This is a genomic window from Flavobacterium flavigenum, assembly GCF_027111255.2.
GTDB lineage: Bacteria > Bacteroidota > Bacteroidia > Flavobacteriales > Flavobacteriaceae > Flavobacterium > Flavobacterium flavigenum.
The window spans coordinates 2,998,915-3,056,585 of sequence record NZ_CP114285.2; the positions used below are offsets into that span (position 1 = coordinate 2,998,915).

At 38.4% G+C, this 57,671-nt stretch carries 25 protein-coding genes (2 of these 25 only partly in view); 8 read left to right on the top strand and 17 right to left on the bottom strand.

Translation table 11 applies throughout. The features are described 5' to 3' along the window. Positions 1-937: the start of a M13 family metallopeptidase gene (locus OZP09_RS12330; protein ID WP_281309463.1), read on the bottom strand. It extends 1,124 nt beyond the left edge of the window; the window shows 937 of its 2,061 coding nt (coding positions 1-937); its start codon is at positions 935-937; the stop codon falls past the left edge of the window. Between the two features lie 194 nt (positions 938-1,131). Here OZP09_RS12330 and OZP09_RS12335 point away from each other — a divergent pair, with 194 nt between their 5' ends. From OZP09_RS12335 to OZP09_RS12350, 4 genes are all read left to right on the top strand, one after another. Then, positions 1,132-1,797 (top strand): SCO family protein, encoded by a 666-nt coding sequence (locus OZP09_RS12335; RefSeq protein ID WP_269234004.1) that lies wholly within the window; start codon positions 1,132-1,134, stop codon positions 1,795-1,797. A gap of 103 nt (positions 1,798-1,900) precedes the next feature. Then, positions 1,901-2,140 (top strand): FeoA family protein, encoded by a 240-nt coding sequence (locus OZP09_RS12340; protein WP_269234005.1) that lies wholly within the window; start codon positions 1,901-1,903, stop codon positions 2,138-2,140. Next, entirely contained in the window at positions 2,140-4,239 is a 2,100-nt protein-coding gene (gene feoB, locus OZP09_RS12345) for a ferrous iron transport protein B (RefSeq protein ID WP_269234006.1), read from the top strand. Before OZP09_RS12340 ends, feoB begins: the two co-directional genes overlap by 1 nt. Before the next feature lie 6 nt (positions 4,240-4,245). Beyond that, positions 4,246-4,368: a FeoB-associated Cys-rich membrane protein gene (locus OZP09_RS12350; RefSeq protein ID WP_269234007.1), complete on the top strand. Its 123-nt coding sequence runs from the start codon at positions 4,246-4,248 to the stop codon at positions 4,366-4,368. A gap of 98 nt (positions 4,369-4,466) precedes the next feature. On the opposite strand, the gene OZP09_RS12355 is transcribed toward OZP09_RS12350, so the two are convergent. From OZP09_RS12355 to OZP09_RS12365, 3 genes are all read right to left on the bottom strand, one after another. Further along, a complete protein-coding gene (locus OZP09_RS12355; protein WP_269234008.1) occupies positions 4,467-5,120 on the bottom strand; it encodes an HD domain-containing protein in 654 nt (217 codons plus the stop codon). A 217-nt stretch (positions 5,121-5,337) separates the two neighbouring features. Further along, the gene (locus OZP09_RS12360) at positions 5,338-6,339 is read right to left on the bottom strand and encodes an acyl-ACP desaturase (RefSeq protein WP_223683282.1); all 1,002 of its coding nucleotides are present in this window, start codon (positions 6,337-6,339) and stop codon (positions 5,338-5,340) included. 40 nt (positions 6,340-6,379) lie between these two features. Further along, positions 6,380-7,126 (bottom strand): lysophospholipid acyltransferase family protein, encoded by a 747-nt coding sequence (locus OZP09_RS12365; RefSeq protein WP_269234010.1) that lies wholly within the window; start codon positions 7,124-7,126, stop codon positions 6,380-6,382. Positions 7,127-7,250: 124 nt separating this feature from the next. Here OZP09_RS12365 and rnpA point away from each other — a divergent pair, with 124 nt between their 5' ends. The 4 genes from rnpA to OZP09_RS12385 all read left to right on the top strand — a co-directional run bounded on the left by rnpA (position 7,251) and on the right by OZP09_RS12385 (position 10,984). After that, positions 7,251-7,655 (top strand): ribonuclease P protein component, encoded by a 405-nt coding sequence (gene rnpA, locus OZP09_RS12370; RefSeq protein ID WP_269234011.1) that lies wholly within the window; start codon positions 7,251-7,253, stop codon positions 7,653-7,655. Positions 7,656-7,735: 80 nt separating this feature from the next. Beyond that, positions 7,736-8,536 (top strand): DUF4349 domain-containing protein, encoded by an 801-nt coding sequence (locus tag OZP09_RS12375; RefSeq protein WP_269234012.1) that lies wholly within the window; start codon positions 7,736-7,738, stop codon positions 8,534-8,536. Between the two features lie 3 nt (positions 8,537-8,539). Beyond that, a complete protein-coding gene (locus OZP09_RS12380; RefSeq protein WP_269234013.1) occupies positions 8,540-10,177 on the top strand; it encodes a S41 family peptidase in 1,638 nt (545 codons plus the stop codon). 3 nt (positions 10,178-10,180) lie between these two features. Further along, complete coding sequence (locus OZP09_RS12385; RefSeq protein WP_269234014.1) at positions 10,181-10,984, top strand: OmpA family protein; 804 nt, start codon at positions 10,181-10,183, stop codon at positions 10,982-10,984. On the opposite strand, the gene OZP09_RS12390 is transcribed toward OZP09_RS12385, so the two are convergent. The 13 genes from OZP09_RS12390 to OZP09_RS12450 form a co-directional block, all read right to left on the bottom strand. Then, positions 10,981-11,427, bottom strand: coding sequence for a GNAT family N-acetyltransferase (locus tag OZP09_RS12390; protein ID WP_269234015.1), 447 nt, complete (start codon positions 11,425-11,427; stop codon positions 10,981-10,983). The two genes, OZP09_RS12385 and OZP09_RS12390, sit on opposite strands and share 4 nt — an antisense overlap. 148 nt (positions 11,428-11,575) lie before the next feature. Then, positions 11,576-12,217, bottom strand: coding sequence for a DUF1579 domain-containing protein (locus tag OZP09_RS12395; protein ID WP_269234016.1), 642 nt, complete (start codon positions 12,215-12,217; stop codon positions 11,576-11,578). A gap of 49 nt (positions 12,218-12,266) precedes the next feature. Next, entirely contained in the window at positions 12,267-13,241 is a 975-nt protein-coding gene (locus OZP09_RS12400; protein ID WP_281309464.1) for a DUF4837 family protein, read from the bottom strand. A gap of 47 nt (positions 13,242-13,288) precedes the next feature. Then, a complete protein-coding gene (locus tag OZP09_RS12405; RefSeq protein WP_269234018.1) occupies positions 13,289-15,094 on the bottom strand; it encodes a LysM peptidoglycan-binding domain-containing protein in 1,806 nt (601 codons plus the stop codon). Between the two features lie 111 nt (positions 15,095-15,205). Continuing rightward, on the bottom strand, positions 15,206-16,393 hold the full coding sequence (locus tag OZP09_RS12410; protein ID WP_269234019.1) for a phosphoglycerate kinase: 1,188 nt from the start codon (positions 16,391-16,393) through the stop codon (positions 15,206-15,208). A 266-nt stretch (positions 16,394-16,659) separates the two neighbouring features. Further along, positions 16,660-17,163, bottom strand: coding sequence for a hypothetical protein (locus OZP09_RS12415; RefSeq protein ID WP_269234020.1), 504 nt, complete (start codon positions 17,161-17,163; stop codon positions 16,660-16,662). A 13-nt stretch (positions 17,164-17,176) separates the two neighbouring features. Beyond that, the gene (locus OZP09_RS12420; RefSeq protein ID WP_269234022.1) at positions 17,177-17,869 is read right to left on the bottom strand and encodes a pirin family protein; all 693 of its coding nucleotides are present in this window, start codon (positions 17,867-17,869) and stop codon (positions 17,177-17,179) included. A gap of 22 nt (positions 17,870-17,891) precedes the next feature. Continuing rightward, positions 17,892-18,650 carry a dioxygenase family protein gene (locus OZP09_RS12425; protein ID WP_269234023.1) on the bottom strand — a complete coding sequence of 253 codons (759 nt, stop codon included), beginning with the start codon at positions 18,648-18,650 and terminating at the stop codon, positions 17,892-17,894. A gap of 166 nt (positions 18,651-18,816) precedes the next feature. Further along, a complete protein-coding gene (locus OZP09_RS12430; RefSeq protein ID WP_269234024.1) occupies positions 18,817-19,506 on the bottom strand; it encodes a LytR/AlgR family response regulator transcription factor in 690 nt (229 codons plus the stop codon). Further along, positions 19,503-20,369 (bottom strand): sensor histidine kinase, encoded by an 867-nt coding sequence (locus OZP09_RS12435; protein WP_269234025.1) that lies wholly within the window; start codon positions 20,367-20,369, stop codon positions 19,503-19,505. The genes OZP09_RS12430 and OZP09_RS12435 overlap by 4 nt, the downstream gene beginning before the upstream one ends. A 467-nt stretch (positions 20,370-20,836) precedes the next feature. Next, a complete protein-coding gene (locus OZP09_RS12440) occupies positions 20,837-21,811 on the bottom strand; it encodes a PorP/SprF family type IX secretion system membrane protein (protein WP_269234026.1) in 975 nt (324 codons plus the stop codon). Between the two features lie 43 nt (positions 21,812-21,854). Beyond that, entirely contained in the window at positions 21,855-53,936 is a 32,082-nt protein-coding gene (locus tag OZP09_RS12445; RefSeq protein ID WP_281309465.1) for a T9SS type B sorting domain-containing protein, read from the bottom strand. 139 nt (positions 53,937-54,075) lie between these two features. Further along, positions 54,076-57,671 carry the 3' portion of a PorP/SprF family type IX secretion system membrane protein gene (locus tag OZP09_RS12450; RefSeq protein ID WP_269234031.1) on the bottom strand. 436 nt of this gene lie beyond the right edge of the window, so 3,596 of the gene's 4,032 nt are visible here — the last part of the coding sequence; its start codon lies off the right edge, out of view; the stop codon is at positions 54,076-54,078.

Genomic DNA, 57,671 nt, shown 5'->3' on the forward strand with positions numbered 1-57,671 from the left:
TTAAATATTCTTTCCAGGCCTCTACTTTCTTTTCAGTAAAAGTTTTTTCTAACGCAATCATGTAACGTGGCTGCGCTACATTAACTGTATCTAATTTTGCCATACCCACTCCGGCAAAGTATTTATCCCACTGAATTGAAGGTGTATCCTTTTTTAAATCGGCAACTGCTGTTGGGTTGTATTGTTTTCTACGGTCTCTTCTTTCAACTCTGTCTAATCTTGGCGCTGACATTTCAATTTCTAAAGCCAGTATTTGTTTGGCACTTTCTTTGGCTTTAGCCGGAGATTCACCAATAAACTGAAGCATTCTGGCAACGTGAACTTCATATTTCTCACGTTTTTCTTTTGAATCTTTATCATCAGAATTATAATAATCTTTATCAGACAATCCTAAAGTTCCCGGAGTTAGAGAAACAGTATTTTTATTACTGTTTTTTGCGTCAGCTCCAACATACACTGCAAAAAAACCTGCTCCGCCCTGTGACTGCATTTCAATCAGATAATTTTGTAAATCGGCTACATTTTTTATAGCGTCAATTTTCTTCAAATAAGGTTTAAGTGGCGTAATGCCTCTTTTGTTTCTTCCAACAGTGTCCAAAATCGTATTAAATAAAGCGATGGCTTTACCCTGATCTGTGTTTGATTTGTACTTCGGATCTTTCGAAGCTTCTTTTAAAATTGCTAACGAATTGTCATCCGTTTTCTGACGCAATTCATTAAAGCTTCCCCAGGCATTTCGATCACTCGGAATTTCGGTTTTATCCAGCCAGGTTCCATTTACATATTGAAAGAAATCCTGTTTTGGGCTAATCTCCTTTTTCATATAAGAAGTATTAATCCCGGGTTCCTTTGGTGTTGTGTTTTGAGCTTCTGCTGTTGCAAATGAAAGCATTGCAGAAAAAGCATAAAACATTGGTGTAGTAAGCACTTTTTTCATTTATATTTAACTTTTTAGAGTTTCTGCAAACATATTGCTAATATCCGAATCCCTATGTTAAAAATTCAGCTAATAATTTATTAAAGATTGTTTTTCAATTAATTTACTCACCTATAGTTGAATTCAGTGTTAAAAAAATGCATAACGAAACATTTTAAAAAGCCCTTTTTGTATTTTTGCGCCAAATTATTTTTATGAAATCTCTCCTTTACAAATACCGAAAATTCTTCATCATCTTAGGAGTGTTTTCAGCAATCACCATTACGCTGTTTTATTTTGCTTTAAAACCTCAAAAAACATTACCAATTTATAATCCGGCTGATGTAAATCCGGAATTGGTTGATAGCACAATTCAGTATAAAAGTAAATACCACACAATTGCTGATTTTTCGTTTGTAAACCAAAACGGGGATACTATTACTCAGAAAAACTATGAAGGAAAGATATATGTTGCCGATTTCTTCTTTACTACCTGTGGATCAATCTGCCCAAAGATGACGACCAATCTGGCTGATGTACAAAAAGCGGTTTTAAATAATCCGAAGGTGATGTTACTTTCACATACCGTTTTTCCTGAAACAGACAGTATTCCGGTTCTAAAAGCCTATGCCATAAAACACGGAGTCGTTGACAGCAAATGGAATCTGGTTACCGGCGATAAAAAAGAAATTTATACAATGGCCAGAAAATCTTATCTGGCAGTAAAGCTTGGAAGACCTGATCAGCTTTATGATATGGTACATACAGAAAATTTTGTCCTGGTAGATCAAAAAAGACGTGTTCGCGGATTTTATGACGGAACCGATAAAGAAGACATGAAACGTCTTTTGGAGGATATTGATTTCTTATCCCAAGAGTAAGATCCTTGATTTTTAGAAACATTTAGCATATTCAAAAGCATTAATTGCCTTTAAATAAATAATAATTACCTATTTTTGCAATCTAAATTCAATCTAAATAAGCTTGCAAAGTACTATCCATACCCTTAAAAAAGGCGAAAAAGCCATTATCAAAGATTTTGATATCGATTTGATTCCTTTAAAATTGTTAGAGATGGGTTGTTTGCCGGGCAGCCTGGTCGAATTACTTCAAATTGCTCCTTTCGGGGATCCTCTATATTTAGACATTAACGGCTCACATGTTGCCATCCGTGTTGAAACCGCTCGTGAAATTGAAGTTGAACTGATCAAAAACAATTTATAATGAGCATTCAGAATATCAATGTTGCCCTTATCGGGAATCCAAATACAGGAAAGACTTCAGTTTTTAATCAGCTTACAGGTTTAAATCAACAGGTAGGGAATTATCCGGGAATTACTGTTGAGAAAAAAATGGGTTTTTGCAAACTTCCGCATAACATCAAAGCCAATATTCTGGATTTGCCCGGAACGTATAGCCTGAATGCCAGCTCCATGGATGAAAGTGTTGTCATTGAACTTTTGCTAAACAAAAACGATAAATTATATCCCGATGTTGCAGTTGTTGTAACAGATGTAGAAAATCTGAAACGAAATCTACTGATTTACACTCAGATAAAAGACCTTGAAATTCCGACAATCCTGGTCATCAATATGTCGGATCGTATGAAAAGTAAAGGCATTACGCTTGATATCCCGTATTTAGAAGAAAAACTGAAAACTAAAATTGCATTGGTGAGTTCACGCAAAGGTTTTGGAATAAATGAGCTAAAGGAATTAATTGTTTCTTATAAAACGATTCCGAATGAACCTTGTTTGAATGCTTCGGTTATTGACACTGCTTATTTTGAAAAATTGCAGCATGCATTTCCAAATCAGCTATTGTACAAATTGTGGCTTGTTATTACGCAGGACGTCAATTTTTCAAATTTAGATCGTAATGAAATCCGAAGTACTTTTACCAAATCACATTCCGAATTAAAACGTCTTCAGCAAAAAGAAACTATCAAACGTTATCAGTTTATAAATGATGTTTTGAAAGAAGGTTTAAAAGTTGATGCATCGATGGCAAAAGACATCAGGGCAAAACTGGATCGTGTGCTGACCCATAAAGTTTGGGGTTATGCTATTTTCTTTGCCATTTTATTTTTAATCTTCCAATCGATATTTAGCTGGTCAACCATTCCGATGGATTTTATTGACAGCACTTTTGCTTCTTTAAGCAGCTGGGTTGCCAAAGAACTGCCTAGCGGTATCTTAACTGATTTGCTTTCGCAAGGAATCATTCCGGGAATTGGCGGCGTTATTATATTTATTCCGCAGATTGCATTTCTGTTTCTTTTCATCTCAATTCTTGAAGAAAGTGGATACATGAGCCGTGTAGTATTCCTGATGGACAAAATCATGCGTAAATTTGGCCTTTCAGGAAAAAGCGTTGTACCCCTGATTTCAGGGACAGCCTGCGCTATTCCGGCGATTATGGCAACCCGAAATATTGAAAACTGGAAAGAGCGTTTAATCACGATTTTGGTTACGCCTTTCACGACCTGCTCAGCAAGATTACCGGTCTATGCGATTATCATTTCATTGGTAATTCCAAAACAACGTATTTTAGGCATACTAAATCTTCAGGGATTATCATTGATGTTGCTGTATCTGTTAGGTTTTGGAACTGCAATCCTGTCAGCTTATATTCTGAATAAAGTTTTAAAACTGGAATCCAAAACCTATTTCGTTGTCGAAATGCCCAGTTATAAACTACCGCTTTTCAAGAACGTTGGAATCAATGTTGTAGAAAAAACAAAAGCATTTATTGTGGGTGCGGGTAAGATCATCCTTGCGATATCGGTTATTTTATGGTTTTTAGCCTCATACGGACCTGGAAAAGAATTTAATGAAGCAGAAAATATCGTTAAAGAAAGATTTGTCAATACAACCCTGACAGAAACTGAATTTGAAAACGAAGTAGCTTCTCAAAAACTGGAGAATTCCTATATCGGATTAATGGGAAGAGCGATCGAACCTGCCATTCAGCCTTTAGGTTACGACTGGAAAATCGGAATTGCCTTAATCAGTTCGTTTGCAGCCCGTGAAGTTTTCGTAGGAACACTTGCTACCATTTACAGTGTGGGCGATACGGATAATGAATCAACTATAAAAAGCAAAATGCAGGCAGAAGTACGTCCTGATACCGGAGGAAAAGTCTTTAATTTTGCAACCGGAATCTCATTATTGCTGTTTTATGCGTTTGCCATGCAGTGTGCAAGTACATTGGCTATCACAAAGAAAGAGACAAACTCATGGAAATGGCCGGCAATGCAATTGGGCTTTATGAGTGCATTTGCTTATCTGACCGCTTTAATAGCCTATCAAATTTTAAAATAACGAGTCATGATTCAGGAAATTATAGCATTTGCCATATTAGGACTCGCAGTTGGGTTTCTGATTAAAAAATTCTTCTGGAAGTCTAAAAAGAAAAAAGACTGTGGAGATGGAAATTGTGGCTGTTCTTAGGAGATTTCGCAGAGATTCACAAAGAAAAAAAAGCTTCACAAAGTTTAAACTATGTGAAGCTTTGTGCCTTCTTAGCGTAACTTTGTGGAATAACTAAATTACTTCACTCCCTCCCATTCTGCATAAAACTGAGCCAGGAAGGTTTCCATAAAACGGTGTCTTTCTTCAGCAATTTGCTTTCCTGTTTCTGTATTCATTTTATCTTTTAAGAGCAAAAGCTTTTCGTAAAAATGATTTATCGTAGGAGCATTGTTTTTTTTATATTCATCTTTAGTCATATTGGTTACAGGTACAATTTCAGGATCATACATGGCCCTGTTTTTGAATCCGCCATAATTAAATGCCCTGGCAATGCCAATAGCACCAATAGCATCTAAACGATCTGCATCCTGAACAATATCCAATTCGACAGATGAAAACTTCTTTTCGAAATTCCCGCCTTTGTATGAGATATTTTCAATGATATTCACAACATGCTCAATAATATCTTCAGTTATATTTTCAGATTCTAAAAACAAACGTGCCGTTTTAGGACCAATAGTTTCATCACCGTTATGAAATTTGCTGTCGGCAATATCATGAAGCAAAGCCCCTAACTGAACTACAGTTAAATCGCAATCCGTACTTCCGGCAATCAAAAGAGCATTTTTATACACTCGTTCAATATGAAACCAGTCATGTCCACCTTCGGCATTATTAAGTTTTTCTTTTACAAATTGAATTGTTTTATCTATTAGAGCTGAATTATTCATACTATTTCAAACTTAACTTTATACTTTCTTTTTTTAATGCTAAAAAGGATTTTTGGTTGAACCTTCATTTGGTCTTTATTTAAAAAATTGACCTGAAATATTAAAAAAATGTTGATTGTCAAAGATTTAAAAACTTCAACAATCAACATTTTATATGGCTTATTTTTTAAACGCAACAAAATTGCATTTTAAAAAAAGTAAGTTTTTTTTATTTAAATTATAATCTCGCTGGTTCAACCCATTTGAAAATATGCGATTCTTTTGGGATTACAATTCTTTCAGAGATTCTTGCCATACGAGCCGGTAATTTCATTAAATATTCTCGGGCTTTTTCTGCTTCATCTGTTAAATTAGAAATCTTATCAATTTCCCACTTATCAATTAATTTCTGAAGTATTTCAACATAATCTGTTGCAGTATAAACTCCGATTCGCTGAGCAGAATCTGAAAATTGTTCGAAAGCCGAACTAATCTTTTGACCTGATTCTCTTAAGAAATGCGCAGGCATAACGATTTTTTGCTTCATCATGTATTGAAACGCCAGCATCATTTCGCTCGGATCAACCTGAAAAATGCGATTTACAAATTCACTATATGCATGATGATGGCGCATTTCGTCGCCAGCAATCATTTTACACATTTTAGATAACTTTTTATCGCCAAAATTTTTAGCTATTTGAGATACCCTGTTGTGGGAAACATACGTTGCTAATTCCTGAAAACTTGTGTACACAAAGTTTTTATAAGGATCTCTTCCTGTTCCAATATCAAATCCATCGTTGATCAAATGTTGTGTTGTCATTTCGATTTCACGCATGTTCACACGGCCAGACAAATACAGGTATTTATTTAGCAAATCACCATGACGGTTTTCTTCGCCGGTCCATTGCTTTACCCATCTCGCCCATCCGTTACCGCCATTTTCAACCTGATCTACCTGATCCACCCCTTCTACATCCATGAGCCAGGATTCATATGTTGGCAGGGCTTCTTCAGTAATTGTATCACCAACAAGTGTTACCCAGAAATCATATGGAAGTTCTTTGGCAATTTCACGCAATTCCTTTACCTCTTCAAAAAAATTTTCTCCCTGAGAATTAGGCAGGAAATCTGTTGGCTGCCAAATTTTTTCAACCGGAATTAAATACTGTTCAACGAAGCTTTCCACGTTTTTTTCCAAAAACTGCATTACTTCTAATCTAATGTTTTTTATAGACATTACTTTATTAAAATTTGGATTTAAGCCTGGTTATTAAAACTTAAATCTGTTTATACTCATTAACTCCCTCTTTTACTGATTTTTCAGTAATCACCATCAATTCTTCAAATTTATAATCTTTTACAGCCATTGCCTGATGAACCGTAAAAGTAAGATGGTTTCCTAATCCAACCGGAAAAAAACCATATCTGACCATTTTCCATGAATTATTGATACTAACTGGTACTACATACGCAGAAGGCGCATATTTACATAAAATTTTTAAGCCGCTTTGCGCAAATTCTTTAGGTTTTCCGGTTTTGCTGCGTGTTCCCTCAGGAAAAATGACAGCAGATCTGGTATTCTTTTCGATATATTCAGACAAGCCTTTGATTACAGGAATCGCTTGTTTAGGGTCTTTACGGTCAATTAGCACTGATCCTCCATGTTTCAAATTGAAAGAAACACTCGGTATTCCGCTGCCTAACTCTTTCTTACTTACAAATTTACAATGAAAACGTCTAAAGTACCAAATCATTGCAACGATATCATACATACTTTGGTGATTGGCCACAAAAATAATCGGAACACCTTTCGGTATTGTATCTACTCCGGTAACTTTATAAGTCGTTCCCACAAGCCTGGTACAGCTTAAGAGACCTAAATTTAGGTAATCAACACTTTTTTTATGAGCCTGATAACCAAAAAGATTAAGGCAAATCCATTGTATCGGGTGAAAAATCACCAAACACAATCCAAAACATAAATAATAAATTACGGAGATTGGATATGAAATTATCTTTTGCATGCTTAAAAATTAAATGCCAAAAGTAGTAAATATATTTTTAGCGGTATAAAATTTGAAAACAATAACCGCTTTTATGGTTTAATTGTACCTTTGTGCCTCTAATTGCAAATTTTTTCTGAATTAAATGAACTTCACTTACCCTAAAAATGAACGCTTAAAGAGCAAAACCACCATTGGATTACTGTTTTCTGAAGGGAAATCGGTTTCAAAATATCCGTTGCGTTTGGTTTACTGTCAGGCGGATGAAAATTCAGAAGAAAAAATCAAAATTGGCGTTTCGGTTTCAAAGAAATATTTCAAAAAAGCCGTTGACCGTAATTATTTCAAAAGAGTTTTAAGAGAAACCTACCGGCTAAATAAACATTTGCTTTGGGATAATCTGCATCAGCCTTATTCAATGATGTTTTTTTACCAGACAAAAGACCGGCTAACTTACGAAGAAATCAATACCAAAACGGTTCAGCTGTTTGAGAAATTTATTCAGCAAGTAAATAAAACTACAGATTCAGAAGCTAAAACTGAAATCTAAATCTTCAAACATAATTTTGTATATCAAATTAGACAAAGAATTATAAAAAAATTGTAGTTTTAACTCTAAATTGGAACTTTATGAAATATATTTTCTGTTTTTTCTTTTTTGGATTATTTTTTTCTAACTGCGCAAAAAACAGTGAAGAAAATGGGACTACTGATATGGCAATCACCTCAGTAAAATTGCCTGCAAAAGTGGAATCAATATCAGGAACAGATGTAAATTTTCCACAAAAAATCATCAAAAATGCTTCTCTTCGATTTGAAACTAATGATTTAGAAAAGACTTTTAATCAGATCCAAACTGCAATCAAAGAAAACAAGGGAAATGTTCAAAACGATTATCAGGAAAAGAATTATCACAACATTAGCAGAAATTTAACAGTTCGCGTTCCAAGCCAGAACTTTGATTCTTTTTTAAAGGCCATATCAAAAGGTGTTTCTTATTTTGATGAGAAAAACATCTCTTCTCAAAATGTTACAGAAGAATTTATTGACTTAAATTCAAGACTAAATACAAAACGAAAACTTGAAACTCGTTATTTGGAAATATTACAAAAAGCCAATAAAATAAGCGAAATCCTGGAAATTGAAAAACAAATTTCAGCTATTCGAGAAGAAATTGAAGCCAAAGAAGGACGATTGAATTTAGAAAACAGAGTTTCAGAAAGCACTTTTACGATTAACTTTTACAAAACTATTGCTGAGAAAGAAGGTGTAAAAATTTCGTACGGTTCTAAAATCTGGATCGCTATTAAATCAGGATTTTTTAGTCTCTCAGAGTTTTTAATATCAATCATTAGTCTTTGGCCATTTACTATCCTATTCGTTGTTCTGGTATATTTTATTAGAAAACGATTTAAAAGAAAAAAAGCATAAATCATGTACCCTTATTTTAAAAAGAAATTCATCATACCAGCCGCTGCCGCAGGATTTTTATTTATTGGAGCCAGTTTCAAAGAAGACTTTTTTGAAATTGCCAAGCAAATAGAAATTTTCACGACCTTATTTAAAGCCGTTAACACCAATTATGTCGATGAAACCAATCCGGGCGACCTGATGGACAAGGGCATTAAAAGCATGTTGGGAAGTTTAGATCCTTACACCGTTTATTTTAATGAGCAGGATGTGGTTAATTTTAAAATCAACAATACGGGTGAATATACAGGTATTGGTGCTATGATAGCCCGTAAGAAAGACCGTTTAATTGTTCGCGAACCTTATAAAAATTATCCGGCAGATAAAGCCGGGTTAAAAGCAGGCGACGAAATTATTCAGATCGGGGATGTTTTGATTGCTGATTTTAAGGATGACGCTTCACAATTGCTGAAAGGAACAAAAAATACTAAAATCAAAATAAAATACCTGCGTCAGGGAAAAACTTACACTACAGACCTTGTTTTGGATGAAGTGGATATTAAATCGGTTCCGTTTTATGGGAAAATTGATGATAAAACGGGATATATTGTTTTGGCACATTTTAGCAGAAAAGCAGCGTTTGAAGTAAAAGAAGCTCTTGAAAAACTTAAAAGTGACGGCGCTACACAGATTGTATTGGACTTAAGAGGAAATCCTGGCGGACTATTAAATGAAGCTATTGATATCTGTAATTTATTTGTTCCAAAAAATGAAGTAATTGTAACTACAAAATCCAGAATTGAAAAACACAACAATACTTATAAAACAACCAAAGAACCTATAGACACTCAGATTCCGCTGGCTATTTTAGTAAACGGAAAGAGTGCTTCGGCATCAGAGATTGTTTCGGGAGCTTTACAAGATTTAGATCGTGCTGTAATTTTAGGAAGCCGCAGTTTTGGAAAAGGTCTGGTTCAGCGCACTGTTGAATTAACGTACGGAACACAGTTAAAAGTAACTATTTCACGTTACTATACTCCCTCCGGACGTTGCATTCAGGCATTGGATTATTCGCATAAAGACAAAAATGGTGTAGCCCAAAAAACAGATTCTAAAAACTTTAATGCTTTTAAAACCAGAAAAGGAAGAACCGTTTATGATGGCGGTGGCGTTCTGCCGGATATTGAACTGGATGAAACCAAAATGAGTCCGATTACAAATGCGCTATTAAAAAACGACGGAATTTTTGATTATGCGACTACTTACTATTATAAAAACCCGAATTTGGGAGATAAAATTCCAACCATCACAGATGCTGATTATACTGCTTTCAAGCAATATTTAAAAGTCAACAAGTTTACTTTCGATACAGAAACTGAACTGGCATTGAAAAACACTTTGGCAGCTGCCAAAAATGAACAAATTGATGAAGCTATTGTCATTGAATATAAACAGTTATTAAATGCACTTGAAAAAAGTGAAACCACATTATTAGACAAAAATCAAAAGGAAATTAAAAACCTGATTTTAGAGGAACTTATAAAAAGGTATCAATATCAGGAAGGATTATATCAATATTATATTAAAAACAATTCAGAAATTAAAAAAGCGGTAAACGTGTTAAACAATCAAACTGAGTATAAAACCATTTTAAAGATGTAAAAGATGAAACTTTGCAGCTCCCTGTTTCTGTTATTTATTTACAATTTATGGGCGCAGCAAAAACCCATCGAAACCATTTATTTTGATTTTGATAAATATATACTTAGCAGTCAGCAAACCAAAGTCATTACTGATTTTGCAAAAAACATAGACACCACAAAAATAGAGTCAATACAAATTTATGGTTATTGCGATGATCGTGGTACTGATGAATATAATTATCGCTTATCGAGGGACCGTGTTAATACCGTTCAGAAAATATTAGTTTCTACTGGATTTAACAAAAGCAGAATAATCATTCTTGAAGGAAAAGGACGAGTCATAATCAGGAGCGATACGGTTGAAAACCTACATGAAACCAGGTCTAAAAACGGCCGGGTTGATTTAATTGCCGTTAAAAAAAACAGCTACGGAAAAGGAATCCGTAATTCGTTAGAGAGTGAACTAAACATTGGTGATAAAGTTTTACTTGAAAACATTCTGTTTGATCTTGGAAGTTCAAAACTAACCTACAAATCTAAAAAAGAATTAGATAAAATTGTCAGTATCCTGCAATCCAGAAAAAGCATTCAGTTTGAAATAAGAGGTCATGTATGCTGTACTCCTGAAATCTACACAGATGGGATAGATCGTGAAAATAATGAAAGAAGACTTTCCTGGAACCGTGCTAAAACCGTATTTTTCTATTTGGCATCGAAAAAAATATCCAAAAGCCGTATGAGTTACCAGGGCTGCGGTAATAAATATCCGCTTAAGAAAGAGGATTATTTAGACAGAAGGGTTGAATTTAAAATTACTAAGATTTAGTTTAACTGCATCTCAATATGCGGAATATCATCTTCGAGATACATTTCGCTGGTTTGTATGAATCCGTGGCTCTCGTAGAATTTCTTTAGGTATAATTGCGCACCAATTGTAATTTTATCTTTTCCAAAATTGGACTTTATGGCTGCAATTGCTTCTCTCATTAAATCATGCCCATATTTTCTGTCACGATAATCTACATCTACTACGACCCTTCCAATTGAAGCATTATCAAAACTAATTCCTGCATCGAATAAACGTACATAGGCAACAATTTTATCATCATATTCGCCAATTAAGTGTAAAGCTTTCTTGTCTTTACCGTCGAGATCTAAATAAACGCAATTTTGTTCTACTACAAATATTTCACTTCTTAGTTTCAACAAATCATATAGCTCATGAACAGTTAATGCCTCAAAAGGCTTTATTTTCCATTTTAATCCCATTGCATATTATTTATTACTTTATTCTAATTAGAAAGAGCCAAATTAATTTAAAAAAACTGAAACAGAAAGAATAATCCGTTTCAAAAAAATCCCGATTACATGACGCAATCGGGAAATTATTTAGTTTTCAAAAGGTATATGATTCAGGCTATTTCTTTTTCATAATGATTTCCATGCTTTTATATTCCTTGCCATTTTTTGTATCATACATTTCCATTTTACGTGTTGTAGCATCCACAATAGTGTAAACCTCCCGATATGGTGTTTTTTTACCATCTAAAGGATTTACCATATCGCCTTTAAGTTCCATACTTTTTGTCTTGTCGTCATATTTGCCTGAGCCAATCATCATTCCGGTTCCCATATTATCAATAAATGTAGAAGTATATTCTTTACTCGCATTATTGTAGGATAGTGTAGATTTTCCTTCAAATGGCTGTCCCATCATGGTTCCCTTATAATTGGCTTCCTGATAACGGCCACCGAGAATCATTTTTATATTTGCCGTAGAATTTGCCTTTTCAGGTTTACCTCCTTCCTCTTCCCAAAAAGTCATATCGCAGTTCCAGGTTCCGGTTTCGTCTGCCATCATTTTATGTGGAGAGCCCGGTGTAGCGTAATCCATCCAAGCTTTCATTTGTGCAGCAGAATCTAAAGGTTTTTCAGCCATTGTATCTTCTGCTTTTATGCTATCGGCAGGATTAGTAGTTTCTAATGCTGTTTTTACTTCTTTTTTGCAGGACGAAAAACAAAAAACTAACATCAATAATGTTACAAATAAATTTTTCATAATTAACTGATTAAATGTTCGTTACAACCAAAAGTACGAAAAATAAAATTTATCTCTTCTCTATTCTGACTGATTTTATAATGGCTTCTAGTTCTAACATTAAATCCCGTTCCTGATTTGATGGTGAATAACAAAAACCTTCAATGACCAAAATTCGATTGTAAACTTCATCAATTATGGCGTAATTAATAAAAGGTCCTGTCATAAAATCGTTTTTTAATTCCCAGGTTCCTTTGGTTTCAAAAGCCTTTTTACCGTTTAAATTTGTAATTGAGAAATAAGGCGCATAATCTTCCCCTGTAATCATTTGAGTATTGGGTTCGCGTCCTTTAATATAATGCCCTACAGAGTCACGCATTCTGATAATATTACCTACAACGTCAAGATTCTTAGTAAGCCCGTTTAACGGAATCTGATAAATAAGCAGGCTTGTATTACCACTAATGATTTCTTTTTTAAGCCAGATGAAATTTTTCTTGTGCAGCATGTATTCATATCCGACCGGGATTTGAAGATCAATATGAAATTTATTTTTAATAACGGCAGGGTTCAAAAGTGATTTGCTGTTATCCTGCTGTACTTTCTTGATCTCGGTTTCCCGAATTGTCCGAATGATTTCCGGAGAATTCATTTCGATGCTGCAAATGAGGTCTTCAATTGATTTTCCGTAGATTCTGAAAGTATTGTGAGGCAAAGTTTTATCATTAGTTTTAACCTCAAATTTGTCTACGGCTGACTTTTTAACTACAATAATACTTCGGCTATCGGTTACAAAACCTTCAAGGAGTTTTGCCGGATATTGATTGATTGTAAACAGGGGTTCTTCTTGTGTAAGACCCAAAACCGGTGAAGCAAATTTATTTCGGATGCTGTCACCAACTTCGCCATACCACAACTGATCGTCAATAATGATAGAAATTGTATTAGTTTTTCCTGGTTTTTCCTTTTCCTTGTTTTCGTTCTTTTGAAAACAGGAAACCAGTAAAACGGAAACTAGCAGAAACAAAAAATGGGTTTTATTCATTTTTATAATTTTATGAAATAAAACCCAAATTTAGGTAAGATATTTTATTATCCGTTTATTTTTAGCTTCATTCCTGGTTTTATATCCTCGTCTTTAATTCCGTTCCATTTTTTGATATCTGAAATGGTCACACCAGGATATTTTTTTGAAATACTATATAATGAATCTCCTTTTTTAACATAATAATCTTCTCCAATAGATTTAGCAGAATTTGCTTTTTTCTTAAATGCATCAATTGAATTAGAAGCAACAGCATTAGTTTCAACAACAGTAGTTTCCTTTTTAGAAACGATTAAGGATTTCCCTAATGCCAGATTATTTGAGTTTAAGTTATTCCATTCTTTTAATTCTGCCAGTGTTACCCCGAATTTTTTAGCAATATTACCCAGATTATCTCCGCTTTTTACCACATATTCTACCTCAATTTCGTTTTTATCAGCCGATTCAGCAGATGCAACTGCAGTTTCAACAGGTTTTTTAACTACTTCCTGAGCAGTTTTGGAAACTAAATCCTTAGGTTTTATTTTTAAAGATCTTCCTAATACCAGTGCGTTACTTTTAAGATTATTCCATTCTTTAATATCTGCTACAGCAACATCATACTTTTGGGCAATCGAACTTAAATTGTCTCCCTTTTGAACGATATAAGATTCAAGATCTAACGGTTCAGGAACTTTTACTGGTTTTGCTTTTACTTTTGGAGTTAATTTATGTGCTAAACGAGAAGGCATTTTGTAAATACCTGAATCATATTTTGCATAAGCATAAATTTTATCCTCGTTAGCTACAAAAGTGGCAACTTTATCTTTTGGCAAACGTAAAAAGTGCTGTTCATTTTGGTAATAAGGCACTACTTTTAATTTATAGGAAGGATTTAAAAGCTCTAATTGAGATTGCGGCATATCTAACAAATCAGCAATCTGCTTAAAAGTCATTTTTTCTTTGATACGGATAGTATCTGTTTCAAAGTTTTTCACAACAGCTCTTTCGGGATTGATACCATGCTCTTTATGGTATTCGAAAAGGTACATTGTTGCTAAGAAAGCCGGTACATATCCTTGTGTTTCTTTTGGAAGAAAATTACGGATATCCCAGTATTTGGTTTTTCCGCCCGAACGACGAATTGCTTTTGTTACATTTCCAGGACCTGAATTGTATGAAGCCAATACCAGTTCCCAATCACCAAAAACACTGAACATTTTAGTCATGTATTCAGATGCGGCTGCAGTTGCTTTAAGAGGATCACTGCGTTCATCAATATAGGAATCAATTTTAAGATCGTATTGTTTTCCTGTTCCGTACATGAATTGCCAAAGTCCTGTAGCACCCATTTTAGAAACTGCTTTAGGATTTAAAGCAGATTCTACAACGGCTAAATATTTAATTTCCAGAGGAACATTTTGTTTTGCAAAAGCATCTTCAAATATTGGAAAGTAATATTCTGATAAAGCCATTAATCGGGAAAACGATTTTTTACGATTCTTAAGAAATGACTTTATTATATTCTCCAGTCCCTGATTGTATTCTATTTCAAAAGGCGACTTTTCATTCATTACCTGAAGCCTTTGCTTTAAAAGCTCTGTTGGTAACTCCTGATCAACTGTAACATCTTTATTGATTGTCTGAATGTCCTTAGTTAAATCATCATAAATATCCAGACTTGTTAATTCATTCATCCAAAGACTATCAACACGAATGGCTAAGTCATTTTTTACGAATGATTTTTTTACTGAATCTAAGTACGAGATCTTTACTTCAGGCTTTATTTCAGTATCTGCTTTGACTACTTGTTGTGCAAAACCGGCTATTGAAAAAAAGACTGAAAGTGCTAAGGAAATTTTTCTTATAATCATATAACATTTTTTTAAAATTCTATAATCCAAATAATTACAGAAATGGTATTTTTACAAACTTAAGCAGAATAAGCGTAAAAATCGCTAAAAAAAATGTTAATTGTTGTTTTTTTAATCTTGAATAGCAGCAATACCAGGTAAAACACGTCCTTCTAACATTTCAAGCATTGCACCTCCACCGGTTGATACATAACTCATTTTGTCTTCAAAACCGAACTGTTTTACAGCCGCAACAGAATCTCCACCACCAACAAGTGAGAAAGCACCGTTTGCAGTAGATTCAGCAATATAATTACCTAAAGCAATAGTTCCTTTTGAGAAAGTTTCCATTTCAAAAACGCCCAAAGGACCATTCCATAAAATTGTTTTAGACTCTAAAATTACTTTTTTGAAGTTCTCCAAAGATTTTGGACCTGCATCAAGACCTTGCCATCCATCAGGAATTGCTGTTACATCTACAACTTGTGTATTTGCTGTATTTGAGAAATCATCAGCAGCAATTACATCAACCGGAATGTGAATCTGAACTCCTTTTTCTTTAGCTAATCTTAAAATCTCAAGAGCTAAATCCTGTTTGTCATCTTCACAGATAGATTCTCCAATTTTTCCTCCTTGAGCTTTGATAAATGTAAAAGTCATCCCTCCACCAATAATCATGTGGTCAACTTTATCCAGGATATTTTCTATAACCGTGATTTTAGAAGAAACTTTAGAACCTCCTAAAACAGCAACAACTGGTTTTTGGCTATTATTCAATACTTTATTTAAACTTTCGATTTCTTTTGCCAATAAGGTTCCGAAGCATTTTTCAGTTGGGAAAAATTGTGCAATTATGGTTGTAGATGCGTGTGCTCTGTGAGCAGTTCCAAAAGCATCATTTACATAAATATCACCAAGTGAAGCTAATTCTTTTGCAAAAGCAACATCTCCGGCTTCTTCTTCAGCATGAAAACGTAAATTTTCAAGTAAAAGGACTTCGCCTGGTTTCAAATCTTTTGCTGCAGCCTGAGCAGGTTCGCCAACGCAGTTTTCAGCAAATTTAACCTGTACACCTAAAATTTCAGAAGCTTTTTTTAAGATATGTTTTAATGAATATTTTTCTTCAGCACCTTTTGGTCTTCCTAAGTGTGACATTAAAATTACGCTTCCGCCCTGAGCTAGAATTGCATCAATAGTTGGTTTTGCAGCTTCGATACGTGTTGCATCTGTTACATTGAAGTTTTCATCCAAAGGCACATTAAAATCAACACGGATTATTGCTTTTTTATTTTTAAAATCGAAATCGTTTAGAGTTTTCATTTGATAATTATTTTATGGTTTTTTTGAAAGAAAAACAAATATAGAACTTTTAAGGTTCTTATAAATTGGGATAAACTAAAAAACCAATAATTTAAAGAACGAAATCGTTATAATTTCACAAATAAATTTCTTTATTAAATATTAAACACAAATTTTGCAATGAATTAAGTTATTCTTAGAGAGAAAAAAAGCCTTTTTTATCAACTATCAGGATAAAAAAGGCGAAAACAAGATGTGGTTTTTTTGTTTTTGAAAATAATAACGATTTATTCTTTTTGAATATAACAGATAGACAGATGTGGCTGTACCGGAAACATAATCGTTTCATATTCGTTCCTGTTTTCAGTATTTTTAGAGACTATATAATTACCTTCTATAATACCGAAATAACTTAATAGCGGAGAGTAAAATGTAATTCCGATTTTGTGTTTTGAATGATCGGTAATGTCACTGTTTACAATATCCAGCTGATAATTGATAAACGGAAAATACTGATTTCCCGATACATCCGGAACCCTGTAGAAATTACCTTTTAATTGTTGAACATATCCATCAGCCGCAATTCCGACCAAAAAATGCAATTGGGCCGCCTTTTCATTTTCAGACAATAATTCCCTGAAAGTATTTTTTGGATTTTCTACTGAATTAAATTGCTGGCTTTGCATTTTATATTCCTTAAAAGTATCTTCAAAAACATATTTGTCCCAGATTATTGTAGAAGAACTATCAATTAGTATGCGATAGGCCAGCCTTATTTTTGATATTTTCATAAGTTTTTGTCGTTTATTTTAAAGCAACTTCGAATAGCAATAAAACGGCATTTTCAGACAATGCTTCCCATTCTATTACTTCTGTGCTTTTTATACTCAAACCGTCCTTAGCTTCTAAAAGCCGGTCTTCGACTTCAAAAGCGCCGTTAACTACAAAAACGAAAACACCATTTTTAAGATTCTTTAAAGTATAAAATCCTTCTTTTCTTCCATCGTAAACTCCAATAAAACATGCCGTTTCCTGAATATGAAACAACCGGATTAATTTATTTCTAATGGTTAGATCGATTTCAGAATTTTGAAAATAATTTCTAAAAGACTCTGTTTCCTTTTGAAAATGAATGATAAGAAAACTTACGTTCTCACTTTCGTAAGGATTGAAAATTTCCAAAGTCATTTCATCTACAGCAGCTATTATCTTAACTTGTTCAACTCTTAAAAATTCAGTATTTCCCAGATTGTTTTTACATTCAATTCCACCAAATAAAGGCAAAATAATCACATTTGTATTTGCCTTTATAATTCTGGAAATACAATGTTGCGGAGCCAGTATTTCCTCATTCAAAATCTGTAATGAACCAAATGGTGTTCTGGACAAATCCTGGTACTGATCAAAATTAAAGGTTGCAAAACAGTTGTATTTTGCTGATTTGAAAACGCCTCTAGTTTCTGATTTATATATCTGGGCTGAAATCTGCTTAATCATTTTAAACGGTATTTACATGTTTTTAACCCGCAACATTAATGGTATGTTTTAAAACAAAACCTTCGGCAATGCTTCCTGTAACGGTTGCCAATTCATTCGTAAAACCATCAGAAAACACATTGTCAGAAGCATTATAGGTATATCCGGATAGTCCTTTCGTGTAACCATTCGCACTGGAAGCATTAACCAAAGCAACAGCACTTCCGGAACCTTCGGGAAAAGCAATTTGTGTAACTAACAATGAAGTTCCGCTTGAGTTGTAAATATGAACATGTATGTGTGTTGCCCTGCCGGAATACCAGCCTGGAAATATGGATGTAAATGTCACTAATCCATTATCATCTGTGGTTTGCCTTCCTCTTAAAAAATGTGCTGTTGTGTAATTGACAGACTGCATTTGAGTTCCGCCATATTCTGAATAATAACCATCTTTATCGCAATGCCAAATATCAACAATTGCTCCTTTTAAAGCCGCGCAACTTGCTTTTGTATTTTTTATGGTAATATTAATTGTAAAAGCAACTCCTGTTCTGTCCATAACAATATTTGATTTTACCAGAGAAGAGGGGCTAATCGTCGGGAACGGACCTGCTGTTTCAGACGGAGTAACAGAGCAATCTCCAGAAGAACTTGAGCCGGAACCTGTGTCAGTTGCCGTATCTGTATCAGTCGATGTCTCTTCAGAAGAATACTCATCTTTGCTGCATGCGTTTATAACTGGAATAGCCAAAGAACTAATTCCTACTAAACCTAAACCTCTTAAAAAATCTTTTCTGTTCATAATTTTCCGTTTTTAATATTTATCAATCAAATGATTAACAGTAATTTTTAAGTAAAATTATTCGAAATTATGGTGGTGAAAAAAGTTTGAGGTATTCCACAAGAATTATGAGGTAAACGAAGAAGAAAAATAAATTTGTAGTATAATTATTTCAATTAAGGATTCTTTATTTTTGATTAAGGATTTCAAAAAATGCAGCTTCATAACTTGTACTTATAGGAATTTCTGCCTCATGGATATGAATCATTTTATTTCTAATTTTTTCAATTTTAGAAATCGGAATAATAAATGACCGATGTACACGGATAAATTCGGTAGAAGGCAATTTTTGAAGTAGGACTTTCAAAGTCATTCTGGCCACAACAGTCTTTTGGTTCTGAATATGAATTTTAAGATAATCATCTAAACCTTCGATATATAAAATATCTGAAAAGAGAATCTTGATAAGGCTATAATCAGCACGTATGAAAAGATATTGCTGTTCCAGATTCTGATTTTGAGTTTTCCAGTGCTGAAGTGCTTTTTCTGCAGCCTGCTGAAACCTGGAAAAAGAAATAGGCTTTAAAAGATAATCTGTGGCACTTAACGTGAAACCTTCTACAGCAAATTCAGAATAGGCTGTAGTAAAAATAACCATTGTTTTATGCGGCAGTTTTTTATAAAAATCCAATCCGGAAATAGAAGGCATATTGATATCTAAAAACAACAAGTCGACAGGATATTTTTTAAGATATTTAAAAGCTTCATCAGATTTTGTAAATGTTTTTTGCAAATCGATATACTCAACTTCAGCGCACAGACTTTGCAAAATTTCTAATGCCAGAGGTTCATCGTCTAATGCTATTGCTTTTATCATCCTACTTCAATACTTAAATTTACAATATACTTTTCGTTAGTATCTTCTATTTTTAACTGATGTTTATTTGGATACAATAACGCAAGTCTTTCAATTGTATTTTGCAGTCCAATTCCACTATCTGATTGAATCGAAAATGTCTTTTTATTGGACACCATCAATGTCAATTCTTTTTCATGAATATCAATATAAATACAAATTTCAGAAGTCTGATCCGGATTTACACCATGTTTGAAAGCATTTTCTATGAAAGAAATTAAAATAAGCGGTGTAATTGCCTTTCCAAATGGGGTTCCGTTTAGCTGGTAATCTACATCTACAGTATTGCCTAAACGTGTTTTTTGTAATGAAATAAAATTACTGATATAATTGATTTCTTTGCTCAAATCGATTACTTCATCATTGGCATTGGTAATAATATAGCGCATGAGCTCAGATAACTGTATCACGGCATCGGGAGTTTTATCATCTTTTTTTAAAGCAAGAGCATAAATACTATTGAGTGTATTAAATAAAAAATGCGGATTGATCTGCGCTTTTAAAAAAGCCAACTCTGACTTCATTTTTTCTTTTTCTACATTTTGCAGCCTTCCGGAAATAGCAAATAACAAACTTGAAATTACACCAAGCAAATATACCAGAGCTGTATGTCCGTACTGAGTTGGCGGTCCGCCCATTGTATCGAAAGACATCGGTCCCGGATGCATGTTTCGAAAATCAGGAGGCGGTTTCATTTCTTCATTAAAAGGTCCGGGATGATGTAAAAAGGGTTTTGTATGATCCCTAAAATCTAAAAAATTGTGATCCGGGTGATCTAAAAATCCTGAAATCCACACAAAAAATAAAAGAAAACAAGTTATCATTATAAAATATAATAATTGCTTGTTTTGAAAGTAATATTGTGGAATTAAATAATAATAGTTAAAATAAAAGAAACACAATAAACTAAAATAAATAAAAAAATAAATCCGATCGTGTACATTTGAGTACAGATTGGGCCAGGCAAAAATTGTTTTGACTGATGTAAATGCATAAGGCAAAAATAAAAAAGCAAGACACAAACCTACATGCAGGACATAAAACGAAAGTTTAGTTTTCATATATGTAAAAGTTGTTTTTTAACTGTCATATATGGTAATGTCATTATTTCTATTGGAATTGCTAAACTTGTAAATGACGATTTCATAAATCGAATTGATTTATTCAAATTTAATGATCCTGATGGTTTATATCAAATTATTGAGGTGAAACCATGTAATCTTGCGATTTTTTATAAATAATTACTAAAAAAGGCTTTAAAACTATTTTGTTCTAAAGCCTTTCTTTATAATTAATCATGAACCGGACTATCCGTACAAGGACAACTGCTTAATGCCTGAAGGAAATCAAATCCAAGCGTGACAACATGGGTTCCTGAGTTGTAATATCCTAAATCGTTAAACATTACCTGATAGGAATATGCAAAATAAATTTTAGACTTCATGAAACCTGCCATTGGTCCCAATGATAAAGGTTTTGGAAACTGATCGTTCAGCATACGATACGAAACTCCTATCCAGTAATATTCTTCATAGCGATTATAACGTCTGTATTTAAAATTGATATCTGTTGCAGAACGTTTATCACTAGCAAAATACTGATAAAATATTGATGGTTCATATTCGATACGATTGTTTTCTGAATCTCTAAATGTAAACCCTGTATATACCTGATAATTAGATAGTAAATCTGGTTCTACACCTCTAAATTTATTAGTGTTTTTCTTCAGAACGTTATTCGCATTAAAACTCAAATAGAAGTTTTTATTACGATATAATGCACTGATGTCAAAGTTATTATTTGCAGTATAGCGATCATTTGTAATGGAAGGATCTAAAACAGGATGTTCGATATCAGTACTAAATTCATCTGTATCAATCCTAAAACTATTAAAGTTATAGGAAATACCGAAAGACATATACTGCTTAGAATAATAGTCCAAAATAATATGATGGGCAAATGAAACTTTGGCTCCTGTCTGTCTCGTATAACCATTTTTATCGTTGTAAACTGAAATACCAACTCCTGAACGATCCAAAAGCCTGAAATCGACATAAGCAGACTGATTATCTGGTGCGTCTTTTATTCCGACCCACTGAGTTAATCCGTTAACCCTGATTCTAACGTTATCCCCAATACCTGCATAGGCTGGTGAAATTACAAAAGGATTATCTGCTAAATACTGCGTAAACACCGGTAGGTTTAACTCCTGGCTGTAACCTGATGTTACAGCTAGGAGTACTAAGGATACTATTAATTTTTTCATTGTAATAATTTTTTTAGATAACATCACAGGGGCTGTTATTTTGTTATCTGTATAGTGTGAAATGTCCAACAAACTCTCTATCATCTTTCTTGTCATTTAGTTTAAGAACATACCAGTAATCACCTGTTGGTAACTCCTCGCCATTGTATTTACCATTCCATTTCTGACCGTAACGATATTTTGCAATCTCACGACCGTATCTGTCGAAGATAGAGAACTCAAGGTTGTTGTAAATATTCGTACAACCAGGACCCCATTCGTCATAAAGACCGTCGCCGTTTGGCGTAAAGTAATTCGGGATACAAACATCAACATACTCAATATAGTGGTCTTCGAAGTCTGTACAACCATTTTTGTCTCTTACAGTAATTCTATAAGTTCCTGTTTTGTAAATAGTAAATTTATTTTCAGAACTAAAGTTTTCACCGTCGATACTATATTGGTATTCTCCACCACCACCTACAGCAGTTGCAGTAAGTACATTCCAAACTCCTTTTTCATCCGTTACAGTAATGTCTAATTTAGCAACAGCTTTAATTTCAAAGTTTGTGTATGCCTCACATCCATTAGTATGTCTTACTCTTACTGAGTATTTACCCGGAGCAAGATTTGTAAAGATGTCACTTTGCTGGATTGTTGCTCCTCCGTCAATACTATAATCAATTTGGCTATGATCATCATAACCCGGATCAATTTTAACCATGTTAGCGTTTGCATTATTCACACAATCATAACTTACGATATTCGTTGGGTTAAGTTCAACGCCTTCCGGTATCATAATATCAACTCTATTTACACATGTGGAATTTTTACCATCTTTAATATAAACAGTGTGATTTCCTCCTGCTAAACCTGTGAAAGAATGTTGAACACCTGTAAGATTGTCATAAGTGCCACCTATAACAATATAAGGACCATCTTTACTATCTAAACTAAAACTATATGGAGCTACTGCACCTTTTATTTCAATATCGAAAGCACCGTTTTTATCTCCTTTACATTGTTCAGGCTGGATACTGTTAGCAATAAGTTCCGAATATAAAGGGGTTGGCTCTTCAATTTTGAAATTGATTGTATGGCTACATCCTGCTGGCAGATCAACAACGATTACACTATAATCTCCAGGCTCTAAATTACTAATTACATTCTTATCATCAAATCTATCAAAATTAGGAGAAATTGCATACATAACAGTTCCAGTTGCTCCAGTTGGCGTAATAACAATCTTTCCATCTTTATTACCATTACAAGTGACGTCTGTAACAACATATGTACTTGCAAAATTATCAGTTGGTTCTGTAATTGAAATAACAGCTGAATCTTCTTGGCAATCATCGCTAACAACATGAACTGTATAATCTCCTGCAGGCAGATAATCGAAATTACCATCTGCTTTTGGACCCTGAACAACAGTTCCTACACTATTTAATAAAGTGTAAACATAATTACCTAAACCACCTGTTGCTGTTGCTACAATTACACCTGTTGCATCACCTTTACAGTTGATAACAGCATTTTGAACATCAATGTCGATATCAAGTTCAGGGAATTCTTGAACCTTAATACCATTTGAAACAAAACTTACACATCCATTAGCATCTTTTACATAGTATTTATAATCACCAGGGGCAACATTGAAAGTATGTGAACCTGAAGCTGGCAATGTAATAACTCCTGTAGCAAAACTAGGATCTGCACTATATGTATAAGGAGCTGTTCCTCCTGTTACGCTTAAAGTCAAACTATCTTGCGTTAAACAAGTTGCATTACCTGAATGTACTAACAATGGCGTAACAATAGTTGGCTCTGTGATTGTGATTTCAGCAGAAGTATTGCTACAAGTATATCCATCAATAACTGTTATGCTATAAGTTCCTGCACCTAATCCTGAGAAGCTTGGTGAATTTTGCGGACCTGAAGAAATTACTCCAGTAGCCGTAATTATATTCAAAGTATATGAATAGTTACTTCCCTGACCTCCTGTTACATTAGTTGCTGTAATTGTAGCAGTAGTAGCTCCGTAACATGGTACGATAGTCATATCCGGAACAGCAGTTACAGTTATTAGTTGTGGAATCACCAATTGTACAGTACGGCTATTAATACAACCTTTAGTATCTCTTACGCTTACAGTATATGTTTCAGCTGTCAGATTAGGGAACTCAGCAATTGCAGACCAGTCAGAAATAATAGTACCATTACTATTTTCTAATTTATACTCGTATCCTCCTGCCCATCCGCCAGTTGCAGATACTACAATTCTTCCGTCATTATTACCTGGGATACAAGTAATAGCATCATGCGTTTCTGCAATTTGCAGCGGTGCATCAGGCTGTCCAATTGTGAATGTAGCTGGCACTGTACAGAATGGACTGTCAATTAATGTTGCTGAAACAGTATATTCACCCGCTGACAGATTTGTTAAAGACAGTGGTCCTGCTGTTGCAGAAGTTCCTGAACGTACTACTGCTCCCAATAATGATACTGTATAATTGAATCTTCCAGCTTCATCAGGGTTACCAATATTGTCTATTAAAGTAATCGTTACCGCGCCATCATTCGAACCATAACAAACGATATCACTATCTTTTACAACATTTAAGTCGAAAGTATTTGGTTGATTAACATAATGAGCTTTTTGAATACTACATCCTGTTGCCGGATTTAATGCTGTAATGATATAGTCTCCAACTGCTAAACCAGTAAAATTACCTGTTGTATTAGGAGCGAATGTAATAACACCACTAACATCTGTTAAAGTATATTCAATACCTGCTATTGCATTTCCTGAAGCATCTACCGCTGTAGCAGTTATACTTTCTGGATTAATACATGTAATAGCTGTTTTTACAACATCTATTTTATCTAACTTAATATATGGAGCAATTGTTATTGGCGTAGTATAAGTACCCATACAACCATTGCTGTCATAAACATTTACAGTATAAGTTCCGCCAGATAAATCAAATTCTGTGTATGTATTTGAAGTACCGTTTTGAACCTGAGTACCGTTTTTGATAAATTCATAAGTCACATACGTACCTGAACCTCCACTTACTCCTGTTACCGGATCAACTGTAAGCGTTGCAAAATTCGATGTATTACCTGTAGTACAATTGAACTGCGATACTGCAACTGCATTTACAGCTATATTAGCTGGTTCAAAAACCGTAATTGTTTTAGTATCCTCACAACCTCTTTCAGATCTTACTATCACTGTATGAAGTCCTCCTGAAACTCCGGTAAAGATAGGAGAATCCTGAGGTAAGCCTCCATCCAGACTATAAGTATATACCGGATTATCGTTAATACCTTCTGCCGGAGTATCCATAGCTGCTGTGATAGTACCATCACTTAAACCGTTACATGTTACAGGTGTTGATGTCAACGCAAATCCTGTAATTATGGTCGCCGGTTTTAGATCTATAGTTACAAATACTTCACATAAAGTAGTTGTATCCTTAACACCTATAATATGAGATCCTGAATGAACTCCTGTTAAAGGTGTAGCTGCTCCGAAGGCACCTCCGTCAATGTTATAAATACAGTTTCCTGAACCTCCTGTTGTTGACACAGCTACAACACCGTCACCATCTGTACAAGAAGGTGAAGTAGTTACTGTTGGAGTAAGTACTAGTGGTTCCATAATTGTAACCGGAGTAACAGCTGAAGAACAACCATTAGCATCTTTTACCATTACATTATAGGTGCCAGGAGCATTAACTGTAATAACATTACTTGAATTAAAACTCACTCCGTCTATGCTGTACAATAAGGCTGTATTGAATCCTGTTGCTGTAACAGTAATTTCATACGTTCCTGTTGCGCTAGGACATTGTGTAGCTGCTGCGCTTGCAATAGTTGGATTTGCATCCAGTACTATAGGCTGAGCATTATTTGCATTACAATTATTACTGTCTAATACATATACAACCCAGTTTACATCAGCACCATTATTAGTATCAACAACCAACTGATTAGTCGTTTCAAAATTTGTTGGAACCGGATCACCTGCTTTCGCTACAGCATATCTGTAAGGTGCAGTTCCCCCGTTCGCAGTTACTGTGATGGTCGCCTTATCTTCGTTACAATTAATGTTTGTTGCAACTGAAGCTGAGCTTAAAACAGCAGCTGGTTCATTAATTGTGAAATTAATTGGAGCTGAACAACCCGAAACGCCATCTATAACTGTGAAAGTATAATTCCCTTCAGCCAGACCTGTGTAACTAATAACATCTCCGTTTTGAGTGAATGAACTTATAGTTGTTGCACCTTTTGTTAAATTAAATGTATAGTTAGCCGCAGTAATGTAATTCGAAACTGTGAAATCTACAGCTCCTGTGCTACCATCTTTACAATATACATCATTAATAATTTGATGGGTAACTGATATTTTATCAGCTTCTTTAACATCAATCAATTCAGTTATGCTACATCCATTACTACTTGTAACTTTAATAACATAAGTCCCAGGAGATAAGTTATCAAAACTGTCTATTGAACTAGGAGCTGTTACTGCTGAAGCTGGTGAAATAATTTCATAAGTATAAGGTGCTAAACCACCTGTAACTGAATTTACTTTTACTGTCGAAACAGTTCCAGCTGTATTACAATAAATTGGAGTAGCTGAAAGATCCATACCAGTCAACGGTAAATATCTGTTTACTGTAGCGCTTCCGCTTACAATACAGCCATTGGCATCCTTAACAGAGTAAGCAATAACCTGGTCGGTGCCATTGTCTGCAACAACTAATGTATTGACTGAACTATAAACACCTGATCCGTTGAAGCTATAAGTATATGGAGATGTACCTGTACCCGCTGTAGCCGTTACCGTAACAACTGCAGGTTGTGCTACATTGCCAGCACTACAGCCAAATGGCGTAACAACATTCGTAGCTGCCAATAATACAGGCTCGGTGATCGTTACAGGAACTGCTGGTGAAGCACATCCTTTGGCATCCGTTACCACTACTGAATATGTTGTTCCTGCAATAAGGCCTGTATACAATCCTGTTGTGTTTCCGCTTGCATTGGCACCAGTGCCGCTTAGGGCATAAGTGTATGGAGCAACTCCGTTTGAAGCCGTTACCGTAATCGTTCCGTTGCTCTCTCCATTACAGATTACTGCTGTTGGAACTGCAGTAGCCGTTGGCGTTGAAGGTGTAGTTACAACTGCCGCGTTTGTCGTTACCGAACAAACCGCCGCATTGCTGTCTGTTATCACAAATGTATAGCTGCCCGCTGCTGAAACTGAAGCTGTGAAGCCTGTTGCTGTAGCAGTTACCGGTCCTGTAGCAACTCCGCCTACATACATTTGGTAAGTGTATGGTGCAACCCCGTCTGTAATAACAACATCAATAGTAGCATCAACAGATCCTGCACAATACAAGTCTTTAGTCAATGTAGCGGTAGCCAATAATTGTTTCTCGATTGTATAATTTACAAATGCCTCACAGCCATTATCATCCCTGATGCCTAATCTATAAGTACCCGGTGATGTAAAGGTAGCTGTTGATGTAGCTATGGCCGATCCGTTTACTGTGTATGATTTAACATTGTTATACGTCGTAGTCAAGGCATCCAGGTCAACTATCAGGGCTGATCCTGCATAACACTGTGGTGCTGCCGGATTAATTGTAGGAGCCGCATTGTTTGTAATGCTGACATTCTCCCTGTGGATACAGCCGTTAGCATCTTTTACATAAACATCCCATGAAAGGTCTGTCAGATTCGTATCTACTGACATCACTGCACTAGTGCTGTATGCCGAAGCAACCGGAGCTCCCGCGCCGCCTTGTACAACTGCGTAAGTGTAAGAGCCTGTTCCGCCGGTCACAGCGCTAACTGTGATAGTAGAAATATCCTGTGAACAGAACACTTTGGTACCTGATGCCGTGAAAGCAATCGGGTTTGGTTCTGTTATAGTAACTGCCGCATTCGCTGAACAATGTGTTGTATTGTCCTGTACGGTTACTGTATATGTACCTGCTGATAATCCTGTAAGGGTAATTACATCGCCAGATTGTGAAACCTGTGCTGCTGGAACTGCCGGAGAAGTCACAACGCTGTAATTGCCAGTGGCGCTGAAGCCCGTAACGGTAAACTGTGCTGAACCGTTATTGGTAGTACCGTCTGCTGCATTACATGAAATATCATTCAGCATAACCCCTGCAATAGCAATTGGAACTACAGGGCTAACTGTATAATTTCTCTCTATTGAACAGCCATTGGCATCCGTTACCCTGAACAAATAAGTATCTGGTGCCAAACCAGTAAACAACGCGTTATTTCCGTTATTAACCGTGATTGGGGAAATGATCTCGTATTTGGCCATAGGAACATATCCACCCGATACTGTCAAAGCAATATCGGCAACATTGCCCGGACAAACTGGTGCTGTGGTCACAGCAAAGGTAATATCCGTTAACGGTAAATATCTGTTTACTGTAGCGCTTCCGCTTACAATACAGCCATTGGCATCCTTAACAGAGTAAGCAATAACCTGGTCGGTGCCATTGTCTGCAACAACTAATGCATTGACTGAACTATAAACACCTGATCCGTTGAAGCTATAAGTATATGGAGATGTACCTGTACCCGCTGTAGCCGTTACCGTAACAACTGCAGGTTGTGCTACATTGCCAGCACTACAGCCAAATGGCGTAACAACATTCGTAGCTGCCAATAATACAGGCTCGGTGATCGTTACAGGAACTGCTGGTGAAGCACATCCTTTGGCATCCGTTACCACTACTGAATATGTTGTTCCTGCAATAAGGCCTGTATACAATCCTGTTGTGTTTCCGCTTGCATTGGCACCAGTGCCGCTTAGGGCATAAGTGTATGGAGCAACTCCGTTTGAAGCCGTTACCGTAATCGTTCCGTTGCTCTCTCCATTACAGATTACTGCTGTTGGAACTGCAGTAGCCGTTGGCGTTGAAGGTGTAGTTACAACTGCCGCGTTTGTCGTTACCGAACAAACCGCCGCATTGCTGTCTGTTATCACAAATGTATAGCTGCCCGCTGCTGAAACTGAAGCTGTGAAGCCTGTTGCTGTAGCAGTTACCGGTCCTGTAGCAACTCCGCCTACATACATTTGGTAAGTGTATGGTGCAACCCCGTCTGTAATAACAACATCAATAGTAGCATCAACAGATCCTGCACAATACAAGTCTTTAGTCAATGTAGCGGTAGCCAATAATTGTTTCTCGATTGTATAATTTACAAATGCCTCACAGCCATTATCATCCCTGATGCCTAATCTATAAGTACCCGGTGATGTAAAGGTAGCTGTTGATGTAGCTATGGCCGATCCGTTTACTGTGTATGATTTAACATTGTTATACGTCGTAGTCAAGGCATCCAGGTCAACTATCAGGGCTGATCCTGCATAACACTGTGGTGCTGCCGGATTAATTGTAGGAGCCGCATTGTTTGTAATGCTGACATTCTCCCTGTGGATACAGCCGTTAGCATCTTTTACATAAACATCCCATGAAAGGTCTGTCAGATTCGTATCTACTGACATCACTGCACTAGTGCTGTATGCCGAAGCAACCGGAGCTCCCGCGCCGCCTTGTACAACTGCGTAAGTGTAAGAGCCTGTTCCGCCGGTCACAGCGCTAACTGTGATAGTAGAAATATCCTGTGAACAGAACACTTTGGTACCTGATGCCGTGAAAGCAATCGGGTTTGGTTCTGTTATAGTAACTGCCGCATTCGCTGAACAATGTGTTGTATTGTCCTGTACGGTTACTGTATATGTACCTGCTGATAATCCTGTAAGGGTAATTACATCGCCAGATTGTGAAACCTGTGCTGCTGGAACTGTCGGAGAAGTCACAACGCTGTAATTGCCAGTGGCGCTGAAGTCCGTAACGGTAAACTGTGCTGAACCGTTATTGGTAGTACCGTCTGCTGCATTACATGAAATATCATTCAGCATAACCCCTGCAATAGCAATTGGAACTACAGGGCTAACTGTATAATTTCTCTCTATTGAACAGCCATTGGCATCCGTTACCCTGAACAAATAAGTATCTGGTGCCAAACCAGTAAACAACGCGTTATTTCCGTTATTAACCGTGATTGGGGAAATGATCTCGTATTTGGCCATAGGAACATATCCACCCGATACTGTCAAAGCAATATCGGCAACATTGCCCGGACAAACTGGTGCTGTGGTCACAGCAAAGGTAATATCCGTTAACGGTAAATATCTGTTTACTGTAGCGCTTCCGCTTACAATACAGCCATTGGCATCCTTAACAGAGTAAGCAATAACCTGGTCGGTGCCATTGTCTGCAACAACTAATGCATTGACTGAACTATAAACACCTGATCCGTTGAAGCTATAAGTATATGGAGATGTACCTGTACCCGCTGTAGCCGTTACCGTAACAACTGCAGGTTGTGCTACATTGCCAGCACTACAGCCAAATGGCGTAACAACATTCGTAGCTGCCAATAATACAGGCTCGGTGATCGTTACAGGAACTGCTGGTGAAGCACATCCTTTGGCATCCGTTACCACTACTGAATATGTTGTTCCTGCAATAAGGCCTGTATACAATCCTGTTGTGTTTCCGCTTGCATTGGCACCAGTGCCGCTTAGGGCATAAGTGTATGGAGCAACTCCGTTTGAAGCCGTTACCGTAATCGTTCCGTTGCTCTCTCCATTACAGATTACTGCTGTTGGAACTGCAGTAGCCGTTGGCGTTGAAGGTGTAGTTACAACTGCCGCGTTTGTCGTTACCGAACAAACCGCCGCATTGCTGTCTGTTATCACAAATGTATAGCTGCCCGCTGCTGAAACTGAAGCTGTGAAGCCTGTTGCTGTAGCAGTTACCGGTCCTGTAGCAACTCCGCCTACATACATTTGGTAAGTGTATGGTGCAACCCCGTCTGTAATAACAACATCAATAGTAGCATCAACAGATCCTGCACAATACAAGTCTTTAGTCAATGTAGCGGTAGCCAATAATTGTTTCTCGATTGTATAATTTACAAATGCCTCACAGCCATTATCATCCCTGATGCCTAATCTATAAGTACCCGGTGATGTAAAGGTAGCTGTTGATGTAGCTATGGCCGATCCGTTTACTGTGTATGATTTAACATTGTTATACGTCGTAGTCAAGGCATCCAGGTCAACTATCAGGGCTGATCCTGCATAACACTGTGGTGCTGCCGGATTAATTGTAGGAGCCGCATTGTTTGTAATGCTGACATTCTCCCTGTGGATACAGCCGTTAGCATCTTTTACATAAACATCCCATGAAAGGTCTGTCAGATTCGTATCTACTGACATCACTGCACTAGTGCTGTATGCCGAAGCAACCGGAGCTCCCGCGCCGCCTTGTACAACTGCGTAAGTGTAAGAGCCTGTTCCGCCGGTCACAGCGCTAACTGTGATAGTAGAAATATCCTGTGAACAGAACACTTTGGTACCTGATGCCGTGAAAGCAATCGGGTTTGGTTCTGTTATAGTAACTGCCGCATTCGCTGAACAATGTGTTGTATTGTCCTGTACGGTTACTGTATATGTACCTGCTGATAATCCTGTAAGGGTAATTACATCGCCAGATTGTGAAACCTGTGCTGCTGGAACTGTCGGAGAAGTCACAACGCTGTAATTGCCAGTGGCGCTGAAGTCCGTAACGGTAAACTGTGCTGAACCGTTATTGGTAGTACCGTCTGCTGCATTACATGAAATATCATTCAGCATAACCCCTGCAATAGCAATTGGAACTACAGGGCTAACTGTATAATTTCTCTCTATTGAACAGCCATTGGCATCCGTTACCCTGAACAAATAAGTATCTGGTGCCAAACCAGTAAACAACGCGTTATTTCCGTTATTAACCGTGATTGGGGAAATGATCTCGTATTTGGCCATAGGAACATATCCACCCGATACTGTCAAAGCAATATCGGCAACATTGCCCGGACAAACTGGTGCTGTGGTCACAGCAAAGGTAATATCCGTTAACGGTAAATATCTGTTTACTGTAGCGCTTCCGCTTACAATACAGCCATTGGCATCCTTAACAGAGTAAGCAATAACCTGGTCGGTGCCATTGTCTGCAACAACTAATGTATTGACTGAACTATAAACACCTGATCCGTTGAAGCTATAAGTATATGGAGATGTACCTGTACCCGCTGTAGCCGTTACCGTAACAACTGCAGGTTGTGCTACATTGCCAGCACTACAGCCAAATGGCGTAACAACATTCGTAGCTGCCAATAATACAGGCTCGGTGATCGTTACAGGAACTGCTGGTGAAGCACATCCTTTGGCATCCGTTACCACTACTGAATATGTTGTTCCTGCAATAAGGCCTGTATACAATCCTGTTGTGTTTCCGCTTGCATTGGCACCAGTGCCGCTTAGGGCATAAGTGTATGGAGCAACTCCGTTTGAAGCCGTTACCGTAATCGTTCCGTTGCTCTCTCCATTACAGATTACTGCTGTTGGAACTGCAGTAGCCGTTGGCGTTGAAGGTGTAGTTACAACTGCCGCGTTTGTCGTTACCGAACAAACCGCCGCATTGCTGTCTGTTATCACAAATGTATAGCTGCCCGCTGCTGAAACTGAAGCTGTGAAGCCTGTTGCTGTAGCAGTTACCGGTCCTGTAGCAACTCCGCCTACATACATTTGGTAAGTGTATGGTGCAACCCCGTCTGTAATAACAACATCAATAGTAGCATCAACAGATCCTGCACAATACAAGTCTTTAGTCAATGTAGCGGTAGCCAATAATTGTTTCTCGATTGTATAATTTACAAATGCCTCACAGCCATTATCATCCCTGATGCCTAATCTATAAGTACCCGGTGATGTAAAGGTAGCTGTTGATGTAGCTATGGCCGATCCGTTTACTGTGTATGATTTAACATTGTTATACGTCGTAGTCAAGGCATCCAGGTCAACTATCAGGGCTGATCCTGCATAACACTGTGGTGCTGCCGGATTAATTGTAGGAGCCGCATTGTTTGTAATGCTGACATTCTCCCTGTGGATACAGCCGTTAGCATCTTTTACATAAACATCCCATGAAAGGTCTGTCAGATTCGTATCTACTGACATCACTGCACTAGTGCTGTATGCCGAAGCAACCGGAGCTCCCGCGCCGCCTTGTACAACTGCGTAAGTGTAAGAGCCTGTTCCGCCGGTCACAGCGCTAACTGTGATAGTAGAAATATCCTGTGAACAGAACACTTTGGTACCTGATGCCGTGAAAGCAATCGGGTTTGGTTCTGTTATAGTAACTGCCGCATTCGCTGAACAATGTGTTGTATTGTCCTGTACGGTTACTGTATATGTACCTGCTGATAATCCTGTAAGGGTAATTACATCGCCAGATTGTGAAACCTGTGCTGCTGGAACTGCCGGAGAAGTCACAACGCTGTAATTGCCAGTGGCGCTGAAGCCCGTAACGGTAAACTGTGCTGAACCGTTATTGGTAGTACCGTCTGCTGCATTACATGAAATATCATTCAGCATAACCCCTGCAATAGCAATTGGAACTACAGGGCTAACTGTATAATTTCTCTCTATTGAACAGCCATTGGCATCCGTTACCCTGAACAAATAAGTATCTGGTGCCAAACCAGTAAACAACGCGTTATTTCCGTTATTAACCGTGATTGGGGAAATGATCTCGTATTTGGCCATAGGAACATATCCACCCGATACTGTCAAAGCAATATCGGCAACATTGCCCGGACAAACTGGTGCTGTGGTCACAGCAAAGGTAATATCCGTTAACGGTAAATATCTGTTTACTGTAGCGCTTCCGCTTACAATACAGCCATTGGCATCCTTAACAGAGTAAGCAATAACCTGGTCGGTGCCATTGTCTGCAACAACTAATGCATTGACTGAACTATAAACACCTGATCCGTTGAAGCTATAAGTATATGGAGATGTACCTGTACCCGCTGTAGCCGTTACCGTAACAACTGCAGGTTGTGCTACATTGCCAGCACTACAGCCAAATGGCGTAACAACATTCGTAGCTGCCAATAATACAGGCTCGGTGATCGTTACAGGAACTGCTGGTGAAGCACATCCTTTGGCATCCGTTACCACTACTGAATATGTTGTTCCTGCAATAAGGCCTGTATACAATCCTGTTGTGTTTCCGCTTGCATTGGCACCAGTGCCGCTTAGGGCATAAGTGTATGGAGCAACTCCGTTTGAAGCCGTTACCGTAATCGTTCCGTTGCTCTCTCCATTACAGATTACTGCTGTTGGAACTGCAGTAGCCGTTGGCGTTGAAGGTGTAGTTACAACTGCCGCGTTTGTCGTTACCGAACAAACCGCCGCATTGCTGTCTGTTATCACAAATGTATAGCTGCCCGCTGCTGAAACTGAAGCTGTGAAGCCTGTTGCTGTAGCAGTTACCGGTCCTGTAGCAACTCCGCCTACATACATTTGGTAAGTGTATGGTGCAACCCCGTCTGTAATAACAACATCAATAGTAGCATCAACAGATCCTGCACAATACAAGTCTTTAGTCAATGTAGCGGTAGCCAATAATTGTTTCTCGATTGTATAATTTACAAATGCCTCACAGCCATTATCATCCCTGATGCCTAATCTATAAGTACCCGGTGATGTAAAGGTAGCTGTTGATGTAGCTATGGCCGATCCGTTTACTGTGTATGATTTAACATTGTTATACGTCGTAGTCAAGGCATCCAGGTCAACTATCAGGGCTGATCCTGCATAACACTGTGGTGCTGCCGGATTAATTGTAGGAGCCGCATTGTTTGTAATGCTGACATTCTCCCTGTGGATACAGCCGTTAGCATCTTTTACATAAACATCCCATGAAAGGTCTGTCAGATTCGTATCTACTGACATCACTGCACTAGTGCTGTATGCCGAAGCAACCGGAGCTCCCGCGCCGCCTTGTACAACTGCGTAAGTGTAAGAGCCTGTTCCGCCGGTCACAGCGCTAACTGTGATAGTAGAAATATCCTGTGAACAGAACACTTTGGTACCTGATGCCGTGAAAGCAATCGGGTTTGGTTCTGTTATAGTAACTGCCGCATTCGCTGAACAATGTGTTGTATTGTCCTGTACGGTTACTGTATATGTACCTGCTGATAATCCTGTAAGGGTAATTACATCGCCAGATTGTGAAACCTGTGCTGCTGGAACTGCCGGAGAAGTCACAACGCTGTAATTGCCAGTGGCGCTGAAGCCCGTAACGGTAAACTGTGCTGAACCGTTATTGGTAGTACCGTCTGCTGCATTACATGAAATATCATTCAGCATAACCCCTGCAATAGCAATTGGAACTACAGGGCTAACTGTATAATTTCTCTCTATTGAACAGCCATTGGCATCCGTTACCCTGAACAAATAAGTATCTGGTGCCAAACCAGTAAACAACGCGTTATTTCCGTTATTAACCGTGATTGGGGAAATGATCTCGTATTTGGCCATAGGAACATATCCACCCGATACTGTCAAAGCAATATCGGCAACATTGCCCGGACAAACTGGTGCTGTGGTCACAGCAAAGGTAATATCCGTTAACGGTAAATATCTGTTTACTGTAGCGCTTCCGCTTACAATACAGCCATTGGCATCCTTAACAGAGTAAGCAATAACCTGGTCGGTGCCATTGTCTGCAACAACTAATGTATTGACTGAACTATAAACACCTGATCCGTTGAAGCTATAAGTATATGGAGATGTACCTGTACCCGCTGTAGCCGTTACCGTAACAACTGCAGGTTGTGCTACATTGCCAGCACTACAGCCAAATGGCGTAACAACATTCGTAGCTGCCAATAATACAGGCTCGGTGATCGTTACAGGTGCTGAATTTAATATACAGTTTCTTGCATTACGAACTGTTACAACATAAGCCGTACCTGCTGATAAACCTGTAAATGTATTTGTTGTTTGCTCAGTAAGTCCTCCGTCTAAACTATATTTATAAGGACCTTCACCTCCGCTAACATTCACTGTAATAGTACCGTCAGCAACTCCATTACAACTTACATTTGTTACTGTCGTTCCAAATACTGTACTTGGAATTGGATCTAAATCAAAACTAGTTGTAGTTTGACAAACCGTAGTATTATTAAGATCCCTAACTCTAAATACATAATTTCCTGCTGCTAAAGCTAAATATGGATTAGAAGCAGATACAAATCCGCCACTATTGAACGATACTTCATAATTATAATTAGCAGCTGGTGTTGTATTACCTCCTGTAGTCGTTAATGTAATTACCGCTTCCGGATTTGTTGTACAATCAAGTTGTTTAGTCAATGAAGCCGATAAGTTTAGTTTAGGATATACTTCAAAATCAACATCAGCTGTACATCCGTTTCCATCTTTAATTACTAAATTATAAGTACCTGCAGCGTTGAATGTAAAACTTGGTGAAGCCTTGAAAGCACTTCCGTTTACACTATAAGTCGCTCCTCCTATAATATCAGGATCAACTGTTCCTGAAAAAGTAATGGTAAACGCAGTTCCATCATAACAAATCGGAGCTGCTGGTGGAGTAACTGTTGGCGCATCATCTGCATCTAATGTAACAGCTGCAGTTTTAATACAACCATAAGCATCTTTTGCATAAACAATATAATTTCCTGTTACACTTGTTGCGAAAGTTGTATTTCCTGTCCAACCTGCAGTGGTTGCAGTTGGGGCAGCAGCAGATACTAATAAATACTGATAGGTATAAGGTGCTGTACCATCTTTTGCCTGAGCAGCAATTACACCATCCTCATTACAATTAACATTTTTAATTTTTGAAGCTGTAACTGTCAATATTTCGACAGATTCTTTAATATTGAAATTAGCTGAAGCAAAACCACACCCAGAATTTGGTCCTGAAGCTTCTTTTATATAAACATAATAACTCCCTACACCTAAGTTTATAGGAATATTAGGAATATTAATTGTGCTTGAACCTGATACTGTTAAACTACCTGAAACATATTTAGACACATTTGTAAATGCTTCGAAAATTTCATATGTATAATTTACTGATGAAGCACCAGCATTAATTACATCAAAAGATACATTACCATCATTGCTTCCTTTACAACTAATATTTCTTGGAACCATATTAGCAACTGTAACTGAAGTTGTAGAAGGTACTGGAATTTTAGATGTTTCATAATAGTAACATTTTGTATTTTCATCATATACAATAAATGTATAAGTTACTCCTGGTGATAGGTTTGTAAAGAGGGTTTCTTTACTAGCTGCAGGCATTTCTCCCTGCCATCCATCTGTTCCATCAGCAGTCCAAACTTGTCCGTCTCCTTTATAAATATTGAAATGGAATGGCCCGGAACCAGCAAAAGAAGAAGTAATCTTAACTGTAGCCGATCCTCCTGTAGCACAAGTTACTGTTGGATCAATAGTAATACCTAATGAATTTGGTGGTGATGCTACTAATACATTGTCTTCAATAATTGAACATCCATTTGCATCAACAATTCTAATCTGATACAAACCGAAATCAACCACATTAAATGTAACTGATGTTGTCCCAGATGCATTTGGTTCATGTTCATTATATCCGTTAATACCTGTTACATAATAAGTATAAGGAGCTGTTCCTCCTGTTCCACCTATTGTACTTACTCCATCAGTAATTTTATCAATTATTATGGATCCTTTAGATATACCCGTACCAGAATTACATTGAATTGGAATTACTGTTTTTGTAATAACAATTGGTTTTGGTTGATTAATTACAAAAGGAAACGCATCTGTACAACCTTTAGCATCTCTTACGGTAATTGTATAGTTACCGGCAGCTAAACCAGAAGTCTGAGTTCCATAATCAGTACCTGTAGTTGTGTTTAATACATTGAAAACAAATGGAGCTAATCCTTTTGTATTATCAATTGTTATATTAATTGCTGCAGTATTATCACCATTACAATTAATAGATTGTGTTTGAGAAACACCAGTAATATCAGGATTAACTATTGGTGTAACTATAATTGCTGTTGTTGTTGAAGCAGAACACAAATTGGCATCTGTAACTGTAAAAGTATAGTTACCCGGAGTACTTGTAGTAAATACATTTCCTGCAAAAGTTCCAGTGTTAGGAGAACTTGCGTATGTAAATGATCCTGTACCTCCTGTTGGAGTTACTGTAATTTGTGCAACTGTTGGAGCTGTACAAGTAATATCTTTATTTAAAACGGCACTTACAGTTAATTGTGGAGCTACTGTAACCGGGTTGCTGTCTGCAGTACAACCGTTAGCATCTTTTACACGAATAGTATATGTACCTATCGATGTTATTGTAAAAATATTAGATGCCTGATAAGAACCACCTCCATTAATACTGTAAGATAAAGTTCCTGTTCCTCCTGTTGTTGATGCCGTAATGGTGTATCCTCCAGGAGTACCTAAACAACCTGCTCCAATAGCAACAACTGCTGTTGGCGCATTATCTGTAGCAACAGCAACATCTACTTTAAATGTACAGCCATTGGCATCTTTAACCCAAACATCCCAGTTGGCGTTTGTAGCCGGGTTTAAGTCCGCAACGCTGCTGGCAACATAATCTGTCGTTGCCGGAGCAACACCGTCTTGTTTGTAAGCATATGTATAGCCTGGAGTACCTCCTGTAGCCGTTACTGTAACCTTAGAAGTAGAAACATTACAGTTCGCATTCACCGCTGAAGCTGTAGCTCCTAATAAACTAGGCTGGGTAATAGTGATAGATGTAGATGCGGTACATCCTGTAGTCTCATCTGTGAAAACAACATCATAAGTACCCACACCAAGGTTTGGCAAGGTAAACGAAGCTGCACTCTGAGCCGTAACTGCAGGATTTGTGTTGACTTTATAACTGTAAGTAGTAGTAAACTGGCTTACATCGTAACGGATAGAACCTGTAGAACCTCCATTACAATATACATCGTTCAGCTTGGTGGCAATTGCTGCAATTGGGGTAACAACAGGAACCGTATGGGAACCTGTAGCATAACAGCCGCTCGCATCGGTAACCTTGAAACTATAAGTAACACCTCCGGCCAATCCGGTGAAGATACCTGTAGTATTTGATGTAACAGAAGCTGCTGGTGCCGTAATCTCATAAGTAAACGTCGTACCAACTCCTGTACCTGCTGCCTTGGCAACTGTAACCGTACTAGTGGTACGCGAAGCCGGGCTGCAGTAAATATCGGTATGGGTAATTCCTGAAATTACCGGTGGATTTAATCTGTTGATAACAACTGAACCTGGGAAAGTACAGCCGTTGTTGTCTTTTACAATATAATGTATCGTCTGGTCTGTACCGTTATCGGAAACCGTGAATGTTCTTGTACCTGTAAAAGCACTTCCCTCAAAACTATACGTATACGGGGCAGTACCTGTAGTTGGAACCGCAACAGTAACAACTGCCGACTGTTTAACGTTTGTAGTCGTATTACAGCTAAAGGCTGTGGCTGATGCTGTAGTAGTCAGGGCTGTTGGCTGGGTAATGGTTACATTTACCAGACCTGTACAACCCTTGCTGTCCTTAACATAAAATGTATAACTGCCTGCTGCCAATCCTGTAAAGGTAGCCGTTGCCGTAAATCCGCTTGTAGCATTGTTGCTGTAAGTATAGCCGCCTGAACCGCCGGCACCAGTCAAGGTAACCGAACCGTTCGCTGCCCCTCCGTTGCAGCTCACATTTACCTGTGAAGCTGTAACTGTAGGATCTGAAATCCCATTTACTGTAGCTGTAGTGATAACAGTACAGCCTGGTGTATTTGAATCTGTAACCCTAAAAGTATAAGTGCCTGCTGCTGATGCTGTATAGACATTGCTTCCCATGGCTGCATAAGTCGTTCCTCCATTAGTAGAAACTTCATATGTATAGCCTGTTCTGCCTCCTGAGGCCGTAACTGTAATCTGTGCCTGAGGCGTCGTTGGGGAACAGCTAAGCTCTCTGGTCACTGCTGCATTTGCTGTCAACTGTGGATAAACCGTAACGGCAGCCGATGGAACGATACAGCCGTTGGCATCCTTAACATGAACCGTATAAGTACCCGCTGCAACCGTAAAGACAGGGCTCGTCTGGAAGGTGCCCGTAGCACCACCAATACTATAGCTCAATGGTGACAATCCTGTACCTGTAGCCGTAAGGGTAAAACCGCTTCCTGATCCTGTACACTGATTGTCTACAGATACAGTTACTGATGGGGTATTGTCTGTAGCAACAGCAACATCTACTTTAAATGTACAGCCATTGGCATCTTTAACCCAAACATCCCAGTTGGCGTTTGTAGCCGGGTTTAAGTCCGCAACGCTGCTGGCAACATAATCTGTCGTTGCCGGAGCAACACCGTCTTGTTTGTAAGCATATGTATAGCCTGGAGTACCTCCTGTAGCCGTTACTGTAACCTTAGAAGTAGAAACATTACAGTTCGCATTCACCGCTGAAGCTGTAGCTCCTAATAAACTAGGCTGGGTAATAGTGATAGATGTAGATGCGGTACATCCTGTAGTCTCATCTGTGAAAACAACATCATAAGTACCCACACCAAGGTTTGGCAAGGTAAACGAAGCTGCACTCTGAGCCGTAACTGCAGGATTTGTGTTGACTTTATAACTGTAAGTAGTAGTAAACTGGCTTACATCGTAACGGATAGAACCTGTAGAACCTCCATTACAATATACATCGTTCAGCTTGGTGGCAATTGCTGCAATTGGGGTAACAACAGGAACCGTATGGGAACCTGTAGCATAACAGCCGCTCGCATCGGTAACCTTGAAACTATAAGTAACACCTCCGGCCAATCCGGTGAAGATACCTGTAGTATTTGATGTAACAGAAGCTGCTGGTGCCGTAATCTCATAAGTAAACGTCGTACCAACTCCTGTACCTGCTGCCTTGGCAACTGTAACCGTACTAGTGGTACGCGAAGCCGGGCTGCAGTAAATATCGGTATGGGTAATTCCTGAAATTACCGGTGGATTTAATCTGTTGATAACAACTGAACCTGGGAAAGTACAGCCGTTGTTGTCTTTTACAATATAATGTATCGTCTGGTCTGTACCGTTATCGGAAACCGTGAATGTTCTTGTACCTGTAAAAGCACTTCCCTCAAAACTATACGTATACGGGGCAGTACCTGTAGTTGGAACCGCAACAGTAACAACTGCCGACTGTTTAACGTTTGTAGTCGTATTACAGCTAAAGGCTGTGGCTGATGCTGTAGTAGTCAGGGCTGTTGGCTGGGTAATGGTTACATTTACCAGACCTGTACAACCCTTGCTGTCCTTAACATAAAATGTATAACTGCCTGCTGCCAATCCTGTAAAGGTAGCCGTTGCCGTAAATCCGCTTGTAGCATTGTTGCTGTAAGTATAGCCGCCTGAACCGCCGGCACCAGTCAAGGTAACCGAACCGTTCGCTGCCCCTCCGTTGCAGCTCACATTTACCTGTGAAGCTGTAACTGTAGGATCTGAAATCCCATTTACTGTAGCTGTAGTGATAACAGTACAGCCTGGTGTATTTGAATCTGTAACCCTAAAAGTATAAGTGCCTGCTGCTGATGCTGTATAGACATTGCTTCCCATGGCTGCATAAGTCGTTCCTCCATTAGTAGAAACTTCATATGTATAGCCTGTTCTGCCTCCTGAGGCCGTAACTGTAATCTGTGCCTGAGGCGTCGTTGGGGAACAGCTAAGCTCTCTGGTCACTGCTGCATTTGCTGTCAACTGTGGATAAACCGTAACGGCAGCCGATGGAACGATACAGCCGTTGGCATCCTTAACATGAACCGTATAAGTACCCGCTGCAACCGTAAAGACAGGGCTCGTCTGGAAGGTGCCCGTAGCACCACCAATACTATAGCTCAATGGTGACAATCCTGTACCTGTAGCCGTAAGGGTAAAACCGCTTCCTGATCCTGTACACTGATTGTCTACAGATACAGTTACTGATGGGGTATTGTCTGTAGCAACAGCAACATCTACTTTAAATGTACAGCCATTGGCATCTTTAACCCAAACATCCCAGTTGGCGTTTGTAGCCGGGTTTAAGTCCGCAACGCTGCTGGCAACATAATCTGTCGTTGCCGGAGCAACACCGTCTTGTTTGTAAGCATATGTATAGCCTGGAGTACCTCCTGTAGCCGTTACTGTAACCTTAGAAGTAGAAACATTACAGTTCGCATTCACCGCTGAAGCTGTAGCTCCTAATAAACTAGGCTGGGTAATAGTGATAGATGTAGATGCGGTACATCCTGTAGTCTCATCTGTGAAAACAACATCATAAGTACCCACACCAAGGTTTGGCAAGGTAAACGAAGCTGCACTCTGAGCCGTAACTGCAGGATTTGTGTTGACTTTATAACTGTAAGTAGTAGTAAACTGGCTTACATCGTAACGGATAGAACCTGTAGAACCTCCATTACAATATACATCGTTCAGCTTGGTGGCAATTGCTGCAATTGGGGTAACAACAGGAACCGTATGGGAACCTGTAGCATAACAGCCGCTCGCATCGGTAACCTTGAAACTATAAGTAACACCTCCGGCCAATCCGGTGAAGATACCTGTAGTATTTGATGTAACAGAAGCTGCTGGTGCCGTAATCTCATAAGTAAACGTCGTACCAACTCCTGTACCTGCTGCCTTGGCAACTGTAACCGTACTAGTGGTACGCGAAGCCGGGCTGCAGTAAATATCGGTATGGGTAATTCCTGAAATTACCGGTGGATTTAATCTGTTGATAACAACTGAACCTGGGAAAGTACAGCCGTTGTTGTCTTTTACAATATAATGTATCGTCTGGTCTGTACCGTTATCGGAAACCGTGAATGTTCTTGTACCTGTAAAAGCACTTCCCTCAAAACTATACGTATACGGGGCAGTACCTGTAGTTGGAACCGCAACAGTAACAACTGCCGACTGTTTAACGTTTGTAGTCGTATTACAGCTAAAGGCTGTGGCTGATGCTGTAGTAGTCAGGGCTGTTGGCTGGGTAATGGTTACATTTACCAGACCTGTACAACCCTTGCTGTCCTTAACATAAAATGTATAACTGCCTGCTGCCAATCCTGTAAAGGTAGCCGTTGCCGTAAATCCGCTTGTAGCATTGTTGCTGTAAGTATAGCCGCCTGAACCGCCGGCACCAGTCAAGGTAACCGAACCGTTCGCTGCCCCTCCGTTGCAGCTCACATTTACCTGTGAAGCTGTAACTGTAGGATCTGAAATCCCATTTACTGTAGCTGTAGTGATAACAGTACAGCCTGGTGTATTTGAATCTGTAACCCTAAAAGTATAAGTGCCTGCTGCTGATGCTGTATAGACATTGCTTCCCATGGCTGCATAAGTCGTTCCTCCATTAGTAGAAACTTCATATGTATAGCCTGTTCTGCCTCCTGAGGCCGTAACTGTAATCTGTGCCTGAGGCGTCGTTGGGGAACAGCTAAGCTCTCTGGTCACTGCTGCATTTGCTGTCAACTGTGGATAAACCGTAACGGCAGCCGATGGAACGATACAGCCGTTGGCATCCTTAACATGAACCGTATAAGTACCCGCTGCAACCGTAAAGACAGGGCTCGTCTGGAAGGTGCCCGTAGCACCACCAATACTATAGCTCAATGGTGACAATCCTGTACCTGTAGCCGTAAGGGTAAAACCGCTTCCTGATCCTGTACACTGATTGTCTACAGATACAGTTACTGATGGGGTATTGTCTGTGGCAACAGCAACATCTACTTTAAATGTACAGCCATTGGCATCTTTAACCCAAACATCCCAGTTGGCGTTTGTAGCCGGGTTTAAGTCCGCAACGCTGCTGGCAACATAATCTGTCGTTGCCGGAGCAACACCGTCTTGTTTGTAAGCATATGTATAGCCTGGAGTACCTCCTGTAGCCGTTACTGTAACCTTAGAAGTAGAAACATTACAGTTCGCATTCACCGCTGAAGCTGTAGCTCCTAATAAACTAGGCTGGGTAATAGTGATAGATGTAGATGCGGTACATCCTGTAGTCTCATCTGTGAAAACAACATCATAAGTACCCACACCAAGGTTTGGCAAGGTAAACGAAGCTGCACTCTGAGCCGTAACTGCAGGATTTGTGTTGACTTTATAACTGTAAGTAGTAGTAAACTGGCTTACATCGTAACGGATAGAACCTGTAGAACCTCCATTACAATATACATCGTTCAGCTTGGTGGCAATTGCTGCAATTGGGGTAACAACAGGAACCGTATGGGAACCTGTAGCATAACAGCCGCTCGCATCGGTAACCTTGAAACTATAAGTAACACCTCCGGCCAATCCGGTGAAGATACCTGTAGTATTTGATGTAACAGAAGCTGCTGGTGCCGTAATCTCATAAGTAAACGTCGTACCAACTCCTGTACCTGCTGCCTTGGCAACTGTAACCGTACTAGTGGTACGCGAAGCCGGGCTGCAGTAAATATCGGTATGGGTAATTCCTGAAATTACCGGTGGATTTAATCTGTTGATAACAACTGAACCTGGGAAAGTACAGCCGTTGTTGTCTTTTACAATATAATGTATCGTCTGGTCTGTACCGTTATCGGAAACCGTGAATGTTCTTGTACCTGTAAAAGCACTTCCCTCAAAACTATACGTATACGGGGCAGTACCTGTAGTTGGAACCGCAACAGTAACAACTGCCGACTGTTTAACGTTTGTAGTCGTATTACAGCTAAAGGCTGTGGCTGATGCTGTAGTAGTCAGGGCTGTTGGCTGGGTAATGGTTACATTTACCAGACCTGTACAACCCTTGCTGTCCTTAACATAAAATGTATAACTGCCTGCTGCCAATCCTGTAAAGGTAGCCGTTGCCGTAAATCCGCTTGTAGCATTGTTGCTGTAAGTATAGCCGCCTGAACCGCCGGCACCAGTCAAGGTAACCGAACCGTTCGCTGCCCCTCCGTTGCAGCTCACATTTACCTGTGAAGCTGTAACTGTAGGATCTGAAATCCCATTTACTGTAGCTGTAGTGATAACAGTACAGCCTGGTGTATTTGAATCTGTAACCCTAAAAGTATAAGTGCCTGCTGCTGATGCTGTATAGACATTGCTTCCCATGGCTGCATAAGTCGTTCCTCCATTAGTAGAAACTTCATATGTATAGCCTGTTCTGCCTCCTGAGGCCGTAACTGTAATCTGTGCCTGAGGCGTCGTTGGGGAACAGCTAAGCTCTCTGGTCACTGCTGCATTTGCTGTCAACTGTGGATAAACCGTAACGGCAGCCGATGGAACGATACAGCCATTGGCATCCTTAACATGAACCGTATAAGTACCCGCTGCAACCGTAAAGACAGGGCTCGTCTGGAAGGTGCCCGTAGCACCACCAATACTATAGCTCAATGGTGACAATCCTGTACCTGTAGCCGTAAGGGTAAAACCGCTTCCTGATCCTGTACACTGATTGTCTACAGATACAGTTACTGATGGGGTATTGTCTGTAGCAACAGCAACATCTACTTTAAATGTACAGCCATTGGCATCTTTAACCCAAACATCCCAGTTGGCGTTTGTAGCCGGGTTTAAGTCCGCAACGCTGCTGGCAACATAATCTGTCGTTGCCGGAGCAACACCGTCTTGTTTGTAAGCATATGTATAGCCTGGAGTACCTCCTGTAGCCGTTACTGTAACCTTAGAAGTAGAAACATTACAGTTCGCATTCACCGCTGAAGCTGTAGCTCCTAATAAACTAGGCTGGGTAATAGTGATAGATGTAGATGCGGTACATCCTGTAGTCTCATCTGTGAAAACAACATCATAAGTACCCACACCAAGGTTTGGCAAGGTAAACGAAGCTGCACTCTGAGCCGTAACTGCAGGATTTGTGTTGACTTTATAACTGTAAGTAGTAGTAAACTGGCTTACATCGTAACGGATAGAACCTGTAGAACCTCCATTACAATATACATCGTTCAGCTTGGTGGCAATTGCTGCAATTGGGGTAACAACAGGAACCGTATGGGAACCTGTAGCATAACAGCCGCTCGCATCGGTAACCTTGAAACTATAAGTAACACCTCCGGCCAATCCGGTGAAGATACCTGTAGTATTTGATGTAACAGAAGCTGCTGGTGCCGTAATCTCATAAGTAAACGTCGTACCAACTCCTGTACCTGCTGCCTTGGCAACTGTAACCGTACTAGTGGTACGCGAAGCCGGGCTGCAGTAAATATCGGTATGGGTAATTCCTGAAATTACCGGTGGATTTAATCTGTTGATAACAACTGAACCTGGGAAAGTACAGCCGTTGTTGTCTTTTACAATATAATGTATCGTCTGGTCTGTACCGTTATCGGAAACCGTGAATGTTCTTGTACCTGTAAAAGCACTTCCCTCAAAACTATACGTATACGGGGCAGTACCTGTAGTTGGAACCGCAACAGTAACAACTGCCGACTGTTTAACGTTTGTAGTCGTATTACAGCTAAAGGCTGTGGCTGATGCTGTAGTAGTCAGGGCTGTTGGCTGGGTAATGGTTACATTTACCAGACCTGTACAACCCTTGCTGTCCTTAACATAAAATGTATAACTGCCTGCTGCCAATCCTGTAAAGGTAGCCGTTGCCGTAAATCCGCTTGTAGCATTGTTGCTGTAAGTATAGCCGCCTGAACCGCCGGCACCAGTCAAGGTAACCGAACCGTTCGCTGCCCCTCCGTTGCAGCTCACATTTACCTGTGAAGCTGTAACTGTAGGATCTGAAATCCCATTTACTGTAGCTGTAGTGATAACAGTACAGCCTGGTGTATTTGAATCTGTAACCCTAAAAGTATAAGTGCCTGCTGCTGATGCTGTATAGACATTGCTTCCCATGGCTGCATAAGTCGTTCCTCCATTAGTAGAAACTTCATATGTATAGCCTGTTCTGCCTCCTGAGGCCGTAACTGTAATCTGTGCCTGAGGCGTCGTTGGGGAACAGCTAAGCTCTCTGGTCACTGCTGCATTTGCTGTCAACTGTGGATAAACCGTAACGGCAGCCGATGGAACGATACAGCCATTGGCATCCTTAACATGAACCGTATAAGTACCCGCTGCAACCGTAAAGACAGGGCTCGTCTGGAAGGTGCCCGTAGCACCACCAATACTATAGCTCAATGGTGACAATCCTGTACCTGTAGCCGTAAGGGTAAAACCGCTTCCTGATCCTGTACACTGATTGTCTACAGATACAGTTACTGATGGGGTATTGTCTGTGGCAATGTCAACTCTTCTTTTTGCAATACACCCATTAGCATCCTTTACATAAATATCCCAAGCCAAATTCGCTCCTGAATTTGTATCAATCGTGAAAACTGAACCTGGAGTATACGCTGATGTAGGAACTGAAGATGGATTTATTGCATAAGCATATGTATATGCTGGCGTACCACCTGTAGCCGTTACTGTAATCTGAGAATTGTCATTGTTGCAGTTTACATTCGTACCAACTGCACTGGTGATAGATAATGCAGATGATGGTTGCGTAAGAGTAATACTATAAGTAGCGGAACAGTTGGTTTTTCTATCTGTTACTGTAATGGTATAAACACCTGCTGGTTGTGGATTTGTTACATTAATAGTTGTAACAGTCTGACTTATGTTATTAGCACTTTGAATAACTGTATTAGCAGCATTTCTTATTACATAATCATATCCTCTGTCTTTTACTCCACTTACCGTGAATTGAATAGTACCCGTTTCCCCAAAACATTGGATTGGAGTCAACACAGAACCACCTGCAACAATATCCGGAGAGCTTCTTATTTGATAATTCAAATCAAAACTACATCCATTTTTATCTGTAGCCCTGAAAATATAAGCACCTGGTTTAAGATTTTTAAATTCACCATCTGATACAATAGCAGAACTATATCCTGCAGAACCAGAAATAATTTGATATCCAATAGGTGATATTCCACCTATTGCCTGAAATTTAACGTGAGCTTCATAGGCCGGACATTCCAATCCTGTATCAAACATTACATCAATACCAGTAATAGATGACTTAGGATTGATTACTACTTGTATTGGCCCATATTGACAACCCTTACTGTCTTTAATATACGCCGTTACAGTTCCTGCTGAACTGGTTGAATAAGTATTACCTGAAGTAAAGTTAGAGGTTCCATTGAAACTATATTGGTATGATCCTGAACCACCTGAGCCCACAACCGTAACAACTGCTGGTACTGTACCTGTGCTGCTACAGCCCAAATCTGTTGCACTAATTGTTCCTCCAACAACTGTTGGGTTTATAATAGTAACATTAGTTACAGCAGATTCACAACCTTTACTGTCGATTACTTTAATATTATAAGTACCCGCTGCTAGGCCAATAAACTGGTTTGTTGACTGAGTCGTATAGGTAGCCGCAGAACTTAATTTAATCGCATAAGTATAAACAGTGGTAGCACCATTTGAAGCCGTTACTGTAATAGTACCATCGTTAGCGTTATAACAAGTAATGTCTGTTTTATTAGTTGTTAAGGTTGGTGTTGTTTTTGGAGAAACTACTATAGTATTGCTTGTTGCAGTACAGCCTTTGCCGTCTGTAACTGTAAATACATAATTACCTGCCTGAATAGCTGCGTAAGGGAAGGAATTAACTACTGTAGATGCACCTCCGTTATAAGATACGCTATAAGTGTAAGATGTACCATAACCACCCGATACAGCAGTTGTAATAGAACCATCGACCAAACAAGTTAAATCCTGAGTCAAAGTTGCACTCAATTGCAATTGTGGTGCGATAACAATATTAGAAATTGTTGCTGTACAATTATTACTATCTGTAACTACAATTGTATGCGTTCCAGGTGCAACATTATTGAACGTATTAGTTGTAATTGGAGTATTATTATCTAATTTATAAGTATAAGGACCTACTCCTCCAGTTGCAGTAACAACTAAACTAGCAGGATTAGATGGCGTGTAACACCAGTCTGTTGCAGCAGCCAAAATTGCAGTTGGTGCAGTTGGATTTGTTATTGTTATTGGTGCAGAGGCCGGAGATAAACAATCATTTGCATCTTTTACCTGAATCGTATATGTACCCTGAGCTACATTAGAGAAAGTTTTATTAGTCTGAAATGGCGCAACAATTCCGGAAGAATTGCTCAATTGATACTGATAACTTCCTGTTCCACCTGTAACTGTAGTAACCGTAATAGTTCCAGCTGTTGTACAAGTCGGATTTGTTTTATCTACCTTAACAATCAATATTGCCTGAGGTGCTTTAATTTCTGAGTCAAATGAAAAACTACATGTTTTAGGATCGTTATTATTTTCATTTCTTACAATCACTTTATATAATCCTACACCTAAGCCAGGAATAATTACAGGTGAAGTTGTCGAATTCCTCCAATTTAAACCGTTATCGATAGAATAGTAAAATCCTGTAGAGGTATTAAAATTTGTTGCAGTGATTGTAATACTTCCATCATTTGAAGTGCTACATTTTGCGTTCTGAGTGCTTGGTGTAGGTGCATTAAATGCACCGTTTGTGTTAATAACAACCGGAATTTCTATTTCGTTTCCACAGGCTTTTGGAATCTGGCGCACCCAAATATCATCAATAAGTACATCATTACCGCTATAATCTGTATTATACGAGCGAATAACAAAACTAAGATTTTTATAAGCACCCGGATTTAAAGATAATTCTTTATACTCCCATTTTTCATTTCTTGGAACTACCCATGGATTTGCAGTATCAGTTGTTGCAACAATAGTCCCCCCACCTGATGCATCTAAATTATTAACTAACTGGATAGTTAATTTCGGATCAGAATAATTAGATCCTGTAGTACTCCTCATTAAATTTTCTGCCCATAATGAAATAATTACAGGCTGATTTTCAATAACATCATTAATTGGCTTACTGTATATAATACCTCCATATCCTGCTGACTCTCCAATATTAACACATAAAAATCTACCTAAAGGATGAGCAGGTGTTGTGTGATCTTTAGCTACTATCCAAGTATTGCCAAAATTAGTTTTAATAGAACTGGCGACTGCATATTTACCATCATTGATCTGGTAATCAGTAATAGAACCACAAGTTGCTGTTGGCCAACTCGCTGGGTGAGGCGTTGATTCATCTTCAAAACAATATTTATTACTAATTCCTGGTGTAGTAGTGTACCCACCTCTTCCAAAATCTTCCTGCAATAAATTACTATAAGTAGAAACAGTTTGTACATTATATTTTACAATAACAGTATGAGTTCCAACAGGAACATTTTGAAATACATTACTTGTTATTGGAGTATTTGCAACAGGTGCAGCTGAACCTGTTTTCATGTAATACTCATAAGTATAGGTAGTACCATTACTAGTTGTTGGAGTATTTACTACAACAGTAGCAGTAGCTGACCCATCACAATTGTATATTGGAGTAATATTATTATCAATAGACGGATCCTCTGGTTTAGGATCTAAAATAACATTGTATGGAATTTTGTAAAAACATCCGTTATTATCTCTTACACGTAGATCATAAGGAACGGTTGAGGATACGACATACTTCTGAGGAGAAGCTTGCCACGTTACACCACCATCAAAACTATATTGGTAAGGTGCTAAACCTCCCTCTACATTAGTAAATCTTATCAATCCTGTTGGCTGCCCTGCCTGTAAAGGTCCGCAACCTGCCAGTTCAGCAACACCTGCAGAAGCAGTTACTGCAGAAGTTGGTCCGGTAATCGTAATTGGCTGGACAGGATCAAAACAGTCTTTTGTTTCAGTATAAGGATAATTAGTAATTGGATATGTAACGCTATATTTTACAATAACATTGTAGTTTCCTGGCTGTAAATTTGAAAAAACAGGACTGGTTTGGTAACTTCCTCCGTTATTAATACTATAGCCCATAGTGTAACCTGTAGTTGGGCTTGTCAGGTTAATTCTTATCTCAGCAGGATCTTCATAACAATTACTATTGGTATGTGAAACAGTGTAAGTAGGCTTTGGATTATTTGGAACATTAATTTTAATTGTTTTTTCACAGTTGCCCTCAACTACTCTAATGGTATAAAGACCTGGTGTTGGAGCATCAATTTCTTTTGAATTCTGAAAAGTAGCAGAGCCATTTACAAAATAAGAATACGTTTTCCAATCCGGATCTGTTGTTATCAGAATTTTCCCAGGTCCACAATCAGTTAAAGGTTTTATAATAGATGGTACCGCTTTTATTTCACTAGCAGGAGTATTTATGCCAACATAATAATTATTATAAGTACATCCATCTTCTGTTCTCACTATGAAAGAATATCCTCCTGAATCTAAATTACTAAAAAGGTAATCTGCATTGGTAACCGGACCTACTTTTTGAACTGAAGTTCCATTTTTAAAAAGTTCATAGTAATACTGTCCTCTAACACCAGAAGTGTTTACTTTGATACTTCCTTTATCACCATAACAAATTGGTTGTGTTACAATTGTTTCAACATCTAACTTTCTGTCTAAAATATCAACAGAAACTTCGAATATACATGGATTTGTTGTAACGTTTTTTTGTTTAATATATACTGTATAACGTCCAGGATTATTTATTGGAGAGAAAATATTACTGTCCTGATAAGTTCCGTTTTTCGTTAAACTATACTCATATCCGGCTGGAACACCATTAACGGCAATTCTTCCCTTCGTGTTACAATAAATATCATTATACGTTATAGTTGGATTTAATTCATTTTTATATACATTGAAATAAAACTGATTAAAGCAAGTATTATTTTGATACCTGATTGTCAAACGGTATTGCCCTTTTGTATCTGCCCTGTAGTCAGGACCTGAACCTACAGGCTTCCAGGTACATGATGTATTTTCGTTAGCACATTTATCATTTGCAACTGCTGAACAACTGGTTTCATCAAGCTTTTCCCAAACAATTGTAATTCCTGTACCTAATATACCTGTTTTAATGTCCCTAAAATCAGCTGCGCCACATAAAAATAAATTAGGCAAAAATTTACCTGTATCGGGACATTGGGTAATATTTCCAGCATATGGAGCCCTTGCATATGGCAATACCGGGTTTTCCATTAATCCGTTAGGAAGTGATACTGTAAATTTTTCTTCTATTGACAAACAAGGTGCAAGTGCAGTATTTTTTACGTAATATACTCCCTCTTTTACAACTGTCAAGGTTTGCCCTGTTCCTATTACTGGTGTCCCAGTTGGACTTGTTGACCATGAATAGCTGCTATATCCGTTGGATGCTTTAATTTGAATACTAGTTCCACATAAAACTTCATTCTTTTCAAATTTACAATCATCAACATCCACTAAAAAGTTTGTTGATTGCGGAATACCGACATTACAGCTTGTATAAGAATCTAAACTTTTATCACCAAAAACTCCTGTATTATAAGTACCGGAATAATTTGAAAGTGCGGTATTCTGAATAATATTAGAACACACATCACTTATTTCACTACAAGATTCTACTACTTTAACTTTAAATCTGATTGTAGATCTACCGTCACCTACTTCAACAAATTCCTTTGGAATAGTAAATGTTATTGTACGGGTTGCAGCATTGTAAGTATGGGTAACTCTATATGTATTACGACCAATAACAATAGGCGCTGGCAATTCAACTATATCAGCAGGATAATTAAATTTTGTATTAATAGGTAAAATATCTGTTATGGTAAAATTGGTAGCATTATCGTTACCCTGATTCTGAAAACCAATTACATAGTTTAACTCCTTACCTAAAGTAACATCTTTATTACCCATATTGGTTGGAGGTGTTGTGGAATAATCATAAACCTCTTTAGTCAAAGTGATTTTTGGCTCAATAATATCTACAGCGAAAGTTGCTAAAAAAGCAGCAAAACCATCACCTCCTGTCGTATTGGTAAACATCCTGAAAGTACCTTCTGTGGCACCATTCGGTATAACCGCGTTTGCTGGATTAGGAATCTCTAAATAATCGATGTCAAAACCTAGATTATTTCTACTTGTAGGATTACGATTGGTAACCTGGGTATTATCTACTGTAATTGTCGCATTAAAAAAGTTAGAATCTGATTCAGGTGTAAGCGTTGTAGGATTAAGCGAATTCGTAATTGGCGTGAAAGTGCTATTTGCAGTAGAAAGAGGCACTAAACCATTTTTAAATAATAAACCATCACCTTTTTTATCATAATCGCCATCTAATGCTGCTACACCTATTTTTGCTTTAACCGGAAATCCAACTGGCAAAGTTTGAAAACCACTAATTGGAATATCAACTTTTAATAACTGATCACTTCCAGCATCAACATTGGTCATTTGAGCACCATCAAAAACCGAAATATATTTACTTGCAACTGTTGGGCTTTCATAAATAACAACCAATGACCACCCTCCAGCACTTCCTCCTCTTCTAATACCTGTTGTTGCTCGTATGTTAGCTACTGTATAAGTTTGGTCAGCATTAGGTAAAGCTTGTAATATACTGGTTACATCTTTAAAACAAACATAAACCCCATTATTAAAATTATTGCTATTATCCCCTTTAAAAATTACTTCTCTAGGATTAGTTTTACTAGCTGTTAATGTCTGATATGCACCATTGCCTATTTTAAGTTTAACCTGATTCCAATCCGTTGCAGCATTAGTACCACAATTAAAACAGTTACCATCAGTACTTGCTGCATTAGGATACATAGCTGACCAGTATAATCCTGCAAAAACAATTCTTTTACAATTATTATTGATCGCTAAATCTGCACTACTGGAACTAAAATTACCATTAGTATTATCTACATTAAGATAAACAGCATCTAAATCGTTGTTGTTTTTTGTTCCATTGTAAGGTAGATTCTCTCCTTTTGGAGTTAAAATTGTATTACCAATAATTTTAATATCACCTTGTACTTTAAGATACTTATTGCCCTTTCCATCATCAAGCCTTGCAGAAAATTTTGTTCCTACCTGCGCTTGTCCGATATTAAAAGCAAAAAACAACAAAAACACAAGAATAGCTGTACTCTTGATTTTTATTGCTTTTAAATACTTAACTTCTTCATAGAAAAAAAGAATTCTTAAATCATTAAACTGGTTTTTAACAAACAATACAAAATTTGTAATCATTGCTACAACCAAATCTGCAGGTTTAAAAGTAGTAGGTTTTTTCATGGTATTTACTCTTTTTGGGGCTTACTTTTATAATCTAAGGGGCTATAGAAAATAAAGTCTTGGCACTTTAAAAATATTTATTTTTGTTAGCCCTTCTTAATTTTTAAGAAGGACTTCATTCCTTATTCCTATTCTGTTACTAATTTTCAACTTTTACAATAACCATTTTGCTATTATAAGGTTTGTTTCCTTTTGCTTCTAATGCCTTAGTTGCTCCGGATAAATCTTCATGTTTTTCGTAATAGATATAATATTTACTTGTCGTCACATTATAAAAGAAATTAACATCCGATCGTCCTGCTGCTACAGCTTTTGTCAAAAATTCATCGCGTTTTTCAACGCTGCTATGAACTGCAATAATTAGATAATATCCACTATCAGAATTTTTAATATTCTTAATAATCTGCATGTTTGACTGATCTTCACCAAAATCAAAATCGCTTTCTGTTAATGGCGTACTGCTTATTTTTGTTGTCTCTTTTATACGCTTAAGAGCAGCAAGATCCTGTGCATATCTTCCTTCATCATTTTCATAAGCCGCACGTTTAATTCTACGTTTTTTCTCAATTTCAGTCTCAGTCTTAATACGCTCTAAATTTGCAATTAAGGCTATATTATCTTGTTCCGCTTTTATTTGAGCTGCTTTTAATTCGTTGATTTTTTCTAAATAAGCTCTGTTTAAAGCGTCATCTTTATTAGGAACTTTTTTAAGTCTTTCGTTATATAAATTTGTCAAATTAGCTATCGCATCCTTTTGAGCTCTGTTTGCATCAGCTATTTGACTTCTTAAAGATTCTATCTGAGCATTTTCAGCACTAACACTCTTAAATGGTTTAGGTTCTTTATAAATTCCTTTTTCGCTCAAATCATTTTCTTCCTTCATATCATTCAGATCTTTTTGCTTGTTAGCAACAGTTGCGTTAAACTGAGCAATTAAATCTGATTGAGCTTTACCTGAATTTTCAACCAATTGAGTTAAGTTATCAAGCTCTTTTGCAGTTTCGTCTTTTTGAGCTGCTGCGGCTAATGCATCGGCTTTCGCTTTAGCATCGGCAGCTAGTTTTGCCTGTAGTGCTTCTGCATCGGCTTTTGCTTTGGCTTCGGCTGCAAGTTTTGCCTGAAGTGCTTCTGCATCGGCTTTCGCTTTAGCATCGGCAGCTAGTTTTGCCTGAAGTGCTTCTGCGTCAGCTTTGGCTTTGGCTTCGGCTGCAAGTTTTGCCTGAAGTGCTTCCGCATCGGCTTTCGCTTTGGCTTCGGCTGCAAGTTTTGCCTGAAGTGCTTCCGCATCGGCTTTCGCTTTGGCTTCGGCTGCAAGTTTTGCCTGTAGTGCTTCTGCATCGGCTTTTGCTTTGGCTTCAGCGGCTAGTTTTGCCTGAAGTGCTTCTGCGTCAGCTTTTGCTTTGGCTTCAGCGGCTAGTTTTGCCTGAAGTGCTTCTGCGTCAGCTTTGGCTTTGGCATCCGCGGCTAGTTTTGCCTGAAGTGCTTCTGCGTCAGCTTTGGCTTTGGCTTCGGCTGCAAGTTTTGCCTGAAGTGCTTCCGCATCGGCTTTCGCTTTGGCTTCGGCTGCAAGTTTTGCCTGTAGTGCTTCTGCATCGGCTTTTGCTTTGGCTTCAGCGGCTAGTTTTGCCTGAAGTGCTTCTGCGTCAGCTTTTGCTTTGGCTTCAGCTGCAAGTTTTGCCTGTAGTGCTTCTGCATCGGCTTTTGCTTTAGCATCGGCAGCTAGTTTTGCCTGAAGTGCTTCTGCATCGGCTTTCGCTTTAGCATCAGCAGCTAGTTTTGCCTGAAGTGCTTCTGCATCGGCTTTTGCTTTGGCTTCAGCAGCTAGTTTTGCCTGAAGTGCTTCTGCATCGGCTTTCGCTTTAGCATCGGCAGCTAGTTTTGCCTGTAGTGCTTCTGCATCGGCTTTTGCTTTGGCTTCAGCTGCAAGTTTTGCCTGAAGTGCTTCTGCATCAGCTTTTGCTTTGGCTTCGGCTGCAAGTTTTGCCTGAAGTGCTTCTGCATCGGCTTTTGCTTTGGCTTCAGCTGCAAGTTTTGCCTGAAGTGCTTCTGCATCAGCTTTTGCTTTGGCTTCGGCTGCAAGTTTTGCCTGAAGTGCTTCTGCATCAGATTTGGCTTTGGCTTCAGCGGCTAGTTTTGCCTGTAGTGCTTCTGCATCGGCTTTGGCTTTCGCTTCCTCAGCTAATTTTAATTTTTTAGCTTCGGCTTCAGCTTTTGCTTTATTAGTTGCTTCTGCATCAGCTTTAACTTTAGCATCCGCAAGCAATTTTGCCTGTAAGGCTTCCATATCTGCTTTCGCTTTCGCTTCGGCTACTAGTTTTGCCTCTGCGTCAGCTTTAGCTTTAGCTTCGGCCGCTAGTTTTGCCTGTATGGCTTCTGCATCTGCTTTTGCTTTGGCTTCGGCTTCTAATTTTATTTTAAGGGCTTCCGCATCAGCTTTTGCTTTGGCATCAGCTTCTAATTTTATTTTGAGTGCTTCTGCATCAGCCTTAGCTTTTGCTTCAGCAGCAATTCTTGCCTGTCTTGCCTCTGCATCTGCTTTTACTTTTGCCTCAGCAGCTAATCTTTCTTTTTCTGCTGCTAATGCTGCTGCTTTTGCTTTTGCGTCTGCAGCTGCTTTTGCTTTTATAGCAGCATCTTTTGCAGCTTTTGTTTTAGCCTCTGCTGCAGCTTTTGCTTTAGCTTCGGCTGCTAATCTGGCTTGTAAAGCATCTGAATCGGCTTTTGCTTTAGCATCTGCAGCAATAATAGATTCTAAATCTGCCGCTTCGGTTTTTGCCTTGGCTTCAGCTTTGCGTTTCGCTTCTTCGGCATCAGCTTTTGCTTTGGCATCAGCTAATAATTTTGCTTTTGCAGCCTCTGCATCAGCTTTTGCTTTTGTTTCTGCAGCTAATTTTATTTTTAATGCTTCTGCATCAGCTTTTGCTTTAGCATCAGCAGCTAATTTTGCTTTTGTTGCTTCAGCATCTACATTTACTTTTGCTTCAGCAGCTAATTTAATTTTTAGTGCTTCTGCGTCAGCTTTTGCTTTAGCATCAGCCGCTAATTTTGCTTTTGCAGCCTCAGCGTCAGCCTTAACTTTTTCAGCTGCTGCTAATCTTGCCTGCGCTGCTTCGGCATCAGCTTTTGCTTTAGCATCTGCAGCCAGTTTTGCTTTTGTTGCTCCATCAACTCTTGTAATAGGAGTTGGTGATTTTTTAGCTATAACAGCTTTTGGTTTAGAAGTATCTATAAGAGAGCCTTCTTCATCATCGCCATAATAGTAATTTGTGTTTCTAAATTTATATGCAATTACAAATTCATGAGAAGATCCTAAATTCGTGAAATTTCCTAAGCCTCTTTCATAATTATATTCTATTGCGATATTAGGGGTTATGTTAAGTCCTAAACCTGCTGAAACTCCATGTAAAGTATTATAACCCGCCTGCGCCCAAATTCCTTGTGGAATAGTAAGCATTGCTAGTCCTGAAATTATAGTATTATCCTTTTTAATTTCTGTTTTCACAATACCGGAAAATCTACTTTGATCGAAAAAACCATAGCTATCAATATAACCTGTATACATAGCGTGTAATTGAATCGCTTTTTCGGGATCTTCTTTTATCATTCCTGAAGCAAAATTATACAGAATCAAATTGTTCATTGATAATCCAAAATCAAGAAAGGCGGTTCCGTAATTAATACCGGGATTAACAGCAATTAAAGTATTTGAAGGGAAATCTCCTTCAATGCTGCTAT

What these genes read in the sequence shown, in the direction of transcription:
- OZP09_RS12335 (WP_269234004.1), top strand. Translation starts at nt 1,132, where the DNA reads ATGAAATCTCTCCTTTACAAATACCGAAAATTCTTCATCATCTTAGGA.
- feoB (WP_269234006.1), top strand. Translation starts at nt 2,140, where the DNA reads ATGAGCATTCAGAATATCAATGTTGCCCTTATCGGGAATCCAAATACA.
- OZP09_RS12350 (WP_269234007.1), top strand. Translation starts at nt 4,246, where the DNA reads ATGATTCAGGAAATTATAGCATTTGCCATATTAGGACTCGCAGTTGGG.
- OZP09_RS12355 (WP_269234008.1), bottom strand. Translation starts at nt 5,120, where the DNA reads ATGAATAATTCAGCTCTAATAGATAAAACAATTCAATTTGTAAAAGAA.
- OZP09_RS12360 (WP_223683282.1), bottom strand. Translation starts at nt 6,339, where the DNA reads ATGTCTATAAAAAACATTAGATTAGAAGTAATGCAGTTTTTGGAAAAA.
- OZP09_RS12365 (WP_269234010.1), bottom strand. Translation starts at nt 7,126, where the DNA reads ATGCAAAAGATAATTTCATATCCAATCTCCGTAATTTATTATTTATGT.
- rnpA (WP_269234011.1), top strand. Translation starts at nt 7,251, where the DNA reads ATGAACTTCACTTACCCTAAAAATGAACGCTTAAAGAGCAAAACCACC.
- OZP09_RS12375 (WP_269234012.1), top strand. Translation starts at nt 7,736, where the DNA reads ATGAAATATATTTTCTGTTTTTTCTTTTTTGGATTATTTTTTTCTAAC.
- OZP09_RS12380 (WP_269234013.1), top strand. Translation starts at nt 8,540, where the DNA reads ATGTACCCTTATTTTAAAAAGAAATTCATCATACCAGCCGCTGCCGCA.
- OZP09_RS12385 (WP_269234014.1), top strand. Translation starts at nt 10,181, where the DNA reads ATGAAACTTTGCAGCTCCCTGTTTCTGTTATTTATTTACAATTTATGG.
- OZP09_RS12390 (WP_269234015.1), bottom strand. Translation starts at nt 11,427, where the DNA reads ATGGGATTAAAATGGAAAATAAAGCCTTTTGAGGCATTAACTGTTCAT.
- OZP09_RS12395 (WP_269234016.1), bottom strand. Translation starts at nt 12,217, where the DNA reads ATGAAAAATTTATTTGTAACATTATTGATGTTAGTTTTTTGTTTTTCG.
- OZP09_RS12400 (WP_281309464.1), bottom strand. Translation starts at nt 13,241, where the DNA reads ATGAATAAAACCCATTTTTTGTTTCTGCTAGTTTCCGTTTTACTGGTT.
- OZP09_RS12405 (WP_269234018.1), bottom strand. Translation starts at nt 15,094, where the DNA reads ATGATTATAAGAAAAATTTCCTTAGCACTTTCAGTCTTTTTTTCAATA.
- OZP09_RS12410 (WP_269234019.1), bottom strand. Translation starts at nt 16,393, where the DNA reads ATGAAAACTCTAAACGATTTCGATTTTAAAAATAAAAAAGCAATAATC.
- OZP09_RS12415 (WP_269234020.1), bottom strand. Translation starts at nt 17,163, where the DNA reads ATGAAAATATCAAAAATAAGGCTGGCCTATCGCATACTAATTGATAGT.
- OZP09_RS12420 (WP_269234022.1), bottom strand. Translation starts at nt 17,869, where the DNA reads ATGATTAAGCAGATTTCAGCCCAGATATATAAATCAGAAACTAGAGGC.
- OZP09_RS12425 (WP_269234023.1), bottom strand. Translation starts at nt 18,650, where the DNA reads ATGAACAGAAAAGATTTTTTAAGAGGTTTAGGTTTAGTAGGAATTAGT.
- OZP09_RS12430 (WP_269234024.1), bottom strand. Translation starts at nt 19,506, where the DNA reads ATGATAAAAGCAATAGCATTAGACGATGAACCTCTGGCATTAGAAATT.
- OZP09_RS12435 (WP_269234025.1), bottom strand. Translation starts at nt 20,369, where the DNA reads ATGATAACTTGTTTTCTTTTATTTTTTGTGTGGATTTCAGGATTTTTA.
- OZP09_RS12440 (WP_269234026.1), bottom strand. Translation starts at nt 21,811, where the DNA reads ATGAAAAAATTAATAGTATCCTTAGTACTCCTAGCTGTAACATCAGGT.
- OZP09_RS12445 (WP_281309465.1), bottom strand. Translation starts at nt 53,936, where the DNA reads ATGAAAAAACCTACTACTTTTAAACCTGCAGATTTGGTTGTAGCAATG.